The sequence below is a fragment of the Methylorubrum subtropicum genome (genome assembly GCF_038442325.1).
Lineage (GTDB): Bacteria > Pseudomonadota > Alphaproteobacteria > Rhizobiales > Beijerinckiaceae > Methylobacterium > Methylobacterium subtropicum.
Map to the genome: position 1 here is coordinate 338,233 of NZ_JBBXMW010000004.1, position 54,326 is coordinate 392,558.

Sequence of the window (54,326 nt, forward strand, 5' to 3'; positions counted from 1 at the left end):
CAGCAGGGCGGCGACGTAGAGACTCGCAAAAAAACCGGCCACGCCGGCCCAGCCGTAATGCAGGAAGAACCAGCCCCCGGCGGTGCCGAGCAGCGATGAGCCGAGATAATACATGCAGAGATAGATCGCCGAGGCCTGGGCCCGGTCGCGCGTCGCGCGCCGCCCGACCCAGCTCGATGCCACCGAATGCGATCCGAAGAAGCTCACCGTGACGACGACGATGCCGAGGATGATGAGGATCAGGTTCTCGGCCATGGTCAGCGCGATGCCGACGAGCCCCAGCAGGATCGCGAGCCACAGCACCTTGCGCCGCCCGAGCACGCTCGCGACGTGGCCGGTGAGCGCCGAACTCGCGGTGCCGGCCAGATAGACCACGAAGATCAGGCCGATCGCCGTCTGGCTCAGCGAGTAGGGCGGATCGAGCAGGCGGAAGCCGATGTAGTTGTAGACGCAGACGAACCCGCCCATCAGCAGGAACGGCGCCAGAAACAGCCACGGCAGGCCGGCATCGGAAAAGTGATGGGTGAAGGTGCCGGGCACCTCGCGCCAGCGCATCCGGTGCGCCTGGAATCGCTGCGAGGCCGGCAGGCCGAACTGGAAGGCGAAGGCGGCGAGCAGCGCCAGCACGCCGATGGTGCCGAGGCCCCAGCGCCAGGAGGCGTGGTCGGCGATGACGCCCGCCAGCAGCCGCCCGACCATGCCGCCGAGCGCGTTGCCGCCGATCAGCAGCCCCATCGACAGGCCGATGGCGCGGGCATCCATCTCTTCACTCAAGTAGGCCATCGCCACCGCGGGCAGGCCGCTGGCCGCGAGGCCCGTGAGCGCGCGTAAGGCGAGGAAGCCGTGCCAGTCGGGCATCAGCACCGCGGCGATGGTCAGCAGCGCCGAGGCGAACAGCGAGGCCGTCATCACCGGCTTGCGGCCGAAGACTTCCGAGAGCGGGCTGACGACGAGGAGCGCGATGGCGAGCGTCGCGCAGGGCAGCGACAGAGCGAGGCTGCTCTCGGCGGGCGAGACGGAAAAGTTGTCGGCGAAGACGGGGAGGAGGGGCTGCACGCCGTAGAGCACGGCGAAGGTGGAGAAGCCGGCGGCGAACAGCGCCAGGGTCGCCCGGCGAAAGGCCGGCGTGCCGGCTTCGATCAACCGGGCTTCTTCCGTCATCCGACATCCTCAACGCAAAAAACCCTCCCCCCTCTGCGGGGGAGGGTGGCCCCCGAAGGGGGTCGGGAGAGGGGAAACCTAGCTTCCGGAGATGGCTGAACGAGCGCGGCCAAGCGGCACCGTCGCTCCCCTCTCCCGCCTGCTCCGCAGGCACCCTCCCCCGCGGAGGGGGGAGGGTCAAGCGTCGCGCTTACTGCGGCGGGGCCGACGGCTGCTGCCCGTCCGCCTGCTGCTGGAGCAGCGGGGTGATGCGGCGGACCGTGACGCGGCGGTTCTCGCGGTTGGCGTCTTGCGTGTTCACCTTCAGGTACTGTTCGCCATACCCTTGAGTCGTCAGGTTCTCCGGCGGCACCTGGAAGTTCTGCGTCAGAACCGCGGCGACCGACTGGGCGCGGCGGTCGGAGAGCGACAGGTTGTCGACCTCCGCGCCGACCGCGTCGGTGTAGCCCTCGATCAGGAAGACCTCCTGCGGGTTGGCCTTGATCGCCTGGTTGATCGCCGCCGCGATGGTCGAAAGGCGCTGGGCCTGATCGGGCGTCACGGTGAACGAGCCGGTGTCGAAGGTGATCGTGTTGATGTCCACCGACGGCATCCGGGCGCGCAGCTGCGGCGAGTAGCGCACCTGATCCAGGGTGTAGCGGCGATCGATCGGCACCACCGGCGGGGCGGAGAGCGCCTGATAGACCGTGCGCTCGTCGGCCCGCTCGTAATCGACGATGTAGCGGTCGCGCGGGATGCGGATGTCGGGCGGGGGCAGATCGACGACGTCCTCGTAGATCGGCCGCGGCGCGCCGCCATAGGCGTTGTTGATGAGGAACACCTCGCGCCCGTCGCTGTAGCGGCGGGAGCGGCGCAGGAGGCGTCCGTCGTCGTCCACCACGGTGACGATCTGACCGCCGAGCGGGCTGTCGACGTAGCTGTAGATCTCGCCGCCGCGGCGCTCGCTGCGGTAGCCGCGGTCGCCGTAGATCGTGCGGAAGCGCTCGTTCTCGTCGTGGCGGATGAAGTAGCCGTCGCGGTCGCGCACGATGATGCGGCCCGGCTCGCGGTAATAGGTGCGGCCGTCCACGTCGTATTCCCGGCGGTCGCGCCGGATCGTGTCGTAGTCGCGGATGCGGTAGTCGTCGTCGCGGAAGCCGCCGGGGATGTAGGCCGGGGTGCCGGGCACGTTGAACCGGTCGCGACCCCCGCCGCCGTAGCGGTCGTCGCGGCCGTAGCCGTCACGCCCGTCGCGGCCATAGCGGTCGTCCCGTCCGTCCCGACCGAACCGGTCTTCGCGGTCGCGCCCGTCACGGCCGAAGCCGTCGCGGCGGTCGTCGTCGAGGCGGCCGTTCGGCTGGTAGCCGGGCTGGCCGGGCTGAAACGCACCGGGGGCGCCGGGCGGCGGCGTGCCGACGCCGGGCTGCTGCGCGTTCGGCGGGGTGCCGGGCGGCTGCACCGGACGGCCCGGAACACCGGGCTGCTGGTTCGGCGCCACGGGGCGACCGGGCACGCCCGGCTGCTGGTTCGGCGGCGTCGCCGGGTTGGCGCCGGGCTGGCCCGGACGGCCGGGCCCATCGGCGTTCGGCGGGGTGCCGGGCGGCTGGACCGGGCGACCCGGAACGCCGGGGCGCTGGTTCGGCGGCGTGTCGGCATCGCGGCCGCCGCGGTTCGGACCGTCGCGGTCCGGCGTGGCGTCGCGGCCGGGGCGATCCGGGGTGTTGTCGCGGCCGGGACGGTTCGGGCCGTCACGGTCCGGACGACCGGGCGCGTCGGGACGGTCAGCGTCGCGTCCGCCGCGGGCCGGGGGCTGGTCGGGACGGCCGGGGGCATCGCGGCCGGCAGGGCCGGGGCGATCCGGGGTCGCGTCACGAGCGGGACGGTCGGGCGTCGCGTCGCGGCCGGGGCGCGCCGGGGTGTCCGGGCGGCCGGGGGCATCGGCATCGCGACCACCGCGGGCGGGCGGAGTCGGACGGTCGGGACGATCCGGGCCGTCGCGGTCGGGGCGTGCGGGACGGTCCGGGCGATCCGGGGTCGCGTCGCGACCGGGGCGAGCCGGCGGGGCGTCGCGGTCCGGCGCAGGCGCACGGTCGCGGGCGGCCGGCGGGGTCGGACGGTCGGGACGATCCGGCCCGTCGCGGTCGGGGCGCGCGGGACGGTCCGGACGCTCGGGGCGATCAGGACGATCCGGGCGCTCCTGCCGCTCGGGACGGTCGGGTCTTTCGGGGCGGTCGGGACGCTCGCGACCGCCGCCCGGGGGGCCGCCGCGCTCCATGCCGCCGGGCGGGCCGCCGCGCTCGGGGCCGCCACGCTCCGGCCCGCCGCGACCGCCGCCGGGGCCACCGGGACCGCCCGGTCCACCGCGCTCCATGCCACCCGGACCGCCCGGCCCGCCGCGACCACCACCGGGGCCGCCCGGTCCTTCGGGATCGCGCTGCGCCAGCTCGATCCGCCCGTTGGCGGTCTCGCCGAGGGAGCGGGCGAAGGACAGGTCTGACAGGAGAAGGGCCGGCAGAATCGTACCGGTCAGGAGCAGGGAGCGGGTGATCCGCATGTAGGACGGCCTCGTGAATCGCGATCGGCGGTTCCGAACATTGTCGGGCCGATATGGTTCCCGATCACGAGAGGTCAAATCTCAAGTCGAGGCGGGTTCTCCACTTCGATTCCGCGAATGTTACCGAATCGAACCCGTGGACGCCCCGCTCAGGGCGTGGGCGGGACCGGGACGAGGCCGGGGACGATGACGCGGATGGCGCTGCTGCGCGATTCCCCCGTCGAGCCGGTGGCCTCCGCCGCGGCGGCTTCCGGGGCCGTCGTCGCCACGCCCTCGCGGTTGGCGGCATCGGCCGCGAGCGAGGCCGCGGTCTTGTCGGCGCGGCCGACCAGGGTCAGACGGACCTTGGGCGCCCGCGACAGCCGCTCGGCGGTCATCGGCGTGACGAAGATGTCGCCCTTGTGCCGCACCAGCATGCTCTCGGCCTTGGCGAGCGACTGCGCCCAGCTCTGCCCCTCCTTCTTGCAGGAGCAGTTCGGGACGAAGCTCGTGCGGAACTTGAAGGCGGTCGGCGTCGCCGCGTAGGCGCGGCTGCCCTTGAGGGTCGCGGCGTATTTGAGCGCGTCGTCGCCGTGCGGCATCGAGTAGGCGAGCGATTCGGTGCCGGGGCAGAGCGCCTGACACATCTCGTCGGCGCCCTCGCGGCCGTCGGGGAGGTTGTTCATCGGGAAGTAGGAGCCGTCGCAGGTCTTGACGCAGATCACCTGCGGGCCGCCCCGCGCGGTCTGGCCGCCGGAGAGCCGCGCCTCCTGGCCGGCCTCGGGCACCACGCCGGAGCAGGCGCTCGACACCGCCGCCACGAGCTGGCGGCGGCGGGCGGCCACCACCTCGCCGTCGCCCCCGCCATAGGTGGCGTTGAGCGAGCGGATGCGGGCCTCGACCGCCCCGCATTGCGGCGGGCGGGTGTCGAAGAACAGGAACCGCCCGCCCTCGCAATTGAGGCTGCGATAATACGATTCGAGCCGCGACACCTCGCTCTGGAGCGCGGCGGCCGTGGAGGCGCTGGCGTTCAGGTTGGCGAGTTCGGTCTTGTAGCGCTGGCAGGCCCAGACGTCGCCGGCGGAGGCAGCGCCCCCTTGGGCGAGGACGAGGCCAGCCGCCGCGGCGAGGGCGGCGAAGGCACGGCGAAGCTGCGGTCCGATCAGCGGCATGGGCGGATGCTGGGATCTCGGGCAGGGGGTCGCGGGAGACGGATGGGGCCGGTGCGCGACGGCGAGGCGCCTCACACCTGTGTTAACGCCCCTCGCCGCCGGGGGACAGGGACACCATGTGTTTACGGCCAGGCTTTGAGGGGATTGCGTCGATGATGTGGCTCAGGGGCACCATGGACACCATGCGCGCCGTGACAGTTGCGGCTTGCCTCGCCGCCGCGCTCGTGCCGGTCTCGGCCGGCGCCGCGGACGATCCGGACCGCATCTTCGACAAATCGACGGTGTGGCGCCCGCTCACCCCGAACGACAAGCTCGTGGTCTACGGGATCGACGATCCCGACGTGTCGGGCATCGCCTGCTGGTACACCCAGCCGGAGAAGGGCGGCATCAAGGGCACGCTCGGGCTCGCCGAGGACGTCTCCGACATCTCGCTGTCCTGCCGCCAGACCGGGCCGGTGGTGTTCAAGGACAAGGTCAAGCAGGGCGACGTGGTGTTTAGCGAGCGCCGCTCGCTGATCTTCAAGTCGATGCAGATCGTGCGCGGCTGCGACGCCAAGCGCAACACGCTGATCTACATGGTGTATTCGGACAAGGTGGTGCAGGGCTCGCCGAAGAACTCGACCTCCAGTGTGCCGCTGGCGCCGTGGGGCACGGAAGCGCCGCAGAAGTGTTCGGATTTCGTGAAGTAGGACGAAGTCGAACGCCACTCCGTCATTCCGGGGCTCGCCGAAGGCGAGAACCCGGAATCCACGACTGGCCGCGACGGTACGTGAAGCCGTGCATCACGGGTGGATTCCGGGTTCCGCTGCGCGGCCCCGGAATGACGGCGCGTAAAAAAAATCGAAAAAATCAGTCCTGGCAGGTGATGCGCAGCGGGCGGGCCGCCGTCGGGGCCGGGATCGGGGCGGCGGGGATCGCGCCGGTGTACTCGTCTTGAGCGGCGACGCCGTAGTTCACGGCGCTGGCGTAGCCTTGCGACTCGCACCACGCGTTCGCGACCACTTGTCCGCACTCGCTCGGGCCGCCGCTGAGGCATTCGCCGACGCCGTAGCCCTCTTCGGCCGGGATCAGGAACGTCTTCTCGACATGCGCGCGCGCCGGGGCCGGTTCGCCGGCGAGCGCCTGGGGCGCGGCCGAGGCCAGGGCGAGGGCGAGGACGACGGCGACCGGACGGCGCATGGTGGAGACCCTGTTAACGGATTCGCTCGGTTGCGGAGTGTTCGGACGGCTCGGTAAACAAATCCTTGCACCGACCGCTCACGGTTGCTTGAGCCGGGACGCGGGGGCCGTTCTCGAATTCCTCACGGTTCTGGGTTAGCTCATGCCCGGAGCGGCGACCGTCGCGGCGTTGCAACAGCGAACCCGCGCGGCTCCGGCGGCAATGTGGCAGCGGTTTTCGTGGAACGGCCGAACACGCTGCGGCGCAACGAGAAACCGAGGACGGCGCGTCGCCGTCGCGAAGGCCGGACGGTTCCGGCGGGACCTCTTCGATGACCCCGATGTTGCGGCTCTACAACACGCTGACCCGCGAGAAGGCGGCCTTCCAGCCGATCGATCCGGCGCATGTGCGGATGTACGCCTGCGGGCCAACCGTCTACGACGCGGCTCATATCGGCAACGCCCGGCCGATCATCGTCTTCGACCTGCTGTTCCGGCTCCTGCGCCACCTCTACGGGCCGGGCCACGTCACCTACGCCCGCAACGTCACGGACGTGGACGACAAGATCAACGCCCGCGCGATGGAGCGCGGCATCACCATCCGCGAACTCACCGACGGCACGCTGGCGCAGTTCCATCGGGACATCCGCGCGCTCGGCGTGCTGATGGCGGACGACGTGAACGTGGCGGGCGAACGCCCCCGCTTCGTCGAGCCGCGGGCGACCGACCATATCGGCGAGATGCACCGGCTGATCGAGGGGTTGGTCACGGCCGGCCACGCCTACGTGGCGGAGGGCCACGTGCTGTTCGACGTGCCCTCCATGGCGGATTACGGCGCGCTCTCGAAGCGCCCGCTCGACGAGATGGAGGCCGGCGCCCGCGTCGAGGTCGCGCCCTACAAGCGCTCGCCACTCGACTTCGTATTGTGGAAGCCGTCCAAGGCGGGCGAGCCGTCCTGGCCCTCACCCTGCGGGATCGATGCGCCGGGGCGCCCCGGCTGGCATATCGAGTGCTCGGCGATGTCGTGGAAGCATCTCGGCGAGACCTTCGACATCCATGCCGGCGGCATCGATCTGATCTTCCCCCACCACGAGAACGAGGTAGCGCAGTCCCGCTGCTGCTTCGGCACCGACGTGATGGCGAACGTCTGGCTCCACAACGGCTTCCTGCAGGTCGAGGGGGAGAAGATGTCAAAGTCGCTCGGCAACTTCATCACCATCGGGCAGGTGCTGGCCGACTGGCCGGGCGAGGTCGTGCGCCTCAACATGCTCAAGACGCATTACCGCCAGCCGATCGACTGGACCTTTCGTAGTTTGGAGGAATCCAGTCGGACGCTGGAGCGCTGGTACGATGCGGCGGGCGAGGCCGCGCCGGCCGAGACCGTGCCGGAGCGGGTGGTCGAAGCCCTTTGTGACGACCTCAACACCCCGGCCGCGCTGGGCGAACTGCATCGGCTTGCGGGCACCGACGCCCCGGCGCTCAAGGCGGCAGCCGGGCTGATGGGCTTTCTCGGCGAGACCAAGGCGCAGCGCGAGGCCGCCCGTGTCAGCGCGGCGGGCGTCGATGTGGCGAACGTCGAGGCGCTGATCGCCGAGCGCAAGGCCGCGCGATCCGCCAAGGACTGGGCCGCCTCCGACCGGATGCGCGACGCGCTCGCCGCGATGGGCGTGAGCGTGAAGGACAACAAGGACGGGACGACGACCTGGACGGTGGCGGACTGACACCACCTCATCCTCCCACTCACACCCTCATCCTGATGTGCCGCGAAGCGGCCTCGAAGGAGGGCTCCAGCTCGCTCGCGATCCCTGGAGCCCTCCTTCGAGGCTCCGCTTCGCGGAGCACCTCAGGATGAGGGGGTTTGAAGAGAGTTACGGCGCCGTCTCGGCCGGCGCCGGCTCCTCACCTTCCTGCTTCAGCCGCTTGCGGTACTGCGCGGCGCCGAACGGGATCATGCAGAGATAGCCGAGGCTGATTGCGGCCAAAGCCTCGAACGGGAACGAGATCACGAGGCCGAAGGCGACCACCACGACGAGGAAGATCGGCAGCACGAGGTCGCGCGGCACGCGCTTGCCCCAGGTCTTGCCGGAGAACGTCGGCACGGTGGAGACCACGAGAAGCGCGATCACGAGTTCGTAGCCCAGGATCAGCCCCGTGCTCCATTGCGGGAACGGCACGTCGAGGAAGTGCAGGTAGAGCGGCAGCATGCCGGTGAGCGCGCCCGCGGGGGCGGGCATGCCCACGAAGTAGTCCTTCTTCCATTCCGGGCGGTTCGGGTCGTCCAGCATCGCGTTGAAGCGGGCGAGCCGCAGGCACATGGCGATGGCGAAGACCAGCGAGACGATCCAGCCGACCGATTTCAGGTTGTGCAGGGCGAAGCTGTAGAGGATCAGCGCCGGGGCGCAGCCGAAATTGACGAAGTCGGCCAGCGAATCGAGTTCCGCGCCGAAGCGCGAGGTGCCCTTGAGCAGGCGGGCCACCCGCCCGTCGATCCCGTCGAGGCCGGCGGCGACCACCACGGCCAGCACGGCGGGCTCGAACTTGCCCTCGAACGCGAGCCGGATCGCGGTAAGCCCGAGGCAGAGCGCCAGCAGGGTGATCATGTTCGGCGCGATGATCCGGAACGGCACCGGGCGGAAGCGCCGCGGGCGGTCGTTCGGATCGGGCGCGAAGGGCGGGAAGAGATCGTCCATGGGGGCTCCGGCTCGTCTCGTTGCCGATCAGATACGGCGGAAGGCCCGCTCCGGGCCACCCCCGAGATCGGCCAGCACCGTCTCGCCCGCCACCGCCTTCTGGCCCAGCCCGACGAGGATGCGGGTGCCGACGGGGAGGTAGACATCGACCCGCGAGCCGAAGCGGATCAGGCCGAAGCGCTCGCCGACCTGCTTGGTCTCGCCCGCCGCCACGAAGCCGACGATGCGCCGCGCCACGAGGCCGGCGATCTGCACCACGCCGATCCGCAGCGGCTGGCCGCGGTGCGTCGTCTCCATGACGATGCCGTTGCGCTCGTTGTCGTCGCTCGCCTTGTCGAGTTCGGCGTTGAGGAACAGGCCGGGGGTGTAGTGGATCTGCCCGATCTTGCCGGTGACCGGCACGCGGTTCACGTGGCAGTCGAACACGTTCATGAACACCGAGATGCGCAGCATCGGCTCGTGCGAGAGGTCGAGCTCCGGCGGGGGCAGGACGGTGGAGATCAGGTTCACCCGGCCGTCGGCGGGCGACACGATCAGGCCGTCGCCGACCGGCACGACGCGCTCGGGATCGCGGAAGAAGTAGCAGACCCATAGCGTCAGGATCAGGAACACCCAGGCGAAGAACTGCGAGAACAGCCCGGCGCCGACGGTGAGCACGATGCCGATCAGGATGAAGGGGTATCCCTCCTTGTGGATCGGCACGAGCGTCCGGCGGATCGTCTCGATGAGGTCGGTCATGGCTTCGCGGGGCTTTTCGGCGTGCGGTTGCCCGCGCCGGATGGCAGGGGGTGGGGCGAACGTCAACCGCGGGGAGGGGTGGCGCGGGGCTGTGAACCGCATCGGCGGTCGATCAGGCCTGACACCCAGCCCACCACCGTCATTCCGGGGCGCCGTAGGCGAACCCGGAATCCACGACTGGCCGCGGCGGTGCAGCTTCAGCCGGGCATCCCGCATCACGGGTGGATTCCGGGTTCCGCTTCGCGGCCCCGGAATGACGGTGGTCCATTCGAGTCTTCTCGATCGTCAGCCCACCGGCTCGCTCTCGCGCGGGGCGCCGAGCGTCTTTTCGTCCTCGGCCTGCTTCAGCGCCTCGCGTGCCGCGTCCGCCTGCCGCTGGCGGTCCCACAGGGCGGCGTAGACGCCACCCCGCGCCAGCAGGCCGGCATGGTCGCCGCGCTCGACGACGCGGCCCTGATCCAGCACGAGAATTTCGTCGGCGTTGACCACCGTCGAGAGGCGGTGAGCGATCACCAGCGTGGTGCGGCCCTGGCTGACCCGGTCGAGCGCCGCCTGGATCTCGCGCTCGGTGAACGAATCGAGTGCCGAGGTCGCCTCGTCGAGGACGAGGATCGGCGGGGCCTTGAGGATGGTGCGGGCGATGGCGACGCGCTGCTTCTCGCCGCCCGACAGCTTCAGGCCGCGCTCGCCCACCGGGGTCTCGTAGCCCTCGGGCAGGCTCTCGATGAAGCGGTCGATCTGGGCGAGCCGCGCCGCCTCGCGCACCTCCGCCTCGCTCGCGTCCCAGCGGCCGTAGCGGATGTTGTAGCCGATGGTGTCGTTGAACAGCACCGTGTCCTGCGGGACCATGCCGATGGCCGCCCGCAGCGTATCCTGGCGCACCGCGGCGATGTCCTGCCCGTCGATGGTGATGCGGCCGGCTTGCGGCTCGTAGAAGCGGAACAGCAGGCGCGACAGCGTCGACTTGCCCGCCCCCGAGGGGCCGACGATGGCCACCGTGCGCCCCGCCGGCACCTCGAACGAGACGCCGCGCAGGATCGGCCGCTCCGGCACGTAGGCGAAGCGCACGTCCTCGAACCGCACGGTGCCGGCCGGGACCGCCAGCGCCGGGGCGCCGGGGCGGTCGCTGATCTCGGGGTTGCGGTCGATGATGCGGAACATGTCGTCGATATCGACCAGCGCCTGTTTGATCTCACGGTAGATCATGCCCATGAAGTTCAAGGGCATCGAGAGCTGCACCAGCATCGTGTTGACGAGCACGAACCCGCCGATGGTGGTGCGCCCGGCCATGATGTCGCGCGCGGCGAGCGCCATCACCGCGGTCATGCCGAGGGTGAAGATGACGGCTTGACCCGCGTTCAGGACCGCCAGCGAGACGTAGGTCTGCGTCGAGGCCTTTTCGTACTTCTCCATCGAGGCGTCGTAGCGGGCGGTCTCGCGGTTCTCCGCGCCGAAATACTTCACCGTCTCGTAGTTCAGCAGCGAATCGACCGCCTTCGTCGTGGCGTCGGTGTCGGAGTTGTTCATCCGGCGGCGGATGCCGATGCGCCACTCGGTCGCCTTCCACGTGAAGCCGAGATAGGCCGCGATCATCGTCGCGACGACGGCCGAGTAGAGCCAGTCGAACTCGTAAGCCAGGATGCCGAGCACGAGGGCGAGTTCGACGATGGTCGGCACCAGCGTCAGCACCATCAGGCGCGACAGTTCCTCGATGCCGTTGCGGCCCCGCTCCAGCACGCGGGTGAGGCCGCCGGTCTTGCGCTCCAGATGGAAGCGCAAGGAAAGCCGATGCATGTGCTCGAAGGTGAGGAGGGCCAAGCGGCGCACGGCGTGCATCGCCACTTTGGCGAACAGCCCGTCGCGCACCTGCGTCATCGCCGCCATGGCGACCCGCGACAGGCCGTAGAGGCCGATGAGTAGGAACGGCGCCGAGATCAACCCGGCCGGGACGGCGGCCGGCGCATTCTTGTCGGTCGCCGCCACCAGCGCGTCGGTCGCCCACTTGAAGGTGAACGGCATCACCATCGTGGCGGCCTTGGCCAGCATCAGCAGACCGAAGGCGAGGAAGATGCGGCGCTGGAGGTCGCCCCGGCCGTGCGGCCAGAGATAGGGCCACAGGCGCCGGTAGGTGGCCAGAAGGCCGGGTCGTTCGAGCGGCACGGACGCGCTCGGCGCCGCCGGCTCGGATGCGGTTGCCATGAGGAAATCGGGATGCGGATGCGGGGGTGACGGCCTGGGCGCGGGGGCGCTCAGGGCTGTCGATGCCCGGGATATAGGCGCAACGCAGCCCGCGCGCATCCGGCGCGGGGACGCATGCTGCCATGAGCCTGTCGCCAGAGAGGCTGTTCGACCGGCTCATCCGATCAAACCCCCTCATCCTGAGGTGCGAAGCACAGCGAAGCCTCGAAGGAGGGCTCCAGCGGATCGCGCGATCCCTGGAGCCCTCCTTCGAGGCTGCTTCGCAGCACCTCAGGATGAGGGGATTGGATGGGGTGAGCCGAGCCGAACGGGCTCTCAGGTCCGCTTCGGCGCCGGATTGTCCGCAGCGGCCGGGGCATCCTTCGGCAGCACGAAGATCTGCCCCGGATAGATCAGGTCGGGATCGCGGATCTGGTCCTGGTTGGCGTCGTAGATCACCGTGTAGCGGTTGCCCTTGCCGTAGGTGCGGCGGCTGATCTGCCACAGGCTGTCGCCGCGGCTGATCCGCGCCGTGCTGATTTCGGGGACGAACACGGTTCCCGGCACCTCGGCCATCCGCCCGGCCTCGGGGGAGGCGGCCTCCGGCAGCCGGGGCGCGAGGGCCGCCGCGGCGGCGCCGTCGGTGGCGGGCTTCGGGGTGCCGACACCGGTGCCGGCCGCGACGGAGGGCGTGCCGGGCGCCACCGTGCCGGGAGACGCCGCAGCGGGCGGCGGGACGGTGGTGGGGTCGAGCGTGAGGCTCGGCGCGGGCCGGGCCTCGGGCGCGGTCTGCGACGGCGGGGCCTTGGCCGGGGCGGGCGCGCCCGGCGCCGTCCGCTCGGCCGCCTTGTCCGCGGAGCGCTGCACCTGAGCCTGCGTCTGCCCGCTCGGCGAGGCGCCGTTCCGGGGCTCCGCGGCATCCCCGAAACGGGGCGCCCCGGCTTGCATCTCGGTTGATCCGGCGGCGCCGCGGCGCTCCGGCGGGGCGGTTTCGGCCATCTTCGGGGTGGCGGGTTTCGCGTCAGGCCTAGCCGCGCTCGGCGCCGGCTTCGCCGCGTCGGCGGTCGTCGGAGGGGTCTTCGTGGACGCCGGAGTGCCGTCCGTCGGCCTGCTCTCGGCCGGTTTCGGCTCGCTCGGTTTGCTGTCCGCGGCCTTGCGGGCGCCGGGCGCCTCCGCGGCGGCGACGCGGGGCGCGCTCTCCGGATAGGTGAAGGCGACCTCGGCGCGGCGGCGGACCTTGCCGCCGGCCGGATCGACCGCGTCGATCCGCACCTGATAGGCGCCGGGGCGCACGCCGCGGCCGATGGTGAAGGCGATGCGCCCGTCCGCGCCGGGGCGGCCGGAGGCCACCAGGGTGTCGTTGAGATAGAGCCGCAGGGTGCTGTCGGTGGGGGCCTGCGCGGTCACGTCGAGCCGCCCGCCGTCCTGCGCGTCGATGCTGACGATCCGCGGCGCCGCCTCGGACGCGGCCGGCTTGTCCTTCGCTGCGTCGGGGACCCGCGCCGCCTTCGCCGCGGGCGCCTCGGCCTGGGCCGACCCCTTCCGCTCAGCCGACTTGCCCGGCTCCGCGGGGAGCGCGCCGGGCGCGGCCTTGCCGGGGGTGTCGGCGAAGGCGGTGGTGGGGCGGCCGGTGCCGGCCTCCGGGGCGTCGGGCTGCGACAGCACCCGCGTCGGCGCATCGGGTGCCGAGAGGGCGATCAACGGCTTGGCGTCGCGCTTCTCGGCGACGACCACGGTGACGCTCTCGCGCCCGCGCAGCGGCTTGCCGTCCGGCCCGGTGGCGCGAAGCGCGATCTCGCTTGATCCCGTCGGCAGGTCCGGCGGCGTCAGCGCGAACTGACCCGCGGCGTCGGCCTTGCCCTCGGCATAGGGCTTTCCGTCGCGCAGCAGCTCCACCTTCGCGTTCGGCGCGGTGCGTCCGGCGATGACGCTCGCCCCGTCCGGCTCGACGCGGACGATGTCGAAGCTCGGCGCACCCTCGAGCTCGGCGGAGGCTGCGCCCGGCGCGGGGCCGGCCTCCGGAGCGGGGGTTTTCCCTTGCGGCGGCGGCGTGAGAGCGGCAAGAGGAGCAGCCTTGTCCGATCCCGAAGAGGCCCCGCTCTGAGCGTCTTGCGAGGTCTCGGGGGAGGAGCCGCCCGCCGCGTTGCGCTTGAGGAGTTCTCCCGTTCCGAACAGCGCGACGACCATGGCGAAGCCGCCGAGCAGGCCCGCAAGCGCGAGCACGATGCCTCGCCGCACCTCAGCCGTCATGGCTCACAGACTCCCGCTCATCCGCACCGTGGCGCGCCGTCCTCGGACCGTTCGCAGCGCCATCGACAACCCGTCTCGATCACCTGACATATTATCGAACATGAGAAGAACGCCAAAGCTCGAACCCGCCTATCGACCGGATTCGCGTGGTTACTCAGCACTTTTCCGTGCGCATGACGTGGTTTTGCACGCCTTCGGGAGCCTGTGATGGAGCGTCTCACCTCGGTCTGCGTCTATTGCGGCTCCGGCTTCGGCGGCGATCCGGCCTTTGCCGAGGCCGCGCGCACGCTCGGCGCCGCGCTCGGCCGCGAGGGCATCCGCCTCGTCTACGGCGGCGGCAATGTCGGCCTGATGGGCACCGTAGCGCAGGCGGCCCTGGATGCCGGCGGCCACGTCACCGGCATCATCCCGGATTTTTTGAAGTCGCGCGAGCGCATGCTCGACGCGATCCAGGAAACCGTCGTGGTCTCCGACATGCACACCCGCAAGAAGCTGATGTTCGACCGCGCCGACGCCTTCGTGGCGCTCCCCGGCGGCATCGGTACGCTGGAGGAACTCGTCGAGCAGATGACCTGGGCGCAGCTCGGCCAGCACGCCAAGCCGATCCTGCTCTTGTCGGTCAACGGCTTCTGGGACCCGCTGATCACGCTGCTGGACCACATGCGCGGCCACGGCTTCATCCGCGAGGGGCTCGACCTCAACTACCTCGTCGGCACCGATCCGGCGGCGGCGGTGGCGCAGCTGCGCGGGGCGCTGGCGAAGGCCGAGCCCGCGCCGCAATCCGACGCCCTGATCGCCGAGCGGTTCTGAGCCAAGGCCCATGGACGCGACCGCCCCGACGCAGTTCGGCCCGCATACGGGGCTGCACTATGAGAAATTTTTGGCCCGCCTGTCCCGCAACGCGGCGGTGGAGCGCTACCTCGAGATCGGCGTCGCCCGCGGCACCGTGTTCGCGCAGGTCGCCTGCCGCCACGGCATCGGGGTGGACCCGGAATTCGCCCTCGCGGCCAATATCGGGGCCAACAAGACGCGGGTGTCGCTCTATCAGGTGATGAGCGACGTGTTCTTCGAGCACCTGCAGCCGCGCCGCCAGCTCGGCGGGCGCATCGACCTCGCCTTCCTCGACGGCATGCACCTGTTCGAGTTCCTGCTGCGCGATTTCATGAACACCGAGGCGATCGCCCGGCGCGACTCGATCCTCTGCCTGCACGATTGCCTGCCGCTCGCCGAACCGATGGCCGAGCGCGATCCGATGCAGGCGCATGCGCGCAGCCAGGGCACGCCTTACGCCGATTGGTGGACCGGCGACGTCTGGAAGGTGGTGCCGATCCTGGCGAAGTACCGGCCCGACCTCACCGTGATGCCGGTCGATTGCGCGCCCACCGGCCTCGTGGTGGTCACCGGGCTCGATCCGTCGTCGCGGGTACTAAAAAAGAACTACGACGCCATCGTCCGCGAATTCTCGGCGATGCCGAACGACGCGGCCGGCATCGCCCGGATGTACGCCGCCCATCCGCTGGTCCCCGCCGAGGAGGCCCTGCGCCGGCTCGGCGGCCGGTCGTACCGGCACGGCCGCGGCGGTTTCTTTCGCCGGTTGTTCGGTTGATGCCCGTCTCGGGCTGATCGCTTCGGGCCCCGATCCAAACTCGTCATTGCGAGGCGAGCCGAAGCAATCCAGCGCTCCGCACGATCAGGCCGGAGCGCTCGCGTTGCCGCCTCGTCGGCGCGGGCTCGCTCTGTTCGAGCAGCACGCGCCCTGGATTGCTTCGGCTTCGCCTCGCAATGACGGTGAGCAACCCAAACGAGAAAGGGCCGCCCCGAGGGGCGGCCCTTTCCGTATCCGGACGAGGTCCGGAAAAAATCAGCGGGAGTAGAACTCGACGACGAGGTTCGGTTCCATCTGGACCGGGTAGGGCACCTCGGACAGGCCGGGGATGCGGGTCACGCGGGCGGTCATCTTCTGGTGATCGACCTCGATGTAGTCCGGCACGTCGCGCTCGGAGAGCTGCGAGGCCACGACCACGATCTCGAGCTGGCGGGAGGCTTCCTTCACCTCGATCAGGTCGCCGACCTTGACCTGGTAGCTCGGGATGTTGACCCGGCGACCGTTGACCTTGACGTGGCCGTGGTTGACGAACTGGCGCGCGGCGAACGGGGTCGCGACGAACTTCGAGCGGTAGACCACCGCGTCGAGGCGGCGCTCCAGCAGGCCGATCAGGTTCTCGCCCGAGTCGCCGCGCAGGCGGATCGCCTCGGCGTAGTAGCGGCGGAACTGCTTCTCGGTGATGTTGCCGTAATAGCCCTTGAGCTTCTGCTTGGCGCGCAGCTGCGTGCCGAAGTCGCTCATCTTGCCCTTGCGGCGCTGGCCGTGCTGGCCGGGGCCGTACTCGCGGCGGTTCACGGGGCTCTTCGGGCGGCCCCAGATGTTCTGGCCCATGCGGCGATCGAGCTTGTGCTTCGCCTGGACGCGTTTGGACATTCGCTGTTCCTCTGGAACAAGACTTATCGAGGAACGCGCCCTCCTTTCCCTCCGGCCGGAGCCGTCACGAGGGCGACAGAGCGGACGTTGCCGCTCGCGGGTGCGCATGAAAACGACGCGGGGCCCCGCTGAGGAGCCCCGTTCGTCCGCGCCTGCTAGCCGAGAAGGGCGGCGGCGTCAATTCGTGAACGAGGTGCGACGGCGCGGATGAGCCGTCCTCACGCTTCGTTAACCCTCGTGTCGCCTGAATCTGCCCCAAAGAGTCACGCGATCCGCCGGAGAACACCCGACCATGCCGACGCCGACCCCTCGCGCCAGCCTGATCGCCCTCGCGCTCGCCGCAGGCCTGATTTCCACCTCCGCGCGGGCCGACTTCCAGTCCTGCCTCGCCGGCATCCAGGCCCAGGCGGCGGGCGCTGGCGTTTCGGCCCAGACCTTCCGGGCGGCGACCAGCGGGATCAGCTACGACGACAAGGTGATCGAGCTGTCCCAGGCCCAGCCCGAGTTCAAGACGCCGATCTGGGACTATATGTCGGCGCTGGTCGATGAGGAGCGGGTCGAGGATGGGCGCGCCGCCATGCGCCAGCACGCGGGGGCGCTCGCGAACGCGGAGGCCCGCTACGGCGTCGATCGCCATACCATCGCCGCCGTGTGGGGCGTCGAATCGAACTTCGGCAAGAATCTCGGCAAGATGCCGCTGGTGCAGTCGCTCGCCACGCTCGCCTGCTCGGGCAACCGCCGCCGCGACTTCTTCCGCGGCGAACTGATCGCGACGCTCAAGATCATCGAGCGGGGCGACATCGAGGCCTCGCGGCTGACCGGCTCCTGGGCCGGCGCCTTCGGCCAGACCCAGTTCATGCCGACGACCTACCAGCGGCTCGCCGTCGACGGCGACGGCGACGGGCGGCGCGACGTGGTCGATTCGGTGGCCGATGCCGTGGCCTCCACCGCCAACTTCCTGCGCGTCGCCAAGTGGTCGAACGGGCAGCCCTGGGGCTACGAGATCAAGCTGCCGCGCGGCTTCAACGTCGGGGCGGCCGGCCGCAAGAACAAGCACGCGGTCGGCCATTGGTCCTCGCTCGGCGTCACCCGCATCGACGGGCGCCCGCTGACCGGCGAGGGGCCGGCCGGCATCATCGCGCCCGCGGGCATCGACGGCCCGGCCTTCCTCGTGACCAAGAACTTCGACGCGATCTATTCCTACAACGCCGCCGAATCCTACGGGCTCGCCATCGCGGTCCTGTCCGATCGCCTGCGCGGGCGCGCGGGGGTCCAGGCCGCGTGGCCGACCGACGATCCGCCGCTGTCGCGCGCCGAGCGCCGCGACCTGCAATCGCGCCTGATCGCCCGCGGCTACGATGTCGGCGAGCCGGACGGCAAGGTCGGGTCAAAAACCCGCGAGGCGATCAAGGACATCGAGCGCCGGCTCGGCATGCCGGCCACTGGACGGCCGGGCGGCAAGGTGCTGGAGGCGCTGCGGCGGGGGTGAGGCTCGCGCCGGCCGCGGCGAACCGGGGCAGCCTGTGGCCCGGCTACACTCGACGCCGCGCGGGGAAACGGCATTCTACGGTTGTCTTTCCCTTCGCGGCGCCCGCGCTTCGCTCGGGGCCCCGGTTCGAGGCCTGCCATGTCGTCCCTCACCCGCCTGATCGCGGCCTCCGGCCTCGCCCTTGCCGGCCTCGTCGGGGGCGCCGAGGCTCAGACGCCACAGCCGGGCTCCTGCCTGTTCACCCAGTTCAAGACGAAGTCGCCGGGCTGCACCGATCAGGTGCTCGCCCTCTCGTCCGGCCTATCCTCGGGGACGTTCAACGTCGGCATGCCGCCGATCGGGTACCTGGCCGAGACGTTCCTGCGCTCGCCGACCGAGCGGGCGCGCATCCTCGCCGCGCCGGGCGACAAGGGCGCGGTCGTCTTCGTCCTGGCGGGGCTGCTGCGGGCCGGCCTCACCGAGGACGCCGAGCGCTTCGCGGCGGCGACGGAATCGGGATCGCTGCTCCAACGCCTGAAGGCGATGCGGCTGCTGACGCTGTCCGACATTACGGAAGCGGGCTTCACCACCGCCAAGGACTACGAGTTCCTGGCCGGCGCCTACGGTGCGTCGGGCAACCGCCGCTACCTCGACCTGATCCTGACGACCTTCAACGGCATCGACGAGAAATCCGCCGCACTCGGCCTGCGCCTGGGCCTGCTCACGGTGAAATGGGGGGCGAATGCCGCCCCCGCCGGCCACCCATCGAAGATCCTTCGAAATCTCTGCGGGCAGATCGATTGCAAGGTGAACCCGATCGAGGCCCAGCGCATCCTGGGGCTGGTCGCGGCCTACGGCGCGGTCAGCACGATCGCGCGGGCGGATGCGGGCACGAAGAAGCTGCTGGACGCCAGCATCGGCAAGCATAAGGCGCTGAAGGCGATCCTGGCGAAGGAGCAGGCCTATCTGAGCAATTACGTTGCGGCGCTGACGGTCTCGCGCATCCTGACCGGCGGGCCGGGCGAGAACGTCGCCGCCCGCGAGGCGGCGCTGCGCTCGATCGAGACCTACGAATCGTTCGGCCCCCTGCCGCAGGCCCTGCCGGGGGCGGCTACGGCGGAGGCTCGGCCTTAGAGCATCGGCCCGAAAGGTGGATACCGGCTTTCGGACAAAAGCCGATGCGGCACAGAAACTTGGACAATCGTCCTGAATTTCATATTCAGGACGATTGTCTAGCGGCACCGGCTACGGCGCGAAAAACTGCTCCCGCAACGCGGCGACGAAGGTTTCGGCGCGCGACACGGCCCAATCGGCATCCTTGAGGGTCGGCGCTCCGCTGGCGTAATCGGCCCGGACGCGGATGTCATGCATGCGGTTGAACGCGCGTCCGAGTGCCGGATCGACCATGCCGTCCCGGACGAGGATCAGACCGAAGGCCGCGATGAGACCGCGATGCGTCTTGCTGCTCGCCTCGTCGGTCCGATGGCCGCGCACCAGAAGCGCGGCCCGCGCGGCGTCGAACATGGCGTAGTAGGCCCGGTTGCAAGCCCCTTCGGTGACGCCGGGCTTGAGGAGGAGGTCGGCCGCTGCCAGAGCCGTCTCGGCCTTGCGCAGAAAATCCCGCGCCGCGGCGAGGTCGCTCACAACCTCACCCCGTCGCGCAGGATGTTGGCGAGAAGAGCCGGATTCTCGAAGCGGTCCGGGTGCCGCATCTCCTCTTCCCAGAGCGGGAAGGCCTGCACGAGGAGCCCGGCCTCCATCAGCACGTCGAAGGCGATCTCCGCCATCTCGCCGGACACGTCGCCGCGCTCGTCGCGGCTGCCGCTGCCGCTCAGGACGACGGCGAGATCGGCATCGCTCTCGGCCGTGTGGGTACCGCGGGCGCGGCTTCCGAACAGGATGATGTCCCGCACGGGATAGCGCCCCTCGATGCGGTGAAGGAACGCGCGGACGGCGCGCGCCGTCACCGGATCGGGGATCGGTGGCCGGGCCGTCGTGTGGGTCTGCTCAAGTTCGGGCATCGCCCGCGAGTATGGGTGCAACGCGTGCGCGACGGAAGAATGCGCGATCCGACGATCCGCCGATTGCCGAATGAAAAACCCGCCCCGGGCATCCCGGAGCGGGTTTCTTGGATCGGGAATGCCCCCACCGGCGCGGGAACAAGTCCCAAAAAATCACTCGGCGGCGGCGGCCGGCTTCTTCTCGCCCTTGGCGGCGCGGTCGCTGCGCTCGACGATGCGGGCGGACTTACCGCGGCGGTCGCGCAGGTAGTAGAGCTTGGCGCGGCGGACCTTGCCGCGGCGGACCACCTTGATCGAATCGATCATCGGGGAGTGCACGGGAAAGACGCGCTCCACGCCCTCACCGTAGGAGATCTTGCGGACGGTGAAGTTCTCGTTGAGGCCGCCGCCGGCGCGGGCGATGCAGACGCCCTCGTAGGCCTGGACGCGGGTGCGCTCGCCTTCCTTCACGCGGACGTTGACGATCACGGTGTCGCCCGGCTCGAAATCCGGGATGGTCTTGGCAAGACGGGCGATCTCTTCCCGCTCGAGCTGCTCGATGACGTTCATGGTAAGCTCCGGCCGTTGAGCCCGTCGCTGAAGGCGTCGGGCGTCAGGATTTCGGCATCCTGTTGTGAGTTGGGCCGCCCTCTAGCCGATGTCGGCCGGCTTGTCGATGGCCTCGTCCGGCAACGGCTCCGGCGCCTCGCGCAGCCAGCGTCGCATGTGCGGGAAGGGCAGGGCGCCGTGGGCCTGCGCCGTCGTCGCGTCGTAGGTCAGCCCCATCCATTGCAGCAGCGGCAGGCCGGGGGCGGTCCCTGAGCCGAACAGCTCGGCGAACCACGCCGACGACCCGCGATATCCGCCCGGATGGAACACCACCGCGGGGTCGAGCCGCAGATGGGTCAGCGCCGCCCAGGACCACGCGATGGCGGCGATCTCGTCGCCCATGTTCTGGCTGATGTCGAGGCTGCGCCGCGCCCGCACCTCCGGGGTCATCACCGCGATGTGCCCGGCCTCGTGCAGCAGGTCGCCCGGATAGGTCATGCGCGCCTCGTCCACGAGGAGCCGCCCGCATTCGATGCGGATGCCCGGCACGAAGCAGCGCCCCGGCAGGTCGGCGGGCTCGACCGGGATGCCGATGCCGGACAGGAAGGCGGCGATGCGCGCGGTCTGCGGGTCGGCGAAGGCGGTATCCATGGCGAATCGCGTCACAGGAGCAGGAGACCCATCATGCAACCGCGACCGTCCGCGATCAACGCGGGGAGCGCGGTTGAGAATCCAGGCGCCCCGGTCCACATGGAAGACGGCGGCGGACACTCTCGAAAAGCCCGCAGCCGTTCCCGGCCGGCCTTGAACCGGCGCCAGCGGACACGAGGAATCCTTTCATGTTCATCCAGACCGAAGCCACGCCGAACCCCGCCACCCTGAAGTTCCTGCCCGGCCGCGTCGTGCTGCCCGAGGGCACCTTCGAGGCCCGCGACGCCGAAGGCGCCGAGCGCTCGCCGCTGGCCTCCGCCCTGTTCGCGGTGCCGGGCGTCTCGGGCGTCTATTTCGGGCACGACTTCATCTCGGTCACCAAGGCGGACGGCGTGAACGAGTGGCCGCAGGTGAAGCCCGCCGTGCTCGGCGCGATCATGGATCACTTCCAGTCCGGCCGCCCGGTGCTCGCCGAGGGCGCGGTGCTGGAGGAGGACGACACGGCCGACGAGTTCTACGACGAGGCCGACCACGACACGGTCGTGACTATCAAGGACCTGCTGGAGACCCGCGTGCGCCCGGCGGTGGCGGGTGACGGCGGCGACATCACCTTCCGCGGCTTCCGTGACGGCATCGTCTACCTGGAGATGAAGGGCGCCTGCTCGGGCTGCCCGTCTTCGACCGCGACCCTGCGGCAGGGCGTGCAGAACCTGTTCCGCCACTTCCTCCCCTCGGTCCGCGAGGTCCAGGCGGTCTGAAGCCGGCTTGCTCTTCGGCAACACCGGCGCGCCTTCCTGGGGAGGCCGCGGGCGGACGCGCTGACGCGGCCGTGCTTTTCGGCTTAGAGTGACCGGCACGGGGCGCCGGCCGGCGCTCCGCTCGGGTTCATCGAAAAAACCGGCGGATCGTCCGATGGACGCCCGTCGGCGGGTGTGACGGTTTGCGGATCCTTGCCATCGATACGGCGCTCGACGCCTGCGCCGCCTGCATCGCCACCGACGCGAGCGACGACCTGCTGGCGGACGAGTCGATGCCGCTCGACCGCGGCCACGCCGAGGCGCTGCTGCCGCTGATCGAGCGGGTGATGGCGCGGATGGACGGCGGTTTCGCCAGCCTGTCGCGGGTCGCCGTCACGGTCGGGCCCGGCAGCTATACCGGCTTGCGGGTCGGGCTGTCGGCGGCGCGCGCCGTCGGGCTCGCCGCCGGCATCCCGGTCGTCGGCGTCACCACGCTCTCGGCGCTCCTCGCGCCGCAACTGGCGCTCGACGGCGAGGCGCTGATCGCCGCCGCCATCGATGCGCGCCACGGCGCCGTCTATCTCCAGGCGATGAGCGTCGGCGAAGGCGTGGTGATCCCGCCGCAGCACGTGTCCATCGCGGATGCCGTGGCCCTGCTCGGGCGGCGCCGCACGATCCTCACCGGCACGGGCGCCGCAGCGCTCGCAACTGCGGCGACGGAGGCCGGCCTGTCGGTCGAGGTCGCCGCCACCGGCGCGCCGCAGATCGCCTGGGTCGCCTCGCTCGGCCTCGTCGCCGACCCGGCGCAGGCCCTGCCGCGCCCCCTCTACCTTCGCGGGCCGGATGCCCGGCCGCAGGACCACGCCAGGATCGCGCGGGCATGAACCGGCCCCTCTCCCCGTTCTGGGCCCTCGATTGGTGGTCGGCGTGGTGGGACGCCTGGGGCGCCACGCCCTACGTCGCCCCCCTGCGCGACGCGGACCAAGCGTCGGCCCTGGAGGCGCTGCACGCCACCGCCTTCGCCCGGCCCTGGGCCGCCCACGAGTTCGAGCGGATGCTGTGCGAGCGCTCGACCGAGGCGCATGCCCTGCGCCGCGGCGGCTCGGTGATCGGCTTCGTGCTCTCGCGGAAAGCCGCGGACGAGGCCGAGATCCTCACCATCGTGCTGGCGCCCTCCGTCCGCGGCGGCGGCCACAGCCATCGCCTGCTGCGCGAGCACATGAACGCGCTGGCGTTCTCCGGCATCCGCACGGTCCATCTCGAGGTGGATGAGGGCAACGCCCCGGCGCTCAAGCTCTACACCCGGGCCGGCTTCGTGAAGATCGGCGAGCGCAAGGGCTATTACCCGCTGCCCAACGGCAGCCGGGCCACGGCGCTCACCATGAGCGCGGCACTCGCGTGATCGGCCCGATCTTTACCCGATGACGCGGCCCGGCATCGGCCTACGGCTGGCGATACAGGCGCTGGCCTTCGTGCTTCTCGTCTTGCCGCAAGCCTTGAGCCTGCGCTTCGGCCGCGGGCGGCTCGCCGCGCGCATCCCGGTCTGGTTCCACCGGCTTTTCTTACGCCTGTTCTCGGTGCGGGTGACGCAGAGCGGCACGCCGCCCCCGCCCGGCGAGCCGGCGCTCGTGCTGTCCAACCACGTCTCCTGGCTCGACATCGTCGCGCTGGGGTCGCTCCGCCCGCTCTCCTTCGTGGCGAAGTCCGAGATCGAGGGCTGGCCGGTGATCGGCACGCTGGCCAAACTCCAGCGCACGGTGTTCATCGAGCGCGCGAAGCGCACGGCCACGGCCCACGTCAACGCGACCGTCGGAGAGCGTCTGGCCAACGGCGACCTGATCGTGCTGTTCGCCGAGGGCACCACCGGCGACGGGCTGCACCTCTTGCCCTTCCGCTCCTCGCTCGTCGGCGCCGCCCGCGCGGCGCTCGCCGCCGAGACGGGGGGCTTGGCCCGCATCCGACTGCAGCCGCTGGCGCTCAGCTACCCCCGCCGCAACGGCCTGCCGGTGACGCGGGCCGAGCGGCCGGAGGTGGCGTGGTACGGCGACATGGAACTCGCGCCCCATCTCGGCCTGTTCGCGACCCGCGGCCCCATCGACGTCCACATCGCCTGGAGCCCGCCGATCCCCTTCGACGCCGCCACCGACCGCAAGCGCGCCACCGCCGAGGCCGAGGCGGCGGTGCGGCGGAGCTTACGCGAGACCCGGGGCGGGACGGGGCCGGTGCGGCCAGCGACGGCACCGGCACACGAGGGGGCCGACGTGTCGGCGCCGGGGATCGCGGCGGTTTAGTTTTTTGCGCCGGTCGGTCCCACGCCTCCCCGTCATCGCGAGGCGGAACTGACGCGATCCAGGGCGCGACCCCTACGGATGACGCGACGGAGCCGCCCACGCCCTCCCCATCCACCGCCGTCATTCCGGGGCCGCGCAGCGGAACCCGGAATCCACCCGTGATGCGACGCTGAACAAGGCGTCGCGGCCAGTCGTGGGTTCCGGGTTCTCGCCTTTGGCGAGCCCCGGAATGACAGCGCGTTTCAGCCTCCCACCGGAAACGTCGCCGCCTGCCCGCGGACCCGGCCCGCCTCATCCACCAGCTGCCACACGATGCCGTCCGTGATCGGGAACCGGCGGCCCGATTTCGCGATGCGGATGCCGCGGTAATCGCTCACGAACCCGTCGCGGGCGACCGCATCGAGCAGGCGCTGGCGCTCGGCCCGCTCCGGCGCCTCGGCCGAGAACCGCGAGGGTAGGCCGACGATCTCGTCCCAGTCGTATCCGAAGGCGATCTGCGCCGCCCGGTTGGCGTAGACGAACAGCGGGTCGGCACTCGTGTCGTGGGCCAGCACCGCGAAGGGGGCTTGCCCAAAGAGCCACGCGGCATCGCAGCCTGCCTCCGGCACGAGCGGACGCCCGACGAGGCGCCGGAAGCTGCCGGTCAGCAGAGCGAAGAAGGCGGGATCGGTCTGCAGATTCAAGGCTGAGGCTCCCGTGAGGGCCGAAAGGATCGTCCTTCGGGCGCAAGCGTGCTACAGGGCGCGGCAGCCGAAAATAGTTCGTTTCGAACGATGTCGCCGCCCGTGAGGGCGGCAGGGTCCGCGATCGTGAAGAAAGCCTACGTCAAGTCCTACGGCTGCCAGATGAACGCCTACGACGCCGGCCGCATGGCCGACGTGCTGGCGGGCGAGGGGTATTCCGCCACCGAGGCGGTGGAGGAGGCCGACATCGTCGTCCTCAACACCTGCCACATCCGCGAGAAAGCCGCCGAGAAGGTCTATTCCGAGCTTGGGCGGCTGCGCGTGCTGAAGGGCGAGCGCGCGGAAGCCGGCCGGGAGACGAAGATCGTCGTGGCGGGCTGCGTCGCGCAGGCGGAAGGGCGCGAAATCCTCTCCCGCGCCCCGGCGGTCGATGTGGTGGTCGGCCCGCAGAGCTATCACCGCCTGCCCGACCTGCTGCGCCGCTCCCGCGAGGGCCGCGTCGTCGACACCGAGTTCCCGCTTGAGGACAAGTTCGACCACCTGCCCGCGCGGCGCAACCGCGGCGTCACCGGCTTCCTGACGGTGCAGGAGGGCTGCGACAAGTTCTGCGCCTTCTGCGTGGTGCCCTATACCCGCGGCGCCGAGGTGTCGCGCTCGGTCGCGGCGGTGGTCGAGGAGGCGCGCCGCCTCGTCGCTGAGGGCGTGCGCGAGATCACGCTGATCGGCCAGAACGTCAATGCCTATCACGGCGACGGGGCCGACGGCGCGCCCGCCACGCTGGGCGTCCTGATGGACGCGCTGGCCGGGGTGCCGGGTCTGCTGCGGCTGCGCTACACCACGAGCCACCCCAACGACTTCGCGGATGATCTCATCATCGCGCACGAAAAAAACCCGCTGGTGATGCCCTACCTGCATCTGCCGGTGCAGTCGGGCTCGGACCGCATCCTGCACGCGATGAACCGGCGCCATACCGGCGACGCCTATCGCCGGCTGATCGAGCGCATCCGCCGGGCCCGCCCCGACATTGCGCTGTCGTCGGACTTCATCGTCGGCTTCCCCGGCGAGACGGATGCGGATTTTGCCGACACCATGCGACTCGTGTCCGACATCGGCTTCGCAGCGGCGTTCTCGTTCAAGTACAGCCCGCGCGCCGGCACGCCCGCGGCCGAGCGCGAGGATGCGGTCCCTGAGAGCGTCAAGACCGAGCGGCTGGCAGCCTTGCAGAAACTGCTCGACGCCCAGCGCCACGCCTTCAACGAGGCCGCAGTCGGCACGGTGACGGAGATCTTGGTCGAGAAGACCGGGCGCCATCCGGGGCAGGTTGCGGGCAAGACGCCGCAGCTTCAGGCGGTGCAGTTCGATGCGCCCGCCTCCACCATCGGCACCCTGGTCCCGGTGCGGATCGTGCGCTCGGGCTCGAACAGCCTGTTCGGCGAGTTGCTGCCCGATGCGGCCGCCGCCGCGTGACCTATATAAGGGGCACCGAGGCAGGAATCTCTTGAGTGCCGATTGACGTTGCGTCCGCCCGCGGCCCCGCCGGCCGCGGCAAAGCCCCCTCCGCCGGGCGCCCCGGCCTCGCCGAGACCGTCGAGGTCTCGCTGACCTTCGACGACAACCGCCTCGCCAGCCTCGTCTTCGGCCAGTACGACCAGAACGTCGCCCATATCGAGCGGCGACTGGGCATCACCGGCACGGCGCTCGGCAACCATCTCGTCCTGAAGGGCGCCCCCGACGCGGCCGAAAAAGCCCGGCGGGTGTTCGAGCGGCTCTATGTCCGCGTGCAGAAGGGCGGCACGCCGCTGACGCTCGGCGACGTGGACGGGGTGATCCAGGAGGTCACCGTCCAGGGCAACCTGTTCCCCTCCGCCGAGATCGCCGTCGACGATCCCGGCCGCGAGCAGTTCGAGCAGATCGCCACCCGCAAGCGCGGCGCCGTGCGCGCCCGCAACGCGGCGCAGAGCGAGTACATCAAGCTGTTGCGCGCCAACGAACTCGTGTTCGCCGAAGGGCCCGCGGGCACCGGCAAGACCTGGCTCGCGGTGGGCCACGCGGTCTCGCTGTTGGAGCAGGGCCATGCCGAGCGGCTGATCCTGTCGCGCCCCGCGGTCGAGGCCGGCGAGCGACTCGGCTTCCTGCCGGGCGACATGCGCGAAAAGGTCGATCCGTACCTGCGGCCGATCTACGACGCGCTCTACGACTTCATGGAGGCCCGCCACGTCGATCGCGGCCTGCAGACCGGTATCATCGAGATCGCCCCGCTCGCCTTCATGCGCGGGCGCACGCTCACCAACGCCGTGGTGCTGCTGGACGAGGCGCAGAACACCACCTCCATGCAGATGAAGATGTTCCTGACGCGATTGGGCGAGAACTCGCGCATGATCATCACGGGCGATCCGAGCCAGATCGATCTGCCGCCGGGGCAGAAATCGGGGCTGGTCGAGGCGGTCAACGTGCTCGACGGCGTCGAGGGCATCGGCCGCGTCCGCTTCCGCGACGTGGACGTGGTGCGCCACGACCTCGTGCGCCGCATCGTCACCGCCTACGAGAAGGCCGCCCACGGCGAGGGCGAGTACGACCGCAACCCGAACCCGCGGCGCCGGCCGTTGGCCTGACGCCACCTGTCGAGGCCGGCTGCTAGCGCATCGTCCTGGATATCGTATCCAAGACGATGCGCTAGGTCTTTGTGCCGCATCGGCTTTTTCCGAAAGCCGGCGACCACCTTTCGGGCCGATGCTCTAGCCCTCGCCCCGCATCACCTTGGCGCCGTAGGCATCGAGGTCGAGCACGCCTTCCTGGGCGACGCGGGCCTTGTCGTCGTCGCTGATGACATCCTGCACGATATCGAGGCGCTTCCACTGGGCGAGCGGGGTCTCGGCGTCGGGCTTCGGGACGTAGCGGCTCTGCTCGACCTTGGTGTGCTTGTGGATGTAGCGCGGGCAGTTGACCCAGGCCTTGGTGACGTCGACGCGCACGACGTACTTCGCCTCCGCCCATTCGGAGAGGAGGGGATCGTCACGCACGATCCGGGCGGTGCCCTGGACGCGTAGCCGATGGGGCGTCTCGAAATCGATGAACAGCAGGCCGACCTTGCCCTGGCCCGCGACGTTGCCCATCGACAGGAACATGCCGTTGCCGTCGAAACCGGGGAAGGCGAGTTCGTTCTGCCCCAGCACCTTTACCACGCCGGTCGGGCCGCCCTTGTAAGAGACGGTCGGATTGCCGTCCGGATCGACGGTGGAGAGGAAGAACATATCGCGGCTCTCGATGAAGCCGCGCTCCATCTCGCCGATCGCCGGCTGGACGTGGTGCTTGTCGAGGAAGTCGGCGAGCTTGCGGGTGTCGAACGCGTCCTGGAGCGCGCGGTGCTCCCCGCTGTAGAGCGATTCCATTCTCGTCCTCCCGTTCCTTATCGTCCGGCCCGTCTCGCGCGGGCGCGGCCCTTTTGGCACGTCGGCGGCCGAGCGTCGAAGGGCAAAATGCCCGTGATGCCGCACGAAAAAGGCCGGCACCGCTTACGCGACGCCGGCCCCGGCGGGACGGTGAGGCCGAGCGAAGCACGGCCTAAAAATCCCAAATTAGTTCTTGGACTTGTCGACGAGGGCCTTCTCGGAGATCCACGGCATCATGCCGCGGAGCTTGGCGCCGACTTCCTCGATCGGGTGGGCGGCGAGCTTGGCGCGGGTGGCCTTGAACGAGGTCTGGCCGACCTTGTTCTCCAGCATCCAGTTGCGGGTGAAGATGCCCGACTGGATGTCGTTGAGGACGCGCTTCATCTCGGCCTTGGTCTCCGGCGTGACGATGCGCGGGCCGGTGACGTACTCGCCGTACTCGGCGGTGTTCGAGATCGAGTAGTTCATGTTGGCGATGCCGCCCTCGTAGATGAGGTCGACGATCAGCTTCACCTCGTGCAGGCACTCGAAATAGGCCATCTCGGGGGCGTAGCCCGCCTCGACCAGCGTCTCGAAGCCGGCCTTGATCAGCTCGACGAGGCCGCCGCACAGCACGGCCTGCTCGCCGAACAGGTCGGTCTCGCACTCCTCCTTGAAGGTCGTCTCGATGATGCCGGCGCGACCGCCGCCGTTGGCGGAGGCGTAGGACAGGCCCAGATCGTGGGCGTTGCCCGACGCGTCCTGGGCGATGGCGATGAGCGTCGGCACGCCGCCACCCTTGAGGTACTCGCCGCGCACGGTGTGGCCGGGGCCCTTCGGGGCGACCATCAGCACGTCGAGGTCCTTGCGGGGCTCGATCAGGTTGAAGTGCACGTTGAGGCCGTGGGCGAACAGGAGGGCGGCACCCTGCTTCAGGTTCGGCTCCAGCGACTCCTTGTAGATGTCGCCCTGCAGCTCGTCGGGGGTGAGCATCATCACCACGTCGCCCCACTTGGCGGCCTCAGTGACGGACATCACCTTGAAGCCCTCGGCCTCGGCCTTCTTGGCGGTGGCGGAGCCCTCGCGCAGCGCGATGACGATGTCCTTCACGCCGGAATCGCGCAGGTTGAGCGCGTGGGCGTGGCCCTGGCTGCCGTAGCCGACGATGACGACGTTCTTGCCCTTGATCAGGTTCAGGTCGGCATCGCGATCGTAATAGACGCGCATGGGGTGTCCTCTCTTCTTTCTGGGTTTAGGGGTTCGCCCGGCCGTAGAGGGCCAGGAACTGCGCGACGGCGTGCGCCGCCTCGCGTCCGATGTCGGCGGCGTCGAGGGAGAGCGCGTCGCCGAGCAGGAGTCGGATCTGGATGTCGCGGCCGACCAGACCGAAGAAGGTCCGGAACGCGGCCTCGGTGTCGTCGAAGGCCAGCAGTGCGGCGGCACGGCCAGCCTCCAGAACCGGCTTGACCCGCTCGCCGATGGCGAAGCGGCCGTTGGCCAGCACGATGGCGCCGAGGTTGCTCTTGTGCGAGCCGGCATGGGCCACGGCGATGCGGTTGAGCGCGACCGAAGTCGGGCTCGCGATCACCGAGAGCCAGGATTCGGCGAAGTCCTGCAGGTTCTTTTTCAACGTCGCGGCGTCGAGGGCGTCGATCTCGTACCGGCCCGTATGGACCCGCGAGGCCTGCCAGCGCACGGTCGCGGTCAGCAGCCCGTCGCGGTCACCGAACCACTTGTAGAGCGTCTCCTTGGAGCAGCTCGCGCGGCGTGCCACCGCATCCATGGTCAGCGGATCGCCGCCCTCGACGATCAGCGACAGCACCGCATCGAGCACCGCCTGCTGGCGCAGGGACGGCGTCTCCGAGGGCGTGTCGAGGATGGCGGCGCTGGCGGACATGAACCGTGGGGCTGAGCCGTACTGTACGGTACGGTACGGCTCACTAGTCCGATTCGTTGGACAGAACAAGACAAGCTGACGGACAAATCCGACAAGCCGCATTCCCGCGAACAAGGCGCTTTACGCGCGCCCCGACCCGACGTATACGGCCCTCACGCCGCGTTTGCGGCGCCCTTGCCGCCTTTCCCGAGCGGCAGGCGGGGCTCGGGTGCGTAGCTCAGCGGGAGAGCATTCGCTTCACACGCGAAGGGTCACAGGTTCGATCCCTGTCGCGCCCACCACGCCCACTGGCAAGTTTCTGGCAAGTTGGGGTCGTTCGCCTCTCTGCCATGGGCAGCTTGACCACCTGCTGAAACAGCTTTTCTACCGCCCGCCGGCTGGCCTGCATGTAGGTCGGGTCCGCGTCGGCGTAGATGTCCGTGGTGCCCTTGGAGTGCGCCAGCAGGGCATCAACTTCCCACTTCGACACCCCCTGTGACCGGCACCACCAGGCCGTGGTGTGGCGGAAGCTGTACGCCGTCACGTCCCCCAGCTCATCGTTCCTAAGACCCGCCGAATCACGTAGGCGATGCCAGGCCGTCTTCATCGAAGCCACCGGCTTGCCGTGGTAGCGAATCAGGAAGCCTTCTCCCCCGTCCTGCCGGTGCCATGCCCGCAGGCGTTCCAGCAGGTACGGGCAGGCGCGAATCACCGCGCGCCGTTTCTTTGTCGGCACCCGACCCGGCGGGTTCATGTCGATGATGCCGGTGGTTAGCTCCACCTGCGACCAGCGGAGATCGAACAGTGCGCCGGACCGCGCCGAGGTGCCGAGCAGCAGGCACAGGTAGCGGGTGATGTGCGGCTCCATCCCGCGCGCGGCCTCGAACAGCGCCTTCATTTCCGGCAGCGTCAGCCGGCGCCCCTTCTTGGGCTGTCCCGGCCCGTCCGCGATGCCTTGGACGTAGGGGAGGGCGGCCAGCTCCCCCAGCTTGTAGGAGCGGTTCAGCGCGGCCTTGCCAAACGTCACCACCCGCCCGGCGCTGGACGGCTTCATGCGAGCGAGCAGGGAGGCGCGGAACGCGGCTTGCCGCTGCGGTTTGGTTGCCTGCGCCACGGTGTCCTCACCGAAGAACGCCCGCCAGACGTTGTAGTAGGTCTTTTGGGAGCCTTTGGAGGGCAGCTTGCTGGCGTGTGCGTCGTAGTAGGTGAGCAGCACGTCGGAGAGCTTCACGTCGCCGAGCGGGGCGTTCTCGGGCCGGACGTTGAGGACGAACCACTCATTCAGGAGCCGCTTGGCCTCCTCGAAGTCGGTGGTGTTGAGGGACACCCGCTTCGGCGTCGTGCACTCGGTCCAGCAGCGATACCAAGCGGGCGAGCCACCGCGTTGGCCCAGATAGTAGATGCCAACCCGATACTCATCCCGCTTGGCGTACTTTGCCACCGTCCCCTCCCTTACTCCGCAGCATCGGCGGCCTGGCCTTCGTCCGGCGTCTCGCCACCCCACAACCGCACCGCGTCCGCACCGAACAGGATGTAGTCGCAGAGCATCACGCCCAGGAACCGGACGCCGCCGTTGCCGTACTGGACATACGGCACGCGCCCGGCGCGTCGGTTTCGCCGCACTGTCGATAGGTCCAGTTTTAAAAAGTGTGCGGCGCGCTGTTCGTTGTACTGCGCATAAAGCGTGATGCCGTGCTCACGGGCGACTTCAGCTCGCATGATGTTCAGCTGGTCCACCGGAATTTTACTCGGGTCAGCCATATTCGCCTCCACGTTAGCAGAGACAGGAGAGGAGCGAATCCCCTCCCGTGAAGAATTTCAGGGCGTGTGGGTGTCGATGGGCCAGCCGGACGGCTCCCGCATCCGAACCGGCGGGGCGTCGTCCTTGTCCGGCAGCGGCGGCGGCACGTACACTTCGCCGGGGCACTCGCCGCCGAGCTTGAACCCCTGTTCCAGCCAGCCCGGCAGCGCGCACAGCACCACCAGCAGGACCAGCCACTTGAGCGCGTGGGAGAACCCCTTGAAGGCCCCCACGACCACGGCGACGACGGCGGTGCCGAAGCCGAGGGTGTAGTACCAGGCCGCGATGCCTGAGCCTTCCACCACCGCGCTCCCGGCGCAGTAGAGGTACGGCGCGTATCCGGCCTTCACCGCCGCGTAGTTAGCCCCAGCGGCCACCGCGCCGACCGCGAGAATGTGTCCGGTGGTAATGTCCCTTGAAACTCCGTCTGCTTTGCCCATGGGAAGCCCTTTCCGAAAGTTTGCGGGAAGCCATCCGGCCAAGCGCCCTCACCACCAGCAAAAGCATGCTGATGCCTAACTGCATGATGGCGAGGGTAAGTTGTACGGAGAGCTTGATCAGCGTGAGCGCGAGGCTCACCGCCAGACCGTCCGGCGCTTGGTCACGGTTTCGGAAATTTCCACGTTCCGAACCCTTGCCCGTTCGACCTGGTAGCAACCAAGCCCTTTCCCCTGCCGCAGATCGAGGTAGACCGCGAAGAGGTCGCGGGGCGTCTGGACAATCACCACCGGCCAGCCCTTGCACCAGTCATGGTGACCACGGGACGAGCCGGCCAGGAAGGCGCCGCGCGTGAACTGAAGGCGGTTCAGGCCGTCTTCCACGCCGTAGTAGGTGCCCGCCGTGAGAATGGCCGCCTCACCGCTGCGCCCGAGGTTGGTGCGCAGGGAACCGTGGACCCGGAACGCCGGGCTGGTGATCGGTTCGGAAGAGAACCGCTCATTGCCGATGATGTACCTGCCGTCTTCTTGTGGCGGGATGATCGACAGGCCCGAGGGCGGCGTTCGTGAAACGGGCACAACGTCCCGTCCACGCACCATGACGGTGCGCGTCAAAATTCGTTTGAGCATCGTGGGTTACTCCGTTCCGGCGCTGTCTGCGCTGGCCCGGCTAATCAAATCTTTGAAGGGCGCTTCGTCAAACGGCGCTTTTTGGGGAAGACCTTGAGTTTGCTAGGTTTTTTGAACGGAGCATGTCGCGACGCGGGAATTTTTGACAAGTCCCTGACTCTTTTGGGAAATCCGTCGCTGTCGAACATTTCCATTATGAGCGGTAGGGCTTTGAAATAGCTAGCTTTTTTAGGCTCCATCCAGAATTCCTTGGTGTGGTCCAAGCGCTTGTTGAGCCGCGACATGCGCCAAGCCTCATGGTCGCTCAACGACCTAATCTTACCCTCCTCCATTATTTTATAATTGTCTTTAATGTCTTTTATCTGCCACGAGCGGCCATTTGGCGGAGGAAAAAGCAAAGTGCCGACTTTAAGCGAGAACTGGTTTCGGGGACTGTAAATTCCGCCTACGTGCTTTTTTCTGAAACCTCTGGATGAAAAGATATTGGCTCATAAGTTCGGCGCTTAAAATCGATGTCCTCCACCCAATCTTTAGTTTTGCCTAGCATATAACAAACTTCGAAGATGCTGGCCCCGAGGTGAAGCATCGTAGTTGCTTCTATGTGGTGAACGTACATTCTTGCTTCAGGCGGAAACGTCCGAATACGTTTTAAAAGTTCCTCGTGCCACTTTTTTTGCTCTTTTTCCGGCCAGCTGTAGAATTCGGCGTAGCGCTCAAAATTACTTTTGCGGCGTTGTTCGATAGACACGGCAAACCCGGAACTTCGTGGCCCAACCACCCTGAGCGTAACCCGCCGCGCCCTCCCTTGCCACTAGGTGGCAGCTAGGAGCGGGGATGGGTTAGCAGCAGCATGACACAGGGTAGGACGCCCTTATGCATTTCGCTGTGCGAAATGCGGGGAGCTTCGCTTTAAGCTGTGTCAAGGTAAGCCATAAATGGCTGTTTTCACTTTCAAACATGCCTTCATCGGCAAGGCGAAACAGGCGGCAGGGACCGCCTCGGCGCACGTCCGATACATCACCCGAAAGTCAGCGACCCACGCCATTGCGTCTGAGGGGATGCCCCGCCACCGCCATGCCGTGCAGCGGTTTATGGACGAGCGCGAGGCTTCAATCCGAAAGAACGGACGGGTCTGTGATAAGTTTATCATCGCGGTCCCGAAGGAGATGGACCAGGCGCAGGCCCTTCACACCCTGCGGCGCTTCGGCAACAAGATCAGCCACCGATGGGACGGCGAGCAGAAGCGAGTCCTGAAAGCATCGTACTTTCTGACGTTGCAGGATTGGGACACCCACAATCCGCACTGCCACTTTGTGTTCGTAGACGCGGACCGGGAAACCGGGGAACGGGTTTTCGGGACGACGCGAAAAGGCAGCACGGAGCGCCTTCGCGCCACATGGGAGAATGTCTGCAACGACGAGCTGGAAAGGCTTGGCATCGAGGCGAAGGTTGACCGAAGGCCGCAGCACGTCATCGAGGCGGAGCAAGCGGCGCGCACAGAACTTGACCGGCGCGCAGAAAACCAGAGCGCGGCGCAGAAAGAGGTGCCGGTGCCTGAATCGTCCGACCTTGCCGGACAACTGCCGCCCTCAGACGCCCCCACACACGAGCTCCCCGAATCCCCCGCGTCCGCGCACGAGCAGGAGCTTGTGCAGGAGGACGAGATGGCTGGCAAAGTGGCACAGATCAGGGAACGTGAGGATGCCGAGCCGGACGGGCCTGGCCGCATTGTCGCCGGACCGGAGCCGGTGTCCGTCGTCGCCAAGGTGCGCGGCGCCTACCAGCTGTCTCAGCGGCTCAGGGAGACCAAGAGTCAGCGGAAGCTGCTGACCACAGCCCTGTCGTGGAAGGAAACGGCCCAGGAGCGGTCCGATGAGGCCGCGCGGTCGGCCGCCATCCTGATGCAGCAGGAGCAGGGATTCGAGCGACGGCATACCCACGGTCACGTCAACGGTACGGCGCAGCTGAGAGGCTACCAGGCGCCTTCATGGTCGTTTCTGCCGTCTGCTGTGCGCGGCTGGCAGTCCAAGGCACGGAAGGATGCGGTAGCGGCTCAGAGCAGGCTGGACGACCGGCGCGAGGAGCACGCCGTGCACGTCCGCAACCGTGACGAGGCCCAGCGCACCAGCGAGCAGTGGGAGCAGCACACCCGGCCGCAGGCCCAGAACGTACCCGGCCATCCGAACTATGCGTGGCTCAGCGCCGCCGAGCAGAAGGCGGCTCTGGCTGAGATGGAGCAGGCCGAGAAAGCCATTGAGGCAACGCGGACGGGCAAGCTGGACGGTCTGACGCCTGAGGCAGTCTGGACAGCCTACAAGGCGGAGGAGATCACGCTGGACGAGGCCAGGGATGCCGCTCAGGCCACCGGGTTTGAGCAGCTGGCCGAGGCTTTGGAGAACGAGGCCGCACAGGAACAGGAAGAAGGGCTGGGGGCATAGAAGAGCCCCCAAATGGGGGCTGCACTGGCCGAGCCTGTGTTTCTCGGCGGCTATGGAGAACGAAGTTCTGTACACCTGCCAGCGCCCGTCACCAGCGCACCTCACGATACGCCGCAGTGCCTCAGTACCGTGCCACACCTTTCTTAAAGTCGAAAGTGTTATGTGGCAGAAACTGAATCTGATCCATCACGACGATCCTCTTTGACCGCGGCACATTCCGAATTTGGTGAATGTTCATCAGCGGCCGGAACTGTTCGTGGTAACTTTCCGTGGAGCCAGAGCGGCTGTAACTCCGGCCCTGACTTTCTTCCCGCTTTTCGCCCATCAGCTTGGAAAAGTCGGCGTTGGTCTCGGCGTCGTTCGAGCCTCCGGCCAGCACCAGCGTCGCACCGCCGATCAGGTTCTTTGCCCCGGCTAGATTGTTGTAGATGTCCGCCCGCGTCAGCCAGCAGGTGAACGTGTTGACCCGCGCCTTGCGCAGTTCGTCGTTCACATCGACCAACGCCGTGCAGTTGCCCAGCGTTTTGGTCTCGTCGGTATAGATTTTCAGAGGCCGGTGCAGGCCGCGCACTTTCTCGTAGGGCGTGCCGTGCGGGCGCGAGTTTAGCAGCCACCGCTTGGTGTTGATGGCGTTGCTCATCATCAGCCGCAGGATGGCTCCCGGCTCGTCGCCGTAGAGGCCGGTGCGGATGAAGATGGCCGTCTTCCGGCTACCCTGAAAGATGTCGAGGAAGTTGACCGGCTCTAGGCACACACCGTCCGCATCGGCGCGGGTGCGGTTCAGCGCCATCACCCCGTCGTACATGTACGGTCCGAAGTAAGTGGCCATGGTCGATGCGAATGACCCGTACTCTTTGGGCGAGATGATAGTCAGGAACTTGACATTGTTCCGTACCAGCGCCGAGGGCGACTGCTGCATGAGGTCGATCAGGTCCTTGATGTGGTCCTGCTTCGCAACGATCCGCTCCATGCAGGATTGCAGGGTGCATCCGTGCGGGTTGTTGGCCTGCTCCCAAGCGATCATGCCGATGAGGGCTGCCCGCGCACCCTTGGGGAAGTGGTTCTCGTTCTCGGGGTTCTTGACCGGCTTGGGGATGATCGACTGGCCCAGTAGCGCCAGCATGAAGTCATAGCCCTGCATGCCAAGCCGGATCACCTGCAGCGGGTCGCACTGCTGTCCCCGCTCCGGCTGGTCCACGTCGATGGCGCGCACGTCCCAGCCCATTCGGCGCAGGAACGGCTCTGTCGCCTGCTGAATCTCTCCTACCGGGTCGTACACGATCAGGTCCGGGTGGCGGCCCGGGTCGAGGTGTGCGTGCGCCCGAATGTCCGCGATGATGCTCTGCGACTTCCCGGCTTTCTTCTTCCCGACCATCACCACCGAGCTTTCCGCGTCGGTGTAAACGCGCTCCAACCCGGCCTGCCAAAGCCCGTCATAGTAGTCCGAACGATAGAAGCGGCCGACGTAGAACCCGCCGGTGTGCCGGGTGTGTCCGAGCTTCCGTAGCTCTGGCAGTTCCGAGAGATAGGCGTCGTCGTTATCCGGCTTCTGCCGCCCCCGGATGCTCTTGTACGTCCACTTACTAACCTTCCAAGACAGATTTATTGCTGTACCGGACAGCCAGAGCGTAGCCCTAAGCGACATAAGAACTGTGTTTACTGTCTGGACAATCATGGTCTAAGCTCGGCGGTACTGCGTACAATCTGACACAACTTTTGACCGGAGGCTCTAATGAGCAAGTCCGAAAGCAAAAACTTGTCTGAAGCCTGGCAAGAAGAGATCACCGCTCGCATCATCCGTGACTTGGAAGAAGGAGTGCCGGCATGGGTAAAGCCGTGGACCGCGGACCGCTCTTGCGCCGCAATCCGACTGCCCACCAATGCGGTCAGCAGCAGGCCGTACAGCGGCATCAACATCCTGGCCCTCTGGGCTGCCACTATGGAGCGCGGGTTCCGAACACATGCCTGGCTGACCTATCAGCAGGCAAACGAGATCGGCGCCCGCATCAAGAAAGGTGAGAAATCCGAGAAGGTTGTGTTCGTGAAATTCCTCGAACCCAAGGAGGAATCTGAGGGCAACAAGGGGCGTAAAATCCCCATGCTGCGCGTCTTCTGGGTCTTCAACCTGGACCAGTGCGAGAACGTCCCGCCGACCTACCTGAAGCCGCCGGAGATGCTGCCGCCCTCGGAGTACAAGCTGGCAATGACCCGCTATGTCAGCGATATTGGGGTGACGGCTATCAACTTCGGCTGCCAGTCTGCCCGCTACATTCCGTCCCTTGACCAGATCGAGGTGCCGGACTTGAAACGGTTCAGCAGCGACGAGGCGTTCAGCGGGACACTGGCACACGAGGCGGTCCACGCCACCGGCCACAAGGACCGACTGGCCCGCAAGTACGGCGAGCGGTTTGGGGACGAGGCGTACGCCTACGAGGAGTTGGTTGCCGAACTCGGCAGTGCCTTCCTCTGTGCGCAACTCGGCATCCCGCCGACGACCCGCACGCAGGCCAGCTACATCGCCTCATGGGTGAAAGTGCTCAAAGGCGATCACCGGGCGATCACCAGCGCGGCGTCCTACGCATCCCAGGCGCTAACCTTCCTCAACGCTCAGGTCGAACAGGCCCGAGCCGGAAAGATGGCAGCAGAATAGCGTTGACGGCCCGGGGAAACCCGGGCCATTCACTTTTTGCTTCGATTGACGATCCCCAGCCGCGTCATTTCATCAAGTTGGACGGCCTTCACAGATCCCTGACCTTTTCCATCAACGAAACTGAACAAGACCTCACAGTCTGCGTCTTTCTTGGTTCTGAGATATCCTACCAGTTCGGCGGTAGGAGAAAATATCACCAGATCAACTCTCATTGGGGGAACAACGTCATGTTCCCCCCTCATGATCAGAGTGGACATATGCTCCCAACCGTAATTTTTGGGCGAGACTTCTTTTTGATCGCAGGAAACGAAACCAGAGTTGCGATAGATGGCGGGGACTTTGCCACCATTCGAAAATGACACGTTTAGGTTTCCTACATCGTCCGTACTAACAATGGAAACGTCAAGCTCGCTCCCAAAGGTGCTTCGTACTTCTTTGAAATTTTGGAAGGCCAGCGTCACAAGGGACGCTGCAGCCACAAACCAAGGCAGGCTGACGCCGGCTGTGCGCCACCACCACCACCTGCCTTGATAATTTCGGCATTGCCGACAAACGACAGCTGCATGGGGAATCTGGTCACCGCAGCTCGTGCACGCCTTCGTCTTTTTTTCTTCTTTCTGTTCTTCTGCCATATCTATCATGCCTAATCGGCGGCTTGCCGACGCTCCCTTGCATGCCGCTTCTACACTGCGCCTCGCATGTTGACGAGCATGTAGTTTCACCAATCATGAAAGGCGAGTCCGTTCGCGTGGGGATTGACGAGAGAAAGCCTTTCGGATCATATCTACATTACGCCTGCAGTTTCTCTTTCCAGTATAACGCAGGCATGGTTCCCCGCTTGAGTCCCTTCCGGCGGGGTTTTTATTTGCGCCGAACGATCAGCAGCAGGACGCCTCCGACCGCCAGGGCAACGAAGGTTAGCACCAGGGGCCCGATCACCGGGAGCGCCGGGATCAGCAAGAACACGGCGATCAACAGACCAACGGCGAGGCCGGTGCCCCAGCCAGAAAAGCCACGCAGCCAGGCGGCGATCCGCGCCAGCTGCTCATCCCGTTGCTGCCTCAGAGGCATGTCGCCTCCCACACCGCCCGCGCGCGGCCGGCGTCATCCTGCGTCCGGCTGCTGTCCGACCGGCTGACCTGAATGGGCTTCAGCGTGGCGCACAGCACCTCCCGCGTAGGGCACCGGCAGCTAATCGCGGTAGACGCCATGCTTCTCGCGGTACTGCAGGCGCTCAGCGTCAGACAGAGCGTCATAGCCAGCAGCAGCCTTGTCGGCTCGCTGGGACGTGTCCAGAGCGGCTTCCGCATCATCGGCACGTCGCCGCTGCCGCTCGCCCTGCAGCGTGATCTCCCGGAAGGCTAGCAGCCCAAGAACCCACGCGCACAGCTCCTTGAGCCATTTCACTACCGCGCCGCCGGCTCGCCGGTCAGAACCGATGTGTCGCTGACAACGACCACCGGCCCCTGAGCGACCACGGTGGAGCGCTCTTGGACCAACACACCGTCAACGATGGAGAGAACGGACTGGGCGGGTTTAATTTGATAGAAATCGGCCACGCGCGTCGCGCCACCGATACAGAAAAGGCCGAGGACGAAGGTGAATGTCCCCTTGGCAATTTCTGCTGCAAATTTTGTAAGGAAGCTCGGCACTTTTCTGTCTTTCGTTTTCTCGATTAAATCACTTATAGTCTCGCACCACAACCGTCATGCTTTGCTCGCCGATGGACTGCCGGAGAAGGTCAAGGGCTTTCACACTTTCCACGATCCGGTCCCCGGCTTTTTTCATCCCAACCAAAATGCATCCCTCGGTGTCCGCGTCGGAGTTGCCGGCGTGAATCAGGATTGCATCTCGCTTCGGCACATCGAGCAGCCGCCATACCTTCTTGAACTTCACCGCCTCGGTGGTTTTCCAGCCATGGGGGACGGCACGGTAAGTCCCGGCCGGTATGCAGCTGACGCCTTTGGCGTTCTCGCGCCACCGATCTTCCAGGGTGTGTATCTGCGGCAGGATCGTCGCCACACCGCAGGCCGTGAGCGTCCCGAGGGTGGCATTGCCAACCTCCCCGTGGCGCTGGACGTAAAGCGTGATGCTCACTTGCCGCCACCGGCCCGGGCGGTAAGGGTCAGCATGTTCAGGATCGGTCGGAGGCCATCAAGTTTGGTGTCAATGTTCTTGATGTCGCCGCCCTGCGCCGTGATCTGGATCTGAATGCTTTGCATCGTCTCGGCGGTTTTGACGTTTTGAACGGCCATTTGCTCAACAGTCTTTTCGAGAACGTCCAGCCGACGCGAGTTGTCATTGGCCCGGAGCCAAGTGTTGAAGGCCGCAGTTCCGACAAAAATCATCGCACCCATCATCCAGGTAGTGACCTGTTTCGGATCAATGAACTTTTGAATCGTTGATTTGGTCACATCACCAGCTTTCTCTGAGCGAAAACGGAGAAGGTACAGGTGCCGGTTCCATTGATCGCAATCGGTGGCAGGGTAAGGGTGAATGTCAGCTGATCCTTCGCCGACGCCTTTACGCCCGAGAAACCCCAGCCGGCGGGCATGCTGGTGGGGTTGGCGATGATCGGCTCGTCCTTGACGACGCCAGGAAGAGCGACGACCACCGTTTTGGTAGTGGCGGCCAGAATAGCGACGCCAGCGGTGTAGGGCACTGCCAGCGCCGGGTTGATCGGCTTCAGCACCGGCATGCCGTTGATCGTGTTAAGCTGATCCTGCAGCGCCTGGTCGGTCGCCTTAGCATTCGCTACGAGGTCAGCTCGCGCCTCGTTCACCATCTCGATGACACTGGCGAAAAACACGTCGGCGGTGACGAACACCGCTTCCTTGAGGCCGTTGGCGGCGCCGCTGCGCAGGGCGATATCGAAGCTGGCCGGCATCGCATCCAGCTGGCGTCCGCCGCTGAACAGCGTCAGCACCGCCTTGGACAGCGCCATCTGTTTCAGCTGGCCGTCCTCGACGTACTGAATCGGTGGGTCGAACTGCTCGGCCATCACGCCATGCTCTCGACGTTGGCGGCCCAGACGCGCTTCGGATACAGCGGCGCGGCTATCTGGTAGGCTGTCATACCCGCCGGCACGGCCTGCCCCTGCTGGAGGCGGAGGTTGACGTGCCACCCTGTCGGGCCGCCGGCGATGGCGCCGATATGGTCCACGTTGGCGACGGGCGGCTGCAGGGACGAGGTGGCTGAAAGCGCCGTCTGGCGGTTCGGAAAACGGAAGTAGAAATCTTGGTAGTTCACGGACGCGCTAACTGTTGATGATGCTCCACGCGGCGTTGGCGTAGCTCTGCAGGCCCAGTCCCGTGTAGTGGATGTTCACGCCCCCAGTCCCAGGGGACACTTCGAAGGCATCTGTATCCACCATGACCGTCTGCGGCGAATTCGCCGTGCTCACCGTTTGCTGTGCGGCGCGCACAGTCTGGCCGCTACTGATGGTCGCGTAGTAGGCGGCAATGCGACCAATCACGATGCGCCGGGGTGTGTAGGGCAGCGCATTGATACGGTCGATCAAGCTCTGCAGGTTGGTTTGGTAAGCCGCGCTATAGGCGCCGGTCGCATCGCCTTCGCCCTGTGCCCACACCATACCGATGACGTTCGGCACACGTCCTTGAGCAACAATGTCGGCGATGGCCGGGCCGTACACGTAGTCCTTGAAGTAGTTCCATAGGTATCCCGCAGCCTGCGTCTGCGGACGCCAATCATTTGCCAGTGAACTGCTATGGCAGGCTATCTTAATGATGCGCAGTTCTTTTCCGGGATTGGCGGCAGCATAGAGCTGGCCGAGGTACGCTTCCATACCGAGCCGACGGACGCTCTCAACCTCTTGTCCCTGCCCCGGCGTGTTGCCGATGGTCATGCTGCTGATCATCGTGGCCGGGTTGTAGAGCGTGCCCATCTTCCACCAGGCACCGTCGTCCACGTAGCTGGCCGCGTCGAAGTTGAAAGCTCCGCCAGCCGCGTACTTTGTTGGCTTATTGTACATGTAGATGGCGGTTTGCATGCGCTGCCACAGGGGGAAGGCAGCGGCTGGGAAAGTCGTCTTCAGCGGGAAGCCGTCCGCATTGCTCTGACCGGCGATAATCAGCACATCGACGACTGAACCGGCGCGGGTTTTCTCCCGCATCTGGTTATCGGTCAGGTTGACCTTCCCGTACTCCACCCGGCTGATCGTACCGTAAAAGTCCTCGCCGATCCGCATGCCGGAAAAGTTCGGCACGGTAACGCCGGTGGCCTTAGCCACGGTCGCCCCGTTGCAGCACATGCGGATCAGGCCGTTGGCGTCCCAGGCGATGACCGCCCGGTTGGTCGTGCCCATGGTGACTTCGCCACTGGTCAGCGCCGCCGTGAAGGTGCCGCCATTGGTGACGTATCCGCTGGAAGTCCCGTCAGGGCGGAAGCCCACGCCGATGGTATTGGCCGATGTGCCATCATCGAATTTGGCGACCCGCGCGACGGTCGGTCGAGCAAGTGGCTCAAACTCCACCAAGAGGTAGCCCTGCCCGGCTTCGTAATTGAGATTGCTAAGGTTGTTGTACCGCACCACGTCGGTGGCGCGGGTTGCTGTGGTGCCGCTGGTGGGAATGAAGCTGGTGCGGGTCGAAACCTCGTTTCTCTCTACCATCGGTTCCGCGAAAGTCAGCGTGATGTCTACCGCCCCGGTCGTGTCCAGCGCCTGGAAAAGCGGGCGCACAAAGGCAGTCGTCCCTGTTCCATCTACAACAGTGATCGGCCCCGTGGTGAGCATCACGAAGTCGTCGTTGATCACTTCCGAAAGATAGGCAGGTCCCTGCAGTGCGTTGCCTGACGAATTTCCGGCGGCATCGCGGATGGCAAGGATCACTTGGATGGACGCTATGTTGTCGAGCGACCCGCCCGTAAGCCGGGCTGGGAACGTGAACTCAACCACATCGCCGGCCACGGCAGGGATGCCGGTGTTGGTGTCCAGGTAGAAGCCGAACCCGGCTTGTGTCCCGGCCGCCTTCACCCATCGAACCGTGTGGGTCTTCATCTCGCCGATGGCGCCAACGGTCTGTGTGCGGGTGTAACTGCCGCTGGAGTTGTTGCCCCAGTTCGTCGGGAACGTGCCGGGGGAACCGGAGACGGCGCCGACCATGGTGGAATTGCGCAGGTAGTTCGTTCCGGCCTTCTCCAGCAGGAGTCCGCGCGCCTGGCCGGTGTACGGATTGTAGTCGAACCGGGGCGTGTTGTTGGCGGCGGTGGCGCGCTGGCGGGTGCTGGTGGTGTAGGAGGCCGTGCTGGCCCGTTGGAACGACATGCCCGGCGCGAGGCCGGTGGCGGCATACTCCGCAGCCCAGGCAGCCGTGCTGGACTGCGCCGACTGCAGAACTACTGAAACGCCAATGCCGATCCCGAGGCTCATGAGAAGCCGACAGCCAGCCCGGTTGCCGTGGTCGAGCTACGGACGATCCCCTTGCCCTGCACGGGATGCCACATGCCGCCCGCCATGTTCGGTAGCGTGGCCTGTGAGCCGTCGGCTTTCAGCACGGTGACATTCCCCGTTGTGCCGACGTAAATGCAGTTGAACCCGTTGCTGGAAGTGAAGTCGGTCGATGAAATATCAACGGTGACGAAATCTCTGACAGGCGAAATGCGGCTCAATAACCCACCCTTTTCTTACTGCGCTCAAGATAGACGTGGTCGCGCCTGCCGGGCAAGAAAATACTTCATCAGGCATAAGCGCGGATGATCAAACGCCAGTTGACGTTTGTGTATTGAATGCCGTTTCCGGTGCTGAAATCCAGTCCAACGAACGGGATTGAGTTTGGGTTATTGGCGTAACGAACTCTGATGTTCTGATTGTCTGCCACGACCGCCGCCGCGCACGGAACGTCCGCACCGTTGAAGGCCAGTGGGACCTGTACCCGGTCCCCCACGGCATAGCCGCTCTGGGCGGTCTTGCAGACGAGAACGCCGTAGATGAGTTTCGGTTCGACGCCGAGGCCGTGCGGGATCGTGCGCAGCCCGGCGTTCTCGATTGTCTGCTCTGCGCTCTCGAAGCCGAGGGTGAAAGCGGTTGGCACGTTCTGCCACGAGCCGTCACCGCGCAGGTACTTCATGGTGTCGGCCGTGCCCGTAAACGGCATGTCGGCCATAGCGATCTTGCGGAATGTCGGCGCCGCCGGGCTGCCGCTCGCCGGACCGGCCAGGAAGGTGTTGGCCGTTTGGTTCTTCCAGGTGACGTTCACACCACCGGTGACGGTGAACTGTCCCGGCATCGTGATGCTGACGGCCACAGTGCTACCGTCGAAGGCGCAGAACCCAGCAATCTTTTTGACGATGGTTCCCGTTGCGACGTAGATATCGTACGTGCCATTGGGGATTTTGCACTCCACAAAGCCGTACTCATCCGTGATCAGCGGGTTGGTTCTGCCGGTCGTCTCATTGTCCTGGTAGATCGTCGCCAGATTGTTGCTGCCCCCTTGGTAGATGTAAACCTGCGCCCCTTGCAGCGCCTTGACGGCGCCGGTGCCTTGATCGGTGATGGTGCTGGTGAACTTCTGCATCAGGAGATCGTCCCGAAGCTGACCGGCTTGTTCGCGTAGATGCGCAGGTTCGAGACTGTCGCCCCGCTGCTCCCCGGCGCCCCGCCGCCGTTGCCGCGGATGTTGACCCGCTGCCCCCATTGCACGGTCACGTCGTTCGAGATTTCGACGGTGTTGCCGTTGGCCGTGGTGGGCGTGCCAATCGCCACGTCATCGACGTACAGCTGGCATGTCGCCCCGTACCCGGCGTTGACGCTGAAGGTGAACTTCACCCGGTAGGTGCCGTCGTGCTGCACCCGCGTGGCCTTCCACTCTTGCATGCCGGTGGAGTCGGCGTTGGTCATGCCGACCGCCGCAGCGTTGGTGTGCAGGAGGATGTTGCCGGCCGTGAACCCACCGATGGCCTCAGGCTGGATACGGGGAGCGCCGAGCGCCCCTGAGATTACGGCCAGTAGGTTGTCCCTGAGCGCGCGCATCAGGCTTTTGGTGACCGGACGGTCCTGATTTATCTGCGCGTCCGGGATGGAAACATAGTCGACCACATGGAATTCTTTCTTGATTGCAGCTTAGTTTATTCTTGGGCCGGGCTGCAAGTCACTCATCACGCCCGCATCATCGCTGATGAACATGTAAGTCTGCTGCTGACTGGCCGTGGCCGTCGTCCAGTCCGGCAGGGTGTCCGGGGCGATCTGCCAGAGTTTGCCGACGCCCGTGCTGCTCACCTGCAGCAGGACATATTCGTAGTGCGTGCCAACCTCGGCCTCCCGCTCCTCCGTCACGATGTATCGGATGTAGCCGGGCGAGCCGTCCGGGTTCTGGATAAGGCGACTGGTCACATCCACGAGGTCGCCGGTGCGCAGGGTGTGGTCCTTGGCGTCCACCCGTAGCGTCACCTCGCGCGGCGTCTCCTGGTAGCGGGCGAGCAGCCGGGAGGAGATCTGCTGCGCGATGGTCCGGTTCGGCACCCACCGGCTCAGAATCTCCTCTGTGGCGGAGGTGCCGTAGGCGTTGGAGCTCTCCCCATCCACATCGACGGTGACGTTGATGAAGCGGAAGTTCTCCTTCTTCACATCCTTCACTGGCGTGCTCAGGCCGAGGTACATGACGACCCGGCTGATGCGGTCCTTCTCCTGATCCTTGACCTTCAGGCTGCCGGCCAGGATGTGCCGCGTCTCATCAAACACCGGCACCGCCCCCGAGGGTGGCTGAGGGACGATGGCCTTGAACCGCAGCACGGCATCCAGCTCGTCCCACCAGAGCGAACACGCAGCGCTCTCCAGCAGGCTTTCAACCAGCTTGCGGACGCCCTCCGGCTTGCTCAGCACATGGCTGATCGTGAACCCGGCGAGCCAGGTTGATGCCTCGTCCTCCCAGGCCGGAAGGGGAATGCGGCTGCTGCTGATCCCGGCGTAGGTGGTCAGTAGGTCCGCGATCACCGAGGGCACCGAGGCCATCGTATAGCGGATGCAGAGCTGCACGGCGTCGTCCGCGTCATGGCTCGCCGGGGCGGTGCCGTCGCTCCCCCGGGTGAACCCGAACAGCTGGTCTCCGCTTTTGCCGGTGTATTGGATCAGTTCGTCCCCAACACGGACGGTGCCCGAGGAGGGGTACTCAGCGCCGATGCCCATGGGCTGGAGCATCAGGCTGGTATCCGCCGCCGTGATGGCCGTTCCCAGTGCCCCCTTACTGGTCACCGGCGCTTCCGCCTTGTCTGTCTCCGCAAACCGCAGCAGGTCTTTGCCGATCAGCTTGACCACGCCGTTGGCGTCCGGCCCCTCCATGCGGTCGATGAAGTAGGTCCGCGTCTTGGTGTAAACCGTCCGGTCGGCGTCCACGTAGCCGGTGTTCACCCGCATCACCCGGTTGACCAGATAGGGATTGCGGGCGCGGAGTTTGCCGAAGAACGACCCCTGCGCTGCTTGGTCGTAACCACGGGTGCCGGCGTAGGGGTCGACCCCACGGTCATGGTAGGGGAAGTCCCGCAGCGTCACCGTCACCGACGCACTGACCGAGAACCCCGAGGGCTTCAGCTGGGTCGGCGCGATATCCACGTCCTCGATGTAGGGAAAGATCGTTTCACCGATGGGTAGGAAGGCGTTGGCGGAGCAGAAGCGGTAGGTTTTGACGCCCTTGGTGTAGGCGCCGGGTGCCTGGCAGGTTTTGAACGTGTTGAAGCACTTCTGACTACCGGTGGTGCCGAGCGCCGCGGTGCACGGCGCGACGCCGTAGGTCAGGCCGCAGAAATCCAGGTCGATCTCCACCATCGTGATCGGCCGCCCGCCGACCTTGACCCTGAGCGTATCGTAGTCGGTCACTCCACCACGACCCGCAGGTTGATGGTGGTGCCCATGAATCCGTAGTGGGTGTGGGTCGGCGGCGGAATCTCATCCTCGGTCCAGCAGAACGCCACGTCGTTCGGCCGCTTCACCACCTGCGGGGCGAAGAACCACGGCTTCTGCTCCGCGTGACGGACGAAGCCGAGCCAGTTGGCGTCCATCCAAGCGTCGCTGGCGTATTGCAGCTGCAATGCGGTCCGGATGCCGTTGCCGATGATCCGCCGGCCGAGGAAGGCCCCTGCGTCCGACATGCTGGTGGTCAGCTTGGTCGCCCGGCCGAGCCGTGGCGGCGTCCAGCCCAGGTACATCCCGTAGGGCAGCGCCAGGTACTGCCCGAAGCTCACCACGCCGAGGTTGAACTGCTGCGAGCAGGTGATGAGCACCCGCCACTGCGTCGCCGTGACCGGGTTGAAGAACACGATGCGGGGGGCGTTGTTCGAGGGCGTCACCCCCGGCGTCGCGTTCTGCCAGGCGGTCCCATCGTAGTACTGCAGGCCGATGCTGCCGCCTGATTTAAACAAGTCTTGGTTGTAAAACGCGAAGTAGTTCGCTGTGCCGCCCATGGGGAGGGTCAGCGTGATGGTGACGGTGCCGGTGGCGGTGGGCCGGAAGAAATCGCAGGTCAGCCCGTCATAGGCGTTGGCGACCGGGTAGGACGGGTCTTCGCTCGATGCCGCGACGGCGCCGCGCTCCAGCAGGTTGTCGTAGGCAATCCGGCATGGGTTCTGGACGGTGGTGCTGTTGGGGAGGATCAGCAGCGTCATGCGGCGTAGACCTCCAGCCTTGAACCGTCTTTTTGCGCATCGTTCAGTTGCTCAATCAGGCGGCGCAGCTGGTCCTTGTTGTATTCCGCCCTGTCCGCCCCTTCCAGGCTGATGAAGACCTGCGTGGCAGGTTTGAGCGGGCGGCCGAGGTTGTCGGCCGGCTGGTTCTCGCCTGAGGGCGTGTACCCTCCGCCTCCAGAGCTTGAGCCGCCGCCACCGCCCCCGCCGTATGAGGCCGAGGCAATCGCTGCGATGTTGGCCGCCTGCGCCGCCGCTGCGACCCCGGCAAAGGCCGCGCCGAGCGCCGGGCCGCCGATCCGCGCGCCGAAGTTGTAGGCCGAGACGACGGATTCCCGCGCCGCGACCACCGCGCGAGCGATGGCGGCAGCTTTTTCGAGGACGAAGAACGCCTTGTTGTGGTTGGCGGCCTGCTGCAGCGTGGTGCGGAACGTCTGCGCCTGATCGGCGACGCTGTCGGCGTTAATCTGCTCCTGCGTCCGCAGCTGGATGCCAAGGAACCCTTCCAGGCCGCTCTGCGCCTCAGCCCAGTAATCCTCGTTCAGCGTGCGCAGCTGGTCGTTCTTGCCCTGCTCCACCGCCACCGTGGCATCGCTGTACGCCTGCACGAGCGCTAGGCGCGTCGCCAGCAGCTGTTCAAAGGGGTCCTGCGTGCTTCCAGTCTGTACGCCCTGCCGTGGGCGCGCTGTGCCGGACAGGGAGGCGTCGGACATGGTGCCAGTATCGAGCGCGGCCGTCATGTCGTTGCCCGGCAGCATCTCGGGAATGAAGCTAGTTTGCTTCCCGCCGAGCGCGCCGGCAGAAGGCCGGTCCGGGTTGGTGACAATGCCGCGCGCCTTCGAGGCCGGCGACACTCCGCTGTTGATCGTGGCCGCCTTCTGGCCCAGCTCGGTCAGCTTCTGAACCATGATCGCCAGCCCGGCGACGACGCGGGAGGCAATGATGGCGATTCCGCCCAGCACCTGGCCGATGACGGTGAGGCCGTCGCGCAGCGCCGGGGTGTTGATGGCTTCGGCCGCCGCCTTGAAGCTCTCCGACAGCGCGAACATGAAGCCGCCTTCGGCGACAGACGTTTTCAGATTATCGATGGAGTTCCGTAATCTGTTCAGGTTGGAGTTCGCAGACTGACTGGATTGCACCACCGCTTCGCCGAGGTTTTCTCGCACCGCTTGACCGAACTTCGGCAGAAATTCTTTGGCGTTGAGTTCCCCAGCCTCCATCATCTTCATCAGCTCTGGTGTGGTCCGGCCCATAGCTTTTGCGGCAGCATCCATGGCAATAGGCAGACGCTCGCCCAACTGCTGCCCAAGTTCTTCCATGCTGACGCGCTGCTTCGACGCCATCTGTTGCAGAGCGTAGAAGACGCCATTGGCCTGCTCGTTCGAAAGTTTGAGGGCGGTAACCGCTTCGCTGACCCCGACAAACGTTGCTTTGGTTTCTTCCAGGCTAAGTCCAGCCCTTGTCGCGGCTGCAGCAAAGCTCCCGAACTGATCTGCCATCGGCATGAAGCGCAAACCCAGACGCTCAGCTTCATTGCGAAGGAACCCGATGGTTTCGGCGGCTTTATCGGCGGAACCGGTAGCGACGAGCATCTTGGCGTTGAGCGATTCCATGCTCACGCCAGCATCAAAGAACCCCTTTAGGAGACCTATGGAACCCCAGGCCGCGCCGATCCCGAGGATGGGGCTTCTTAGTCCGCCAAGGGCGCCGGAAAGCATTCCCGCGTTCTTGGTGGCACCGGCCAAATCCTGTTCAACCGCCTTCCCAGCACGCCCCGAACTTCGCTCGAACGCCTGAATGTCGCCGGTGGCCGTGCGTAGCGAGGCCTGCAGCCCCTTGATGTCCGCCTTCAGCTCAACGACCAGCGAGTCGAGCGTTGCCAATTACCCCGCTTTCGTTGCGCGTTGTTCTTTCGCCAGCAAGTCCAGAAGTTCGTTCCGGCTCATTGTCTGGTCCTGTTTCACACCTTTCGCCATCATCATACCTTCAATGGCGGCGGTGTATTCGTACATGGTGGCTTCCCAGAAGACCGCAGGCGACCACCCGAGAAAGCCGAGGGCGGACTTCATCAGGTCCGGCCACGGCAGCTCCTCTAGCTTTTCGCCTCCTCCGGCTTTCCCACGCCGGGCGCCCCCTTCAAGGCGATGCTCAGGAAATGGGCCGCCGCTGCCGCCATGTCGCGGAAAGGTTCGCCAACAATGGCCTCACCCACTTGGTCGATGGTCAGCCGGGTGTCGTCATAGCCCTTGAGCCCGTGGAAGATGATCACCGCTGTGTCAGTCACCGAGATGTCCCCGCGCAGGCTGAGATCGTCCACAATCTTCACCAGGCTCTTTCCCAACGCTGTCTCAATGGCTCTGATGGCCGTGAAGGACGCCCGCAGCGTGCGGGTTTCTCCGGCCAGCTCAATCCTCAGCTCATTCCGTTGCAGATTCTCCACATGCCCGGCTTTCTTAGGTGATCGTTACAACGTCGGCGGACTCGAAGGTCGCGCTATAAGCACCAGCGTCTTTGTAGGACGACGAATCTTCCCAATCGGTGATGATAAAGGTGGAGGCGACGGTCTTGGCAGCCGTGCCAGGCACCACAAACTGCAGCTTTACCGGGGTACTTGCCAGTGCAGCAGCGCGCAGAGTGTCAGTCACGGTGTCGTTAACGTAAACCCCACTACCTTTGACGGTCACAGCGGTCACTCCACCGCCAGCCAGGAGCTTGCGGATACCGGCGTCATCGGCCGAAGTAGTTTCCACAGTGTCATTCTTAATCGTGAAACTTGGCTCACGCATGCCGCCAATAGCAACGTAAGTGCTGCCCGTAGTGTTATACTTGATGACGTAATCGCGTCCTTTTTGTGCGGCCACCTCGTTACCCTTTCTTTATCGAAAATCTATCTTGCAAAGCTTTGCTCTGGCAACACTTAAACTGCATCGACGCTAAACTCGATCACCGATTGCCACGTCTTGCCGTCGTCTTCCTTAAACGGCTGATCGGACATGGCGTACTCGAACCGGATCAGTTCGCTGGCATCCAGCGGCAGTGACGCTTCCTGCCGGTCCAAAGCGTTGAACACCGCCTGCTGGAGCAGCAGCAGTTCCTTCTTCGAGTCCGCCTGGCTAAACAGCTGGACGCGTAGGGCGTGGGTCTGGCCGGAGAAGTCGTTGGCGGCGAACGGCACAGCCGAGGAGCTGACCAGCGCGTAGGGGAACGGCGTCGCCTGCGGCACGTCGGAGTAGACCCGGCCGAACAGGTCCGGCACCGCGGTGCGCAGGCGGCTCACCACGGCCTTCGTGACGGCGGCGGAGGTCTCAGCCACGGGCGGCCCTCAACGCGGCCTGTACGGCATCCCTGATGCGCTGGCGCGCCTGCGGCTCCAGGGTGCGGAAGGTGGGCCGGAGCCACGGACGGGCGGCCATTCGGCTGGTGCCATATTCCAGGTAGCGGCCATACAGCAGCGCGGTGCCGAACATGGCCGACAGCCGATCACCACCGACCCGGAAGAACAAGGAGGCCACCAGCTGGCCCCGGTCCGTCTTCGGGAACTCGCCCGGCGCGGACGCCTGGTGGGTGACACCGCGCCGGCGGTAGGTGCGGCCCGAGCGCCCGCCACCCTGAATCCGCGTCTTCGCATGGGCATCCATTTCTACGACGGAGACGGTCAGCGCCCGGCCGATCCCGGCGCGGGCATCGAGCGGCAGGGCCTGGAGCTTCCGGATCAGCCGGCCAGTGTTCCGCACCGTCATGAGGGTTCCCCCTCAGTGCAGAGCAGGCGCTGGTACGCCCGGCCCTCCGTCTTCATGTCGTCGGCGACGTTGAGGACGTGGTGGACGTTGTAGAGGCGGGCGCCGTACTTGATCCGCAGCTTGGCTGTCTGGATCGTGTCGGCAAGGGCGGCCTGGTAACGGATCGTGACCCGCGCATCGACGCGGCTTTGCAGCTGGCCGCTGATGTAGTTTTCCCGGCCCGCCATGGGTTCGACCACGGCCCATACGGTGGAGAGATCGGTGAAGGCGTCCGTCCGCCCACCGTATCCGTCATCGGTTGCGGAAGGCATCTGCAACGTGATGCGGGTCCGCGCGCCCGACGTGAAGCGGTTCTTGGCGCACCTGCAGCTCACAGGATGCCGAACGCCTCAGGGAGCCGGTACGGGTCCAGAATGGCGGCGACGGTCGGCGCTACGTCACCGCAGCCTTCGTACAGGGCGGCGGCCTGCAGTTGGACGGCCTGGCGGATGTCCGCCGGCACATCGGTGGCGGCGTCGCCGTACCCGGCCTTGTAGGTGATGGCGACACCGGCGGCATCCCGCAGGTCGGTCGGCCAGCTCTGACCCTGCGTCAGCACGAGGTCGCTGTTGGCCTTGTCGAGCCAGTAGGTGGACGCGGCCACCGTGCTCTCCACCCCGGCCGGGCTGGTGACCTTCACCGAGGTGACGGACTGAATCGGCCCGCGCGGCAGGTGCACGGTCTGCAGGTCCAACAACGCGGTGGGAGACGGTGCGAGGACGACACCGGCCGGCGGCACGTCCTCAGCGTAGGAGGAAAAACTGTCCTGGGTCAGCAGCCAGGTCTGCGTGATGAACGCGCGGCGGGTGTAGTCCTCTGCCAGCCGGCGGGCGGTCCCGATCAGGGCCGTGAGCAGCCCGTCTTCGTCCGTGCCGTCGATCTTAAGGGCGAGCTTCAGGTCCGCCAGCGCGACCGGCTCAACGGCCGGTGCCGCCACGAGGGACGGCACACGGCGGTTGTAGCGGCGGGCGTAGCCGGGCAGCATTAGCGGCGCTTGTTCTGCGGCGCGCCGTTCTGAGCGCGGTTCTCAGGCGCGCCGGGCTGGGCCTTGGCTTCCGGCACCTTGCCATCCTCGGTCAGCTTGCCTTCGGCCACGAGGGCCTTGCGCTCTTCGTCGGTCAGCTGCTCGACTGGTAGAAGGCCCACAGTGGGGTTGCTGTCATCCGCACTGTCAGAGCCTTCGACAGCGACGCACACATGGCCGTCGATGTCGTACACGTTACCGGGCACGTAGACGGGCGTGGCGTCACCATCGGTGCCAGGCTGCTTGCCGGAGGGTTGGCTGGGGGTCTCGGGCTTGTTGTCGTTGGAGGCAAGGTCGGCGACCAGTTCAGCGGAGCCGGCGTCGATGAACCGCTGCCCGAAATCGGTCGGCACATCGTATTCCCGCTCGCGCTCGTAGTGCTTTACGGACACGCCATCTTCAGAGCCGCGATCATTCCGCAGCATCTTGATTCGTACAGTACCCATGGACTTTTCTTTCTTGGGATTGAGGGCGGCCGGAGCCGCCCGTTTCCGGGGGAACTTAGTTCGCCGCCGTGGGCCGCAGGTTCGGGCGGCCGAGCACGGCCAGCACGCCAACGGTTGCGCCGGAGGTGACGCTGGTGCTGACGACCTGCGCCCGGACGTACCGCTTGTTGCCGACGTAGCCGATGCGGCGCACGCTGTTGGCTGCCGTAATGGCGGTCAGGGCCGCGTTGCCCAGCACCTTGGCGGTGTCCACTGCCACGGCATCGGCCAGGGCCGGGTCATCACCGTGCTGGAGCTGGATGGTGAAACTACCGTCCGTCCGGGTACCGACCTGCAGGAAGAACTCTAGGGCGTTGAAGCCCTGCGTATCGATGATGACGCCGTTGGTGGTCGCGCTGGCCGCAATGGTGGCCGTATTAAGAGCCACCCGCGCCAGCAAATCGTTATGGATATCAAATTGAGCCATAGATTTAGCTTTCTTGATTTATCGTTGGATCTTAGGCGGCCTTGAGCAGCTTGATCGCTTCGAAGTTCTTCACCCCGCCGCCAACGCGCTTGGTGGTGTAGTACTTGATGCGACCCTTGGCGGTGTACGGGTCACGCAGAACCGAGATGCCGACGCGGTCGAGAATCTGGTACGCGGCCGAGAAGTCACCGTAGGCAATCGGCAGAGCGCCGTTCGCCACCACCGGCATGTCGTTCGCCAGCACGACCGGACGATCCAGCAGCATCATCGACGGGGCGAGCACCTTGCCGGTTTGACCCGGTGCGCCGGACGGCTGCAGGTTTAGGAAGCGGTAGTTCGTGGTACCAGCCAGCTTCATGATGCTGACGAGCGTGGCGCGCTTCATCAGCAGCGTGGCGTTCAGCTGGTACTCCTCCTTCAGCGAGCCGATCAGGTCGATGAGGCCGTTTTCGGTGATCGCCGTGGTGCTGCCGTTGGCAATCTGCTCGATCTGGCCACGGACGTAATCGGCGCCCTGTACACCTGCATCGTAGGTCAGAATCCCGCGCGGCTGGGTGACACCGTTGCCGGTCAGGAAGGCGGTGTTTTCCAGGCGGCCCATCTTCTCGCTGACTTTCCGGATCAGCCAGGCTTCCATGTCGAACTCGCTGTCCTGCAAGTCCTCCATGGTGATGCGAGGTTCGGCCTCCATCTTCTTGGCGACGATCTCCACCTGACCTATGCCCGGCGTGGCGGTTTCACCGCTGGTGGTGCCTTCACCTTCCCAGCGGGCAGCGGCCTCGTCGTCATCGAGATTAATGGTGACGCTTTTCAGCGAGGTCGGTCGCACGTCCGCCAGCCGGCGGATCGGGGAGGTTTCGAAGATGCGGGCGTTGATCATCCCGAGGGTGCCGGTCGGGACCAGGTAGCCGCCGTTCGGGTTGTCATCGGTGCTCAGCTGCTTCAGCTGTTCCGGCGTCATTCCGCGATCATCGTTGCGCAGGTAGTGCTTCAGGGCGTCGCGCTGGTCGGCATCTTTCTTCTTGCCCGCGTCGTCCTCGCTGGTGCGTTCACCACCCCGCTCA

62 protein-coding genes, 1 tRNA gene and 1 pseudogene (2 of these 64 only partly in view) are annotated in these 54,326 nt (G+C 66.6%); 15 read left to right on the forward strand and 49 right to left on the reverse strand.

Annotated features, from left to right (window positions below):
- The 3 genes from AAHG03_RS08515 to AAHG03_RS08525 form a co-directional block, all read right to left on the reverse strand.
- Window positions 1-1,161, reverse strand: partial view of an MFS transporter gene (locus tag AAHG03_RS08515; protein ID WP_342150171.1) — the 5' portion only. Its footprint begins 45 nt before the window's first position; 1,161 of the gene's 1,206 nt are visible here — the first part of the coding sequence; it begins with the start codon at window positions 1,159-1,161; the stop codon falls past the left edge of the window.
- A 190-nt stretch (window positions 1,162-1,351) separates the two neighbouring features.
- Window positions 1,352-3,694 carry an OmpA family protein gene (locus AAHG03_RS08520; protein ID WP_342150173.1) on the reverse strand — a complete coding sequence of 781 codons (2,343 nt, stop codon included), beginning with the start codon at window positions 3,692-3,694 and terminating at the stop codon, window positions 1,352-1,354.
- Window positions 3,695-3,843: 149 nt separating this feature from the next.
- Window positions 3,844-4,845, reverse strand: coding sequence for a DUF2865 domain-containing protein (locus tag AAHG03_RS08525; protein WP_342150174.1), 1,002 nt, complete (start codon window positions 4,843-4,845; stop codon window positions 3,844-3,846).
- 152 nt (window positions 4,846-4,997) lie between these two features.
- Here AAHG03_RS08525 and AAHG03_RS08530 point away from each other — a divergent pair, with 152 nt between their 5' ends.
- Window positions 4,998-5,534 (forward strand): CreA family protein, encoded by a 537-nt coding sequence (locus AAHG03_RS08530; RefSeq protein WP_342150175.1) that lies wholly within the window; start codon window positions 4,998-5,000, stop codon window positions 5,532-5,534.
- A 160-nt stretch (window positions 5,535-5,694) separates the two neighbouring features.
- Here the strand turns inward: AAHG03_RS08530 and AAHG03_RS08535 are convergent, their stop codons facing one another.
- Window positions 5,695-6,024 carry a hypothetical protein gene (locus tag AAHG03_RS08535; RefSeq protein WP_342150176.1) on the reverse strand — a complete coding sequence of 110 codons (330 nt, stop codon included), beginning with the start codon at window positions 6,022-6,024 and terminating at the stop codon, window positions 5,695-5,697.
- Between the two features lie 311 nt (window positions 6,025-6,335).
- Here AAHG03_RS08535 and cysS point away from each other — a divergent pair, with 311 nt between their 5' ends.
- Window positions 6,336-7,724, forward strand: coding sequence for a cysteine--tRNA ligase (cysS, locus tag AAHG03_RS08540; RefSeq protein WP_342150178.1), 1,389 nt, complete (start codon window positions 6,336-6,338; stop codon window positions 7,722-7,724).
- Window positions 7,725-7,871: 147 nt separating this feature from the next.
- Here cysS and AAHG03_RS08545 read toward each other — a convergent pair whose 3' ends face one another.
- The 4 genes from AAHG03_RS08545 to AAHG03_RS08560 all read right to left on the reverse strand — a co-directional run bounded on the left by AAHG03_RS08545 (window position 7,872) and on the right by AAHG03_RS08560 (window position 13,859).
- Complete coding sequence (locus tag AAHG03_RS08545) at window positions 7,872-8,693, reverse strand: CDP-alcohol phosphatidyltransferase family protein (protein WP_342150179.1); 822 nt, start codon at window positions 8,691-8,693, stop codon at window positions 7,872-7,874.
- Between the two features lie 27 nt (window positions 8,694-8,720).
- Window positions 8,721-9,431, reverse strand: coding sequence for a phosphatidylserine decarboxylase (locus AAHG03_RS08550; RefSeq protein WP_056245492.1), 711 nt, complete (start codon window positions 9,429-9,431; stop codon window positions 8,721-8,723).
- 285 nt (window positions 9,432-9,716) lie between these two features.
- A complete protein-coding gene (locus AAHG03_RS08555) occupies window positions 9,717-11,630 on the reverse strand; it encodes an ABCB family ABC transporter ATP-binding protein/permease (protein WP_342150180.1) in 1,914 nt (637 codons plus the stop codon).
- 315 nt (window positions 11,631-11,945) lie between these two features.
- Window positions 11,946-13,859, reverse strand: a complete 1,914-nt coding sequence (locus AAHG03_RS08560) for a LysM peptidoglycan-binding domain-containing protein (protein WP_342150181.1) — start codon at window positions 13,857-13,859, stop codon at window positions 11,946-11,948.
- A gap of 207 nt (window positions 13,860-14,066) precedes the next feature.
- On the opposite strand from AAHG03_RS08560, the gene AAHG03_RS08565 reads away from it, so the two are divergent.
- Together AAHG03_RS08565 and AAHG03_RS08570 are read left to right on the forward strand one after the other, a co-directional pair.
- Window positions 14,067-14,669, forward strand: a complete 603-nt coding sequence (locus tag AAHG03_RS08565) for an LOG family protein (RefSeq protein ID WP_342150182.1) — start codon at window positions 14,067-14,069, stop codon at window positions 14,667-14,669.
- A 10-nt stretch (window positions 14,670-14,679) separates the two neighbouring features.
- Window positions 14,680-15,465 (forward strand): class I SAM-dependent methyltransferase, encoded by a 786-nt coding sequence (locus AAHG03_RS08570; RefSeq protein ID WP_342150184.1) that lies wholly within the window; start codon window positions 14,680-14,682, stop codon window positions 15,463-15,465.
- Between the two features lie 255 nt (window positions 15,466-15,720).
- On the opposite strand, the gene rpsD is transcribed toward AAHG03_RS08570, so the two are convergent.
- A complete protein-coding gene (gene rpsD / locus AAHG03_RS08575; RefSeq protein WP_091950033.1) occupies window positions 15,721-16,338 on the reverse strand; it encodes a 30S ribosomal protein S4 in 618 nt (205 codons plus the stop codon).
- A 292-nt stretch (window positions 16,339-16,630) separates the two neighbouring features.
- Here rpsD and AAHG03_RS08580 point away from each other — a divergent pair, with 292 nt between their 5' ends.
- The gene (locus tag AAHG03_RS08580) at window positions 16,631-17,827 is read left to right on the forward strand and encodes a lytic murein transglycosylase (protein ID WP_342150186.1); all 1,197 of its coding nucleotides are present in this window, start codon (window positions 16,631-16,633) and stop codon (window positions 17,825-17,827) included.
- A gap of 138 nt (window positions 17,828-17,965) precedes the next feature.
- On the forward strand, window positions 17,966-18,940 hold the full coding sequence (locus AAHG03_RS08585; RefSeq protein WP_342150188.1) for a hypothetical protein: 975 nt from the start codon (window positions 17,966-17,968) through the stop codon (window positions 18,938-18,940).
- A 111-nt stretch (window positions 18,941-19,051) separates the two neighbouring features.
- Here the strand turns inward: AAHG03_RS08585 and AAHG03_RS08590 are convergent, their stop codons facing one another.
- From AAHG03_RS08590 to AAHG03_RS08605, 4 genes are all read right to left on the reverse strand, one after another.
- Window positions 19,052-19,450, reverse strand: coding sequence for a HEPN domain-containing protein (locus AAHG03_RS08590; protein ID WP_342150190.1), 399 nt, complete (start codon window positions 19,448-19,450; stop codon window positions 19,052-19,054).
- Window positions 19,447-19,827 (reverse strand): nucleotidyltransferase domain-containing protein, encoded by a 381-nt coding sequence (locus tag AAHG03_RS08595; protein WP_342150192.1) that lies wholly within the window; start codon window positions 19,825-19,827, stop codon window positions 19,447-19,449. Before AAHG03_RS08595 ends, AAHG03_RS08590 begins: the two co-directional genes overlap by 4 nt.
- A gap of 153 nt (window positions 19,828-19,980) precedes the next feature.
- A complete protein-coding gene (gene rplS / locus AAHG03_RS08600; protein ID WP_342150194.1) occupies window positions 19,981-20,376 on the reverse strand; it encodes a 50S ribosomal protein L19 in 396 nt (131 codons plus the stop codon).
- 81 nt (window positions 20,377-20,457) lie between these two features.
- Window positions 20,458-21,006: a hypothetical protein gene (locus AAHG03_RS08605; RefSeq protein ID WP_342150195.1), complete on the reverse strand. Its 549-nt coding sequence runs from the start codon at window positions 21,004-21,006 to the stop codon at window positions 20,458-20,460.
- A 188-nt stretch (window positions 21,007-21,194) separates the two neighbouring features.
- On the opposite strand from AAHG03_RS08605, the gene AAHG03_RS08610 reads away from it, so the two are divergent.
- The 4 genes from AAHG03_RS08610 (at window position 21,195) to AAHG03_RS08625 (ending at window position 24,034) form a co-directional block, all read left to right on the forward strand.
- On the forward strand, window positions 21,195-21,764 hold the full coding sequence (locus tag AAHG03_RS08610) for a NifU family protein (protein ID WP_342150196.1): 570 nt from the start codon (window positions 21,195-21,197) through the stop codon (window positions 21,762-21,764).
- 182 nt (window positions 21,765-21,946) lie between these two features.
- Window positions 21,947-22,627 carry a tRNA (adenosine(37)-N6)-threonylcarbamoyltransferase complex dimerization subunit type 1 TsaB gene (gene tsaB / locus AAHG03_RS08615; protein WP_342150197.1) on the forward strand — a complete coding sequence of 227 codons (681 nt, stop codon included), beginning with the start codon at window positions 21,947-21,949 and terminating at the stop codon, window positions 22,625-22,627.
- Window positions 22,624-23,145, forward strand: coding sequence for a GNAT family N-acetyltransferase (locus AAHG03_RS08620; RefSeq protein ID WP_342150198.1), 522 nt, complete (start codon window positions 22,624-22,626; stop codon window positions 23,143-23,145). The genes tsaB and AAHG03_RS08620 overlap by 4 nt, the downstream gene beginning before the upstream one ends.
- Window positions 23,146-23,164: 19 nt before the next feature.
- On the forward strand, window positions 23,165-24,034 hold the full coding sequence (locus tag AAHG03_RS08625) for a lysophospholipid acyltransferase family protein (RefSeq protein WP_342150199.1): 870 nt from the start codon (window positions 23,165-23,167) through the stop codon (window positions 24,032-24,034).
- Window positions 24,035-24,276: 242 nt separating this feature from the next.
- On the opposite strand, the gene AAHG03_RS08630 is transcribed toward AAHG03_RS08625, so the two are convergent.
- Window positions 24,277-24,717 (reverse strand): MEKHLA domain-containing protein, encoded by a 441-nt coding sequence (locus AAHG03_RS08630; protein ID WP_342150200.1) that lies wholly within the window; start codon window positions 24,715-24,717, stop codon window positions 24,277-24,279.
- A gap of 126 nt (window positions 24,718-24,843) precedes the next feature.
- On the opposite strand from AAHG03_RS08630, the gene miaB reads away from it, so the two are divergent.
- Together miaB and AAHG03_RS08640 are read left to right on the forward strand one after the other, a co-directional pair.
- Window positions 24,844-26,184 carry a tRNA (N6-isopentenyl adenosine(37)-C2)-methylthiotransferase MiaB gene (gene miaB, locus AAHG03_RS08635; RefSeq protein WP_342150201.1) on the forward strand — a complete coding sequence of 447 codons (1,341 nt, stop codon included), beginning with the start codon at window positions 24,844-24,846 and terminating at the stop codon, window positions 26,182-26,184.
- A 35-nt stretch (window positions 26,185-26,219) separates the two neighbouring features.
- Window positions 26,220-27,329, forward strand: coding sequence for a PhoH family protein (locus AAHG03_RS08640; protein ID WP_342150202.1), 1,110 nt, complete (start codon window positions 26,220-26,222; stop codon window positions 27,327-27,329).
- Between the two features lie 123 nt (window positions 27,330-27,452).
- Here AAHG03_RS08640 and AAHG03_RS08645 read toward each other — a convergent pair whose 3' ends face one another.
- The 3 genes from AAHG03_RS08645 to AAHG03_RS08655 all read right to left on the reverse strand — a co-directional run bounded on the left by AAHG03_RS08645 (window position 27,453) and on the right by AAHG03_RS08655 (window position 29,982).
- A complete protein-coding gene (locus AAHG03_RS08645) occupies window positions 27,453-28,106 on the reverse strand; it encodes a pyridoxamine 5'-phosphate oxidase family protein (RefSeq protein WP_342150203.1) in 654 nt (217 codons plus the stop codon).
- A gap of 186 nt (window positions 28,107-28,292) precedes the next feature.
- The gene (gene ilvC / locus AAHG03_RS08650; RefSeq protein ID WP_342150204.1) at window positions 28,293-29,312 is read right to left on the reverse strand and encodes a ketol-acid reductoisomerase; all 1,020 of its coding nucleotides are present in this window, start codon (window positions 29,310-29,312) and stop codon (window positions 28,293-28,295) included.
- Between the two features lie 25 nt (window positions 29,313-29,337).
- Window positions 29,338-29,982, reverse strand: coding sequence for a TetR/AcrR family transcriptional regulator C-terminal domain-containing protein (locus AAHG03_RS08655; protein ID WP_342150205.1), 645 nt, complete (start codon window positions 29,980-29,982; stop codon window positions 29,338-29,340).
- A gap of 206 nt (window positions 29,983-30,188) precedes the next feature.
- Here AAHG03_RS08655 and AAHG03_RS08660 point away from each other — a divergent pair.
- Window positions 30,189-30,263, forward strand: a tRNA-Val gene (locus AAHG03_RS08660).
- Window positions 30,264-30,391: 128 nt separating this feature from the next.
- Here the strand turns inward: AAHG03_RS08660 and AAHG03_RS27085 are convergent.
- The 6 genes and pseudogenes from AAHG03_RS27085 to AAHG03_RS08685 form a co-directional block, all read right to left on the reverse strand.
- Window positions 30,392-31,015, reverse strand: a pseudogene (locus AAHG03_RS27085) (tyrosine-type recombinase/integrase); the annotation flags it as partial.
- A 398-nt stretch (window positions 31,016-31,413) separates the two neighbouring features.
- On the reverse strand, window positions 31,414-31,698 hold the full coding sequence (locus AAHG03_RS08665; protein WP_342150206.1) for a hypothetical protein: 285 nt from the start codon (window positions 31,696-31,698) through the stop codon (window positions 31,414-31,416).
- A gap of 81 nt (window positions 31,699-31,779) precedes the next feature.
- A complete protein-coding gene (locus tag AAHG03_RS08670; RefSeq protein WP_342150207.1) occupies window positions 31,780-32,139 on the reverse strand; it encodes a hypothetical protein in 360 nt (119 codons plus the stop codon).
- Between the two features lie 198 nt (window positions 32,140-32,337).
- Window positions 32,338-32,829 carry a hypothetical protein gene (locus AAHG03_RS08675; protein WP_342150208.1) on the reverse strand — a complete coding sequence of 164 codons (492 nt, stop codon included), beginning with the start codon at window positions 32,827-32,829 and terminating at the stop codon, window positions 32,338-32,340.
- A gap of 44 nt (window positions 32,830-32,873) precedes the next feature.
- Entirely contained in the window at window positions 32,874-33,137 is a 264-nt protein-coding gene (locus AAHG03_RS08680; RefSeq protein ID WP_342150209.1) for a hypothetical protein, read from the reverse strand.
- Between the two features lie 137 nt (window positions 33,138-33,274).
- Complete coding sequence (locus AAHG03_RS08685; protein ID WP_342150210.1) at window positions 33,275-33,577, reverse strand: hypothetical protein; 303 nt, start codon at window positions 33,575-33,577, stop codon at window positions 33,275-33,277.
- Between the two features lie 187 nt (window positions 33,578-33,764).
- Here AAHG03_RS08685 and AAHG03_RS08690 point away from each other — a divergent pair, with 187 nt between their 5' ends.
- Entirely contained in the window at window positions 33,765-35,267 is a 1,503-nt protein-coding gene (locus AAHG03_RS08690; protein ID WP_342150211.1) for a hypothetical protein, read from the forward strand.
- Window positions 35,268-35,388: 121 nt separating this feature from the next.
- Here AAHG03_RS08690 and AAHG03_RS08695 read toward each other — a convergent pair whose 3' ends face one another.
- A complete protein-coding gene (locus AAHG03_RS08695) occupies window positions 35,389-36,942 on the reverse strand; it encodes a type IV secretory system conjugative DNA transfer family protein (protein ID WP_342150212.1) in 1,554 nt (517 codons plus the stop codon).
- Between the two features lie 57 nt (window positions 36,943-36,999).
- Here AAHG03_RS08695 and AAHG03_RS08700 point away from each other — a divergent pair, with 57 nt between their 5' ends.
- Complete coding sequence (locus AAHG03_RS08700; protein ID WP_342150213.1) at window positions 37,000-37,917, forward strand: ArdC family protein; 918 nt, start codon at window positions 37,000-37,002, stop codon at window positions 37,915-37,917.
- A gap of 29 nt (window positions 37,918-37,946) precedes the next feature.
- Here AAHG03_RS08700 and AAHG03_RS08705 read toward each other — a convergent pair whose 3' ends face one another.
- From AAHG03_RS08705 to AAHG03_RS08825, 25 genes are all read right to left on the reverse strand, one after another.
- Window positions 37,947-38,549 carry a hypothetical protein gene (locus AAHG03_RS08705; protein WP_342150214.1) on the reverse strand — a complete coding sequence of 201 codons (603 nt, stop codon included), beginning with the start codon at window positions 38,547-38,549 and terminating at the stop codon, window positions 37,947-37,949.
- A 229-nt stretch (window positions 38,550-38,778) separates the two neighbouring features.
- Entirely contained in the window at window positions 38,779-38,988 is a 210-nt protein-coding gene (locus tag AAHG03_RS08710) for a hypothetical protein (RefSeq protein WP_342150215.1), read from the reverse strand.
- Between the two features lie 120 nt (window positions 38,989-39,108).
- Window positions 39,109-39,324, reverse strand: coding sequence for a hypothetical protein (locus AAHG03_RS08715; RefSeq protein WP_342150216.1), 216 nt, complete (start codon window positions 39,322-39,324; stop codon window positions 39,109-39,111).
- Window positions 39,324-39,569, reverse strand: coding sequence for a hypothetical protein (locus AAHG03_RS08720; protein ID WP_342150218.1), 246 nt, complete (start codon window positions 39,567-39,569; stop codon window positions 39,324-39,326). Before AAHG03_RS08720 ends, AAHG03_RS08715 begins: the two co-directional genes overlap by 1 nt.
- A gap of 28 nt (window positions 39,570-39,597) precedes the next feature.
- Window positions 39,598-40,014: a DUF5675 family protein gene (locus AAHG03_RS08725; protein ID WP_342150220.1), complete on the reverse strand. Its 417-nt coding sequence runs from the start codon at window positions 40,012-40,014 to the stop codon at window positions 39,598-39,600.
- Window positions 40,011-40,331: a hypothetical protein gene (locus AAHG03_RS08730; protein ID WP_342150221.1), complete on the reverse strand. Its 321-nt coding sequence runs from the start codon at window positions 40,329-40,331 to the stop codon at window positions 40,011-40,013. The genes AAHG03_RS08725 and AAHG03_RS08730 overlap by 4 nt, the downstream gene beginning before the upstream one ends.
- Window positions 40,328-40,918 (reverse strand): hypothetical protein, encoded by a 591-nt coding sequence (locus AAHG03_RS08735; RefSeq protein ID WP_342150222.1) that lies wholly within the window; start codon window positions 40,916-40,918, stop codon window positions 40,328-40,330. Before AAHG03_RS08735 ends, AAHG03_RS08730 begins: the two co-directional genes overlap by 4 nt.
- The gene (locus tag AAHG03_RS08740; RefSeq protein ID WP_342150223.1) at window positions 40,918-41,166 is read right to left on the reverse strand and encodes a hypothetical protein; all 249 of its coding nucleotides are present in this window, start codon (window positions 41,164-41,166) and stop codon (window positions 40,918-40,920) included. The genes AAHG03_RS08735 and AAHG03_RS08740 overlap by 1 nt, the downstream gene beginning before the upstream one ends.
- Window positions 41,167-41,173: 7 nt before the next feature.
- Window positions 41,174-43,306: a sialate O-acetylesterase gene (locus AAHG03_RS08745; protein ID WP_342150224.1), complete on the reverse strand. Its 2,133-nt coding sequence runs from the start codon at window positions 43,304-43,306 to the stop codon at window positions 41,174-41,176.
- A complete protein-coding gene (locus AAHG03_RS08750; RefSeq protein ID WP_342150225.1) occupies window positions 43,303-43,545 on the reverse strand; it encodes a spike base protein, RCAP_Rcc01079 family in 243 nt (80 codons plus the stop codon). The genes AAHG03_RS08745 and AAHG03_RS08750 overlap by 4 nt, the downstream gene beginning before the upstream one ends.
- A gap of 68 nt (window positions 43,546-43,613) precedes the next feature.
- Window positions 43,614-44,450, reverse strand: coding sequence for a hypothetical protein (locus AAHG03_RS08755; protein WP_342150226.1), 837 nt, complete (start codon window positions 44,448-44,450; stop codon window positions 43,614-43,616).
- On the reverse strand, window positions 44,450-44,971 hold the full coding sequence (locus AAHG03_RS08760) for a hypothetical protein (RefSeq protein ID WP_342150227.1): 522 nt from the start codon (window positions 44,969-44,971) through the stop codon (window positions 44,450-44,452). The genes AAHG03_RS08755 and AAHG03_RS08760 overlap by 1 nt, the downstream gene beginning before the upstream one ends.
- A gap of 24 nt (window positions 44,972-44,995) precedes the next feature.
- On the reverse strand, window positions 44,996-46,744 hold the full coding sequence (locus tag AAHG03_RS08765) for a hypothetical protein (RefSeq protein WP_342150228.1): 1,749 nt from the start codon (window positions 46,742-46,744) through the stop codon (window positions 44,996-44,998).
- Window positions 46,741-47,529, reverse strand: coding sequence for a hypothetical protein (locus AAHG03_RS08770; RefSeq protein ID WP_342150229.1), 789 nt, complete (start codon window positions 47,527-47,529; stop codon window positions 46,741-46,743). Before AAHG03_RS08770 ends, AAHG03_RS08765 begins: the two co-directional genes overlap by 4 nt.
- On the reverse strand, window positions 47,526-49,430 hold the full coding sequence (locus AAHG03_RS08775) for a tape measure protein (protein WP_342150230.1): 1,905 nt from the start codon (window positions 49,428-49,430) through the stop codon (window positions 47,526-47,528). The genes AAHG03_RS08770 and AAHG03_RS08775 overlap by 4 nt, the downstream gene beginning before the upstream one ends.
- Window positions 49,431-49,634, reverse strand: coding sequence for a phage tail assembly chaperone (locus AAHG03_RS08780; RefSeq protein ID WP_342150289.1), 204 nt, complete (start codon window positions 49,632-49,634; stop codon window positions 49,431-49,433).
- Between the two features lie 5 nt (window positions 49,635-49,639).
- Window positions 49,640-49,987: a GTA-gp10 family protein gene (locus tag AAHG03_RS08785; protein ID WP_342150232.1), complete on the reverse strand. Its 348-nt coding sequence runs from the start codon at window positions 49,985-49,987 to the stop codon at window positions 49,640-49,642.
- A 13-nt stretch (window positions 49,988-50,000) separates the two neighbouring features.
- Window positions 50,001-50,408 (reverse strand): phage major tail protein, TP901-1 family, encoded by a 408-nt coding sequence (locus tag AAHG03_RS08790; protein ID WP_342150233.1) that lies wholly within the window; start codon window positions 50,406-50,408, stop codon window positions 50,001-50,003.
- A gap of 56 nt (window positions 50,409-50,464) precedes the next feature.
- Window positions 50,465-50,860 (reverse strand): DUF3168 domain-containing protein, encoded by a 396-nt coding sequence (locus tag AAHG03_RS08795; protein ID WP_342150234.1) that lies wholly within the window; start codon window positions 50,858-50,860, stop codon window positions 50,465-50,467.
- Window positions 50,853-51,287: an HK97-gp10 family putative phage morphogenesis protein gene (locus AAHG03_RS08800; RefSeq protein WP_342150235.1), complete on the reverse strand. Its 435-nt coding sequence runs from the start codon at window positions 51,285-51,287 to the stop codon at window positions 50,853-50,855. The genes AAHG03_RS08795 and AAHG03_RS08800 overlap by 8 nt, the downstream gene beginning before the upstream one ends.
- Complete coding sequence (locus AAHG03_RS08805; RefSeq protein ID WP_342150236.1) at window positions 51,284-51,661, reverse strand: phage head closure protein; 378 nt, start codon at window positions 51,659-51,661, stop codon at window positions 51,284-51,286. Before AAHG03_RS08805 ends, AAHG03_RS08800 begins: the two co-directional genes overlap by 4 nt.
- Window positions 51,658-52,311, reverse strand: a complete 654-nt coding sequence (locus tag AAHG03_RS08810) for a head-tail connector protein (protein ID WP_342150237.1) — start codon at window positions 52,309-52,311, stop codon at window positions 51,658-51,660. The genes AAHG03_RS08805 and AAHG03_RS08810 overlap by 4 nt, the downstream gene beginning before the upstream one ends.
- On the reverse strand, window positions 52,311-52,796 hold the full coding sequence (locus tag AAHG03_RS08815) for a hypothetical protein (protein WP_342150238.1): 486 nt from the start codon (window positions 52,794-52,796) through the stop codon (window positions 52,311-52,313). Before AAHG03_RS08815 ends, AAHG03_RS08810 begins: the two co-directional genes overlap by 1 nt.
- Before the next feature lie 55 nt (window positions 52,797-52,851).
- Complete coding sequence (locus tag AAHG03_RS08820) at window positions 52,852-53,262, reverse strand: hypothetical protein (protein ID WP_342150239.1); 411 nt, start codon at window positions 53,260-53,262, stop codon at window positions 52,852-52,854.
- A gap of 31 nt (window positions 53,263-53,293) precedes the next feature.
- Window positions 53,294-54,326 carry the 3' portion of a phage major capsid protein gene (locus AAHG03_RS08825; protein ID WP_342150240.1) on the reverse strand. The gene runs 197 nt beyond the window's last position, so 1,033 of the gene's 1,230 nt are visible here — the last part of the coding sequence; its start codon lies beyond the right edge, outside the window — the gene reads right to left on this strand; it ends in the stop codon at window positions 53,294-53,296.

What these genes read in the sequence shown, in the direction of transcription:
- AAHG03_RS08520 (WP_342150173.1), bottom strand. Translation starts at nt 3,694, where the DNA reads ATGCGGATCACCCGCTCCCTGCTCCTGACCGGTACGATTCTGCCGGCC.
- AAHG03_RS08525 (WP_342150174.1), bottom strand. Translation starts at nt 4,845, where the DNA reads ATGCCGCTGATCGGACCGCAGCTTCGCCGTGCCTTCGCCGCCCTCGCC.
- AAHG03_RS08530 (WP_342150175.1), top strand. Translation starts at nt 4,998, where the DNA reads ATGATGTGGCTCAGGGGCACCATGGACACCATGCGCGCCGTGACAGTT.
- AAHG03_RS08535 (WP_342150176.1), bottom strand. Translation starts at nt 6,024, where the DNA reads ATGCGCCGTCCGGTCGCCGTCGTCCTCGCCCTCGCCCTGGCCTCGGCC.
- cysS (WP_342150178.1), top strand. Translation starts at nt 6,336, where the DNA reads ATGACCCCGATGTTGCGGCTCTACAACACGCTGACCCGCGAGAAGGCG.
- AAHG03_RS08545 (WP_342150179.1), bottom strand. Translation starts at nt 8,693, where the DNA reads ATGGACGATCTCTTCCCGCCCTTCGCGCCCGATCCGAACGACCGCCCG.
- AAHG03_RS08550 (WP_056245492.1), bottom strand. Translation starts at nt 9,431, where the DNA reads ATGACCGACCTCATCGAGACGATCCGCCGGACGCTCGTGCCGATCCAC.
- AAHG03_RS08555 (WP_342150180.1), bottom strand. Translation starts at nt 11,630, where the DNA reads ATGGCAACCGCATCCGAGCCGGCGGCGCCGAGCGCGTCCGTGCCGCTC.
- AAHG03_RS08560 (WP_342150181.1), bottom strand. Translation starts at nt 13,859, where the DNA reads ATGACGGCTGAGGTGCGGCGAGGCATCGTGCTCGCGCTTGCGGGCCTG.
- AAHG03_RS08565 (WP_342150182.1), top strand. Translation starts at nt 14,067, where the DNA reads ATGGAGCGTCTCACCTCGGTCTGCGTCTATTGCGGCTCCGGCTTCGGC.
- AAHG03_RS08570 (WP_342150184.1), top strand. Translation starts at nt 14,680, where the DNA reads ATGGACGCGACCGCCCCGACGCAGTTCGGCCCGCATACGGGGCTGCAC.
- rpsD (WP_091950033.1), bottom strand. Translation starts at nt 16,338, where the DNA reads ATGTCCAAACGCGTCCAGGCGAAGCACAAGCTCGATCGCCGCATGGGC.
- AAHG03_RS08580 (WP_342150186.1), top strand. Translation starts at nt 16,631, where the DNA reads ATGCCGACGCCGACCCCTCGCGCCAGCCTGATCGCCCTCGCGCTCGCC.
- AAHG03_RS08585 (WP_342150188.1), top strand. Translation starts at nt 17,966, where the DNA reads ATGTCGTCCCTCACCCGCCTGATCGCGGCCTCCGGCCTCGCCCTTGCC.
- AAHG03_RS08595 (WP_342150192.1), bottom strand. Translation starts at nt 19,827, where the DNA reads ATGCCCGAACTTGAGCAGACCCACACGACGGCCCGGCCACCGATCCCC.
- rplS (WP_342150194.1), bottom strand. Translation starts at nt 20,376, where the DNA reads ATGAACGTCATCGAGCAGCTCGAGCGGGAAGAGATCGCCCGTCTTGCC.
- AAHG03_RS08605 (WP_342150195.1), bottom strand. Translation starts at nt 21,006, where the DNA reads ATGGATACCGCCTTCGCCGACCCGCAGACCGCGCGCATCGCCGCCTTC.
- AAHG03_RS08610 (WP_342150196.1), top strand. Translation starts at nt 21,195, where the DNA reads ATGTTCATCCAGACCGAAGCCACGCCGAACCCCGCCACCCTGAAGTTC.
- AAHG03_RS08620 (WP_342150198.1), top strand. Translation starts at nt 22,624, where the DNA reads ATGAACCGGCCCCTCTCCCCGTTCTGGGCCCTCGATTGGTGGTCGGCG.
- AAHG03_RS08625 (WP_342150199.1), top strand. Translation starts at nt 23,165, where the DNA reads ATGACGCGGCCCGGCATCGGCCTACGGCTGGCGATACAGGCGCTGGCC.
- AAHG03_RS08645 (WP_342150203.1), bottom strand. Translation starts at nt 28,106, where the DNA reads ATGGAATCGCTCTACAGCGGGGAGCACCGCGCGCTCCAGGACGCGTTC.
- ilvC (WP_342150204.1), bottom strand. Translation starts at nt 29,312, where the DNA reads ATGCGCGTCTATTACGATCGCGATGCCGACCTGAACCTGATCAAGGGC.
- AAHG03_RS08655 (WP_342150205.1), bottom strand. Translation starts at nt 29,982, where the DNA reads ATGTCCGCCAGCGCCGCCATCCTCGACACGCCCTCGGAGACGCCGTCC.
- AAHG03_RS08675 (WP_342150208.1), bottom strand. Translation starts at nt 32,829, where the DNA reads ATGCTCAAACGAATTTTGACGCGCACCGTCATGGTGCGTGGACGGGAC.
- AAHG03_RS08690 (WP_342150211.1), top strand. Translation starts at nt 33,765, where the DNA reads ATGGCTGTTTTCACTTTCAAACATGCCTTCATCGGCAAGGCGAAACAG.
- AAHG03_RS08695 (WP_342150212.1), bottom strand. Translation starts at nt 36,942, where the DNA reads ATGATTGTCCAGACAGTAAACACAGTTCTTATGTCGCTTAGGGCTACG.
- AAHG03_RS08700 (WP_342150213.1), top strand. Translation starts at nt 37,000, where the DNA reads ATGAGCAAGTCCGAAAGCAAAAACTTGTCTGAAGCCTGGCAAGAAGAG.
- AAHG03_RS08705 (WP_342150214.1), bottom strand. Translation starts at nt 38,549, where the DNA reads ATGGCAGAAGAACAGAAAGAAGAAAAAAAGACGAAGGCGTGCACGAGC.
- AAHG03_RS08710 (WP_342150215.1), bottom strand. Translation starts at nt 38,988, where the DNA reads ATGCCTCTGAGGCAGCAACGGGATGAGCAGCTGGCGCGGATCGCCGCC.
- AAHG03_RS08735 (WP_342150222.1), bottom strand. Translation starts at nt 40,918, where the DNA reads ATGGCCGAGCAGTTCGACCCACCGATTCAGTACGTCGAGGACGGCCAG.
- AAHG03_RS08745 (WP_342150224.1), bottom strand. Translation starts at nt 43,306, where the DNA reads ATGAGCCTCGGGATCGGCATTGGCGTTTCAGTAGTTCTGCAGTCGGCG.
- AAHG03_RS08755 (WP_342150226.1), bottom strand. Translation starts at nt 44,450, where the DNA reads ATGCAGAAGTTCACCAGCACCATCACCGATCAAGGCACCGGCGCCGTC.
- AAHG03_RS08770 (WP_342150229.1), bottom strand. Translation starts at nt 47,529, where the DNA reads ATGACGCTGCTGATCCTCCCCAACAGCACCACCGTCCAGAACCCATGC.
- AAHG03_RS08800 (WP_342150235.1), bottom strand. Translation starts at nt 51,287, where the DNA reads ATGACGGTGCGGAACACTGGCCGGCTGATCCGGAAGCTCCAGGCCCTG.
- AAHG03_RS08810 (WP_342150237.1), bottom strand. Translation starts at nt 52,311, where the DNA reads ATGCTGCCCGGCTACGCCCGCCGCTACAACCGCCGTGTGCCGTCCCTC.
- AAHG03_RS08815 (WP_342150238.1), bottom strand. Translation starts at nt 52,796, where the DNA reads ATGGGTACTGTACGAATCAAGATGCTGCGGAATGATCGCGGCTCTGAA.
- AAHG03_RS08820 (WP_342150239.1), bottom strand. Translation starts at nt 53,262, where the DNA reads ATGGCTCAATTTGATATCCATAACGATTTGCTGGCGCGGGTGGCTCTT.